This window comes from Mycolicibacter nonchromogenicus (genome assembly GCF_002101775.1).
In the GTDB taxonomy this organism is placed as follows: Bacteria; Actinomycetota; Actinomycetes; order Mycobacteriales; family Mycobacteriaceae; genus Mycobacterium; species Mycobacterium nonchromogenicum.
Genome location: NZ_LQPI01000032.1, coordinates 1 through 55,910 on the forward strand (window position 1 = coordinate 1; position 55,910 = coordinate 55,910).

The 55,910-nt window shown below is 67.8% G+C and carries 57 protein-coding genes (1 of these 57 running past the window's edge); 34 read left to right on the top strand and 23 right to left on the bottom strand.

The features are described 5' to 3' along the window. Positions 1-159: 159 nt before the first annotated feature. From AWC18_RS05535 to AWC18_RS05550, 4 genes are all read right to left on the bottom strand, one after another. Complete coding sequence (locus tag AWC18_RS05535; protein WP_085138038.1) at positions 160-729, bottom strand: hypothetical protein; 570 nt, start codon at positions 727-729, stop codon at positions 160-162. Positions 730-842: 113 nt separating this feature from the next. Further along, complete coding sequence (locus tag AWC18_RS05540; protein WP_064996136.1) at positions 843-1,025, bottom strand: hypothetical protein; 183 nt, start codon at positions 1,023-1,025, stop codon at positions 843-845. A 15-nt stretch (positions 1,026-1,040) separates the two neighbouring features. Beyond that, positions 1,041-2,510, bottom strand: a complete 1,470-nt coding sequence (locus AWC18_RS05545) for an amino acid permease (RefSeq protein ID WP_064996135.1) — start codon at positions 2,508-2,510, stop codon at positions 1,041-1,043. Between the two features lie 96 nt (positions 2,511-2,606). After that, positions 2,607-3,050, bottom strand: coding sequence for a DoxX family protein (locus AWC18_RS05550; protein WP_085138039.1), 444 nt, complete (start codon positions 3,048-3,050; stop codon positions 2,607-2,609). 92 nt (positions 3,051-3,142) lie between these two features. Here AWC18_RS05550 and AWC18_RS05555 point away from each other — a divergent pair, with 92 nt between their 5' ends. From AWC18_RS05555 to AWC18_RS05565, 3 genes are read left to right on the top strand one after another with little or no spacing between them, the layout of a single operon-like run. Further along, positions 3,143-3,694 (top strand): TetR/AcrR family transcriptional regulator, encoded by a 552-nt coding sequence (locus tag AWC18_RS05555; protein WP_064996133.1) that lies wholly within the window; start codon positions 3,143-3,145, stop codon positions 3,692-3,694. A gap of 40 nt (positions 3,695-3,734) precedes the next feature. Further along, positions 3,735-4,895 (top strand): FAD-dependent monooxygenase, encoded by a 1,161-nt coding sequence (locus tag AWC18_RS05560; RefSeq protein ID WP_064996132.1) that lies wholly within the window; start codon positions 3,735-3,737, stop codon positions 4,893-4,895. Continuing rightward, on the top strand, positions 4,895-6,169 hold the full coding sequence (locus tag AWC18_RS05565) for a cytochrome P450 (RefSeq protein WP_064996131.1): 1,275 nt from the start codon (positions 4,895-4,897) through the stop codon (positions 6,167-6,169). Before AWC18_RS05560 ends, AWC18_RS05565 begins: the two co-directional genes overlap by 1 nt. 19 nt (positions 6,170-6,188) lie before the next feature. Here AWC18_RS05565 and AWC18_RS05570 read toward each other — a convergent pair whose 3' ends face one another. Then, entirely contained in the window at positions 6,189-6,668 is a 480-nt protein-coding gene (locus AWC18_RS05570) for a winged helix-turn-helix transcriptional regulator (protein WP_064996130.1), read from the bottom strand. 86 nt (positions 6,669-6,754) lie between these two features. Between AWC18_RS05570 and AWC18_RS05575 the strand changes: the two genes are divergently transcribed. The 8 genes from AWC18_RS05575 (at position 6,755) to AWC18_RS05610 (ending at position 14,268) form a co-directional block, all read left to right on the top strand. Then, positions 6,755-7,945, top strand: coding sequence for a thiolase family protein (locus tag AWC18_RS05575; protein WP_085138114.1), 1,191 nt, complete (start codon positions 6,755-6,757; stop codon positions 7,943-7,945). Positions 7,946-7,950: 5 nt separating this feature from the next. Further along, the gene (locus AWC18_RS05580) at positions 7,951-8,928 is read left to right on the top strand and encodes a nitrilase-related carbon-nitrogen hydrolase (protein WP_085138040.1); all 978 of its coding nucleotides are present in this window, start codon (positions 7,951-7,953) and stop codon (positions 8,926-8,928) included. Beyond that, positions 8,915-9,418: a DUF302 domain-containing protein gene (locus tag AWC18_RS05585; protein ID WP_064996128.1), complete on the top strand. Its 504-nt coding sequence runs from the start codon at positions 8,915-8,917 to the stop codon at positions 9,416-9,418. The genes AWC18_RS05580 and AWC18_RS05585 overlap by 14 nt, the downstream gene beginning before the upstream one ends. Beyond that, positions 9,415-10,005: an SDR family oxidoreductase gene (locus AWC18_RS05590; protein WP_064996127.1), complete on the top strand. Its 591-nt coding sequence runs from the start codon at positions 9,415-9,417 to the stop codon at positions 10,003-10,005. Before AWC18_RS05585 ends, AWC18_RS05590 begins: the two co-directional genes overlap by 4 nt. A gap of 209 nt (positions 10,006-10,214) precedes the next feature. Further along, the gene (dnaK, locus tag AWC18_RS05595) at positions 10,215-12,065 is read left to right on the top strand and encodes a molecular chaperone DnaK (RefSeq protein ID WP_064996126.1); all 1,851 of its coding nucleotides are present in this window, start codon (positions 10,215-10,217) and stop codon (positions 12,063-12,065) included. Then, entirely contained in the window at positions 12,062-12,682 is a 621-nt protein-coding gene (gene grpE, locus AWC18_RS05600; protein WP_064996125.1) for a nucleotide exchange factor GrpE, read from the top strand. Before dnaK ends, grpE begins: the two co-directional genes overlap by 4 nt. Before the next feature lie 21 nt (positions 12,683-12,703). Continuing rightward, complete coding sequence (dnaJ, locus tag AWC18_RS05605; RefSeq protein WP_064996124.1) at positions 12,704-13,897, top strand: molecular chaperone DnaJ; 1,194 nt, start codon at positions 12,704-12,706, stop codon at positions 13,895-13,897. Next, entirely contained in the window at positions 13,897-14,268 is a 372-nt protein-coding gene (locus AWC18_RS05610; protein ID WP_064996123.1) for a heat shock protein transcriptional repressor HspR, read from the top strand. The genes dnaJ and AWC18_RS05610 overlap by 1 nt, the downstream gene beginning before the upstream one ends. A 7-nt stretch (positions 14,269-14,275) precedes the next feature. On the opposite strand, the gene AWC18_RS05615 is transcribed toward AWC18_RS05610, so the two are convergent. Genes AWC18_RS05615 through AWC18_RS05625 form a run of 3 tightly spaced genes read right to left on the bottom strand, consistent with a single transcriptional unit; the run spans position 14,276 to position 17,054 of the window. After that, positions 14,276-15,169 (bottom strand): aldose 1-epimerase, encoded by an 894-nt coding sequence (locus tag AWC18_RS05615; protein WP_064996137.1) that lies wholly within the window; start codon positions 15,167-15,169, stop codon positions 14,276-14,278. Between the two features lie 11 nt (positions 15,170-15,180). Then, positions 15,181-16,347, bottom strand: a complete 1,167-nt coding sequence (locus tag AWC18_RS05620; RefSeq protein ID WP_085138041.1) for an FAD-binding oxidoreductase — start codon at positions 16,345-16,347, stop codon at positions 15,181-15,183. A gap of 35 nt (positions 16,348-16,382) precedes the next feature. Next, on the bottom strand, positions 16,383-17,054 hold the full coding sequence (locus AWC18_RS05625) for a GAP family protein (RefSeq protein ID WP_064996121.1): 672 nt from the start codon (positions 17,052-17,054) through the stop codon (positions 16,383-16,385). 106 nt (positions 17,055-17,160) lie between these two features. On the opposite strand from AWC18_RS05625, the gene AWC18_RS05630 reads away from it, so the two are divergent. Next, complete coding sequence (locus AWC18_RS05630; protein WP_234806434.1) at positions 17,161-17,637, top strand: hypothetical protein; 477 nt, start codon at positions 17,161-17,163, stop codon at positions 17,635-17,637. Here AWC18_RS05630 and AWC18_RS05635 read toward each other — a convergent pair. Then, positions 17,626-18,246 (bottom strand): TetR/AcrR family transcriptional regulator, encoded by a 621-nt coding sequence (locus AWC18_RS05635; RefSeq protein ID WP_109559995.1) that lies wholly within the window; start codon positions 18,244-18,246, stop codon positions 17,626-17,628. The two genes, AWC18_RS05630 and AWC18_RS05635, sit on opposite strands and share 12 nt — an antisense overlap. A 96-nt stretch (positions 18,247-18,342) precedes the next feature. Here AWC18_RS05635 and AWC18_RS05640 point away from each other — a divergent pair, with 96 nt between their 5' ends. The 11 genes from AWC18_RS05640 (at position 18,343) to AWC18_RS05690 (ending at position 30,562) form a co-directional block, all read left to right on the top strand. Further along, a complete protein-coding gene (locus AWC18_RS05640; RefSeq protein WP_085138042.1) occupies positions 18,343-19,089 on the top strand; it encodes a nuclear transport factor 2 family protein in 747 nt (248 codons plus the stop codon). Positions 19,090-19,215: 126 nt separating this feature from the next. Then, on the top strand, positions 19,216-21,762 hold the full coding sequence (gene clpB, locus AWC18_RS05645) for an ATP-dependent chaperone ClpB (RefSeq protein WP_085138043.1): 2,547 nt from the start codon (positions 19,216-19,218) through the stop codon (positions 21,760-21,762). A 158-nt stretch (positions 21,763-21,920) separates the two neighbouring features. Beyond that, positions 21,921-23,165, top strand: a complete 1,245-nt coding sequence (locus tag AWC18_RS05650; protein ID WP_064996117.1) for a PecA family PE domain-processing aspartic protease — start codon at positions 21,921-21,923, stop codon at positions 23,163-23,165. Between the two features lie 100 nt (positions 23,166-23,265). Then, positions 23,266-24,135 (top strand): trehalose monomycolate transport factor TtfA, encoded by an 870-nt coding sequence (ttfA, locus tag AWC18_RS05655; RefSeq protein ID WP_085138044.1) that lies wholly within the window; start codon positions 23,266-23,268, stop codon positions 24,133-24,135. A gap of 95 nt (positions 24,136-24,230) precedes the next feature. Next, positions 24,231-25,007, top strand: coding sequence for an SDR family NAD(P)-dependent oxidoreductase (locus tag AWC18_RS05660; protein WP_085138045.1), 777 nt, complete (start codon positions 24,231-24,233; stop codon positions 25,005-25,007). Further along, positions 24,994-25,542 (top strand): orotate phosphoribosyltransferase, encoded by a 549-nt coding sequence (gene pyrE / locus AWC18_RS05665; protein WP_085138046.1) that lies wholly within the window; start codon positions 24,994-24,996, stop codon positions 25,540-25,542. The genes AWC18_RS05660 and pyrE overlap by 14 nt, the downstream gene beginning before the upstream one ends. 16 nt (positions 25,543-25,558) lie before the next feature. Continuing rightward, complete coding sequence (locus AWC18_RS05670) at positions 25,559-26,452, top strand: hypothetical protein (protein ID WP_085138047.1); 894 nt, start codon at positions 25,559-25,561, stop codon at positions 26,450-26,452. Further along, positions 26,449-27,105, top strand: coding sequence for a TrmH family RNA methyltransferase (locus AWC18_RS05675; RefSeq protein ID WP_234806435.1), 657 nt, complete (start codon positions 26,449-26,451; stop codon positions 27,103-27,105). Before AWC18_RS05670 ends, AWC18_RS05675 begins: the two co-directional genes overlap by 4 nt. Before the next feature lie 278 nt (positions 27,106-27,383). Next, positions 27,384-28,196, top strand: coding sequence for a hypothetical protein (locus tag AWC18_RS05680; protein WP_133054980.1), 813 nt, complete (start codon positions 27,384-27,386; stop codon positions 28,194-28,196). A gap of 351 nt (positions 28,197-28,547) precedes the next feature. Further along, on the top strand, positions 28,548-29,360 hold the full coding sequence (locus AWC18_RS05685) for a hypothetical protein (RefSeq protein WP_085138050.1): 813 nt from the start codon (positions 28,548-28,550) through the stop codon (positions 29,358-29,360). Between the two features lie 83 nt (positions 29,361-29,443). Then, positions 29,444-30,562, top strand: coding sequence for a glycoside hydrolase family 76 protein (locus AWC18_RS05690; protein WP_085138051.1), 1,119 nt, complete (start codon positions 29,444-29,446; stop codon positions 30,560-30,562). An 18-nt stretch (positions 30,563-30,580) separates the two neighbouring features. Here AWC18_RS05690 and AWC18_RS05695 read toward each other — a convergent pair whose 3' ends face one another. Next, entirely contained in the window at positions 30,581-31,279 is a 699-nt protein-coding gene (locus AWC18_RS05695; RefSeq protein WP_085138052.1) for a DedA family protein, read from the bottom strand. An 87-nt stretch (positions 31,280-31,366) separates the two neighbouring features. Between AWC18_RS05695 and fbaA the strand changes: the two genes are divergently transcribed. After that, on the top strand, positions 31,367-32,395 hold the full coding sequence (gene fbaA / locus AWC18_RS05700) for a class II fructose-bisphosphate aldolase (protein WP_085138053.1): 1,029 nt from the start codon (positions 31,367-31,369) through the stop codon (positions 32,393-32,395). 78 nt (positions 32,396-32,473) lie between these two features. Here the strand turns inward: fbaA and AWC18_RS05705 are convergent, their stop codons facing one another. Beyond that, positions 32,474-33,337 carry an Rv0361 family membrane protein gene (locus AWC18_RS05705; protein WP_085138054.1) on the bottom strand — a complete coding sequence of 288 codons (864 nt, stop codon included), beginning with the start codon at positions 33,335-33,337 and terminating at the stop codon, positions 32,474-32,476. Between the two features lie 107 nt (positions 33,338-33,444). Here AWC18_RS05705 and AWC18_RS05710 point away from each other — a divergent pair, with 107 nt between their 5' ends. Continuing rightward, complete coding sequence (locus AWC18_RS05710) at positions 33,445-33,861, top strand: DUF3151 domain-containing protein (protein ID WP_208858322.1); 417 nt, start codon at positions 33,445-33,447, stop codon at positions 33,859-33,861. A 4-nt stretch (positions 33,862-33,865) separates the two neighbouring features. Here the strand turns inward: AWC18_RS05710 and AWC18_RS05715 are convergent, their stop codons facing one another. The 3 genes from AWC18_RS05715 to AWC18_RS05725 all read right to left on the bottom strand — a co-directional run bounded on the left by AWC18_RS05715 (position 33,866) and on the right by AWC18_RS05725 (position 36,355). Further along, positions 33,866-34,753, bottom strand: a complete 888-nt coding sequence (locus tag AWC18_RS05715) for a cation diffusion facilitator family transporter (RefSeq protein WP_085138056.1) — start codon at positions 34,751-34,753, stop codon at positions 33,866-33,868. Positions 34,754-34,822: 69 nt separating this feature from the next. Then, positions 34,823-35,608: a site-2 protease family protein gene (locus AWC18_RS05720; protein WP_064999586.1), complete on the bottom strand. Its 786-nt coding sequence runs from the start codon at positions 35,606-35,608 to the stop codon at positions 34,823-34,825. Positions 35,609-35,656: 48 nt separating this feature from the next. Continuing rightward, positions 35,657-36,355, bottom strand: a complete 699-nt coding sequence (locus AWC18_RS05725) for a peptidase M50 (RefSeq protein WP_085138116.1) — start codon at positions 36,353-36,355, stop codon at positions 35,657-35,659. A 79-nt stretch (positions 36,356-36,434) separates the two neighbouring features. Here AWC18_RS05725 and AWC18_RS05730 point away from each other — a divergent pair, with 79 nt between their 5' ends. Then, positions 36,435-37,736, top strand: a complete 1,302-nt coding sequence (locus AWC18_RS05730; RefSeq protein WP_064999585.1) for an adenylosuccinate synthase — start codon at positions 36,435-36,437, stop codon at positions 37,734-37,736. Next, a complete protein-coding gene (locus tag AWC18_RS05735) occupies positions 37,733-38,389 on the top strand; it encodes a PaaI family thioesterase (RefSeq protein WP_064999584.1) in 657 nt (218 codons plus the stop codon). The genes AWC18_RS05730 and AWC18_RS05735 overlap by 4 nt, the downstream gene beginning before the upstream one ends. Here AWC18_RS05735 and AWC18_RS05740 read toward each other — a convergent pair. Together AWC18_RS05740 and AWC18_RS05745 are read right to left on the bottom strand one after the other, a co-directional pair. Continuing rightward, on the bottom strand, positions 38,386-38,748 hold the full coding sequence (locus tag AWC18_RS05740; RefSeq protein WP_064999583.1) for a DoxX family protein: 363 nt from the start codon (positions 38,746-38,748) through the stop codon (positions 38,386-38,388). The two genes, AWC18_RS05735 and AWC18_RS05740, sit on opposite strands and share 4 nt — an antisense overlap. 108 nt (positions 38,749-38,856) lie before the next feature. Next, positions 38,857-40,455, bottom strand: a complete 1,599-nt coding sequence (locus tag AWC18_RS05745; protein ID WP_064999582.1) for a Na+/H+ antiporter — start codon at positions 40,453-40,455, stop codon at positions 38,857-38,859. A 79-nt stretch (positions 40,456-40,534) separates the two neighbouring features. On the opposite strand from AWC18_RS05745, the gene purT reads away from it, so the two are divergent. Genes purT through AWC18_RS05760 form a run of 3 tightly spaced genes read left to right on the top strand, consistent with a single transcriptional unit; the run spans position 40,535 to position 43,531 of the window. Beyond that, positions 40,535-41,800 (top strand): formate-dependent phosphoribosylglycinamide formyltransferase, encoded by a 1,266-nt coding sequence (purT, locus tag AWC18_RS05750; protein ID WP_064999581.1) that lies wholly within the window; start codon positions 40,535-40,537, stop codon positions 41,798-41,800. A gap of 43 nt (positions 41,801-41,843) precedes the next feature. Continuing rightward, positions 41,844-42,248 (top strand): rhodanese-like domain-containing protein, encoded by a 405-nt coding sequence (locus AWC18_RS05755; protein WP_064999580.1) that lies wholly within the window; start codon positions 41,844-41,846, stop codon positions 42,246-42,248. Further along, positions 42,245-43,531 (top strand): O-succinylhomoserine sulfhydrylase, encoded by a 1,287-nt coding sequence (locus tag AWC18_RS05760; protein WP_082961273.1) that lies wholly within the window; start codon positions 42,245-42,247, stop codon positions 43,529-43,531. Before AWC18_RS05755 ends, AWC18_RS05760 begins: the two co-directional genes overlap by 4 nt. 49 nt (positions 43,532-43,580) lie before the next feature. Here AWC18_RS05760 and AWC18_RS05765 read toward each other — a convergent pair whose 3' ends face one another. From AWC18_RS05765 to AWC18_RS22195, 4 genes are all read right to left on the bottom strand, one after another. Then, positions 43,581-44,435: an SDR family oxidoreductase gene (locus AWC18_RS05765; protein ID WP_064999579.1), complete on the bottom strand. Its 855-nt coding sequence runs from the start codon at positions 44,433-44,435 to the stop codon at positions 43,581-43,583. Positions 44,436-44,490: 55 nt separating this feature from the next. After that, positions 44,491-45,252, bottom strand: coding sequence for an isocitrate lyase/PEP mutase family protein (locus tag AWC18_RS05770; protein ID WP_064999578.1), 762 nt, complete (start codon positions 45,250-45,252; stop codon positions 44,491-44,493). Positions 45,253-45,321: 69 nt separating this feature from the next. After that, the gene (locus tag AWC18_RS05775) at positions 45,322-46,506 is read right to left on the bottom strand and encodes an acyl-CoA dehydrogenase family protein (protein ID WP_085138057.1); all 1,185 of its coding nucleotides are present in this window, start codon (positions 46,504-46,506) and stop codon (positions 45,322-45,324) included. A gap of 57 nt (positions 46,507-46,563) precedes the next feature. Beyond that, positions 46,564-49,533, bottom strand: coding sequence for a PGRS repeat-containing protein (locus AWC18_RS22195; RefSeq protein WP_165757975.1), 2,970 nt, complete (start codon positions 49,531-49,533; stop codon positions 46,564-46,566). Positions 49,534-49,735: 202 nt separating this feature from the next. Here AWC18_RS22195 and AWC18_RS05785 point away from each other — a divergent pair, with 202 nt between their 5' ends. Continuing rightward, complete coding sequence (locus tag AWC18_RS05785; protein WP_085138117.1) at positions 49,736-50,851, top strand: alkaline phosphatase family protein; 1,116 nt, start codon at positions 49,736-49,738, stop codon at positions 50,849-50,851. A gap of 16 nt (positions 50,852-50,867) precedes the next feature. Here the strand turns inward: AWC18_RS05785 and AWC18_RS05790 are convergent, their stop codons facing one another. Next, positions 50,868-52,364 carry a potassium/proton antiporter gene (locus AWC18_RS05790; protein ID WP_085138118.1) on the bottom strand — a complete coding sequence of 499 codons (1,497 nt, stop codon included), beginning with the start codon at positions 52,362-52,364 and terminating at the stop codon, positions 50,868-50,870. Positions 52,365-52,510: 146 nt separating this feature from the next. Here AWC18_RS05790 and AWC18_RS05795 point away from each other — a divergent pair, with 146 nt between their 5' ends. Beyond that, positions 52,511-53,191, top strand: a complete 681-nt coding sequence (locus AWC18_RS05795; protein ID WP_085138058.1) for a potassium channel family protein — start codon at positions 52,511-52,513, stop codon at positions 53,189-53,191. A 24-nt stretch (positions 53,192-53,215) separates the two neighbouring features. Beyond that, positions 53,216-54,130, top strand: a complete 915-nt coding sequence (locus AWC18_RS05800; RefSeq protein ID WP_085138059.1) for an SAM-dependent methyltransferase — start codon at positions 53,216-53,218, stop codon at positions 54,128-54,130. A 10-nt stretch (positions 54,131-54,140) separates the two neighbouring features. On the opposite strand, the gene AWC18_RS05805 is transcribed toward AWC18_RS05800, so the two are convergent. Both AWC18_RS05805 and AWC18_RS05810 read right to left on the bottom strand, forming a co-directional pair. After that, positions 54,141-54,536 carry a heme-binding protein gene (locus tag AWC18_RS05805; RefSeq protein WP_085138060.1) on the bottom strand — a complete coding sequence of 132 codons (396 nt, stop codon included), beginning with the start codon at positions 54,534-54,536 and terminating at the stop codon, positions 54,141-54,143. Between the two features lie 217 nt (positions 54,537-54,753). Next, complete coding sequence (locus tag AWC18_RS05810) at positions 54,754-55,509, bottom strand: MBL fold metallo-hydrolase (protein WP_085138061.1); 756 nt, start codon at positions 55,507-55,509, stop codon at positions 54,754-54,756. A gap of 43 nt (positions 55,510-55,552) precedes the next feature. Here AWC18_RS05810 and fgd point away from each other — a divergent pair, with 43 nt between their 5' ends. After that, positions 55,553-55,910 carry the 5' portion of a glucose-6-phosphate dehydrogenase (coenzyme-F420) gene (gene fgd / locus AWC18_RS05815; protein WP_085138062.1) on the top strand. Its footprint extends 677 nt past the window's final position, so only the first 358 of its 1,035 coding nucleotides appear in the window; it begins with the start codon at positions 55,553-55,555; its stop codon lies beyond the right edge, outside the window.

Below are 55,910 nucleotides of genomic sequence, written 5' to 3' on the forward strand. Positions count from 1 at the left end.
GCGCCGGGGGCGGGCCGGGCGGCTGCGGGCCGCGCTGGCCGTAGGGGGGCATGGCCCGAGTGTGGTCCTCGCTGGGTTTGCCGGAGCCGTCCGATGATCCGAAGCGCGCCATCTCACCGATCGTATCGGAAAGTACTGGCCGGCGACTTGGGCGAAAAATCAGAAGGTTTCGACGTTGTCGATGCTGACCAGCATGCCGTGGCCGGTGCGGTCGTTGGTGAATCGCGTGCCGTCGATGCCGGCGTCGATCGTCCAGCCCTGAGCTTGGTAGGTGAGGTAGTCGATGGTGACGACCGGGATATCGCCCAGGTTGCCCAATACCCAGTGCACGGTGCCGTCGGCGCTGACGCTGACGCCGTTGGCGCGCTGGCCGTCCTTGAACGGCGAGTTGGTGAACTCTGCTTCGCACTCGACCTGCGGTGACGAGATCTGGCAGCGCGTCCGCCCGGATTTCGTCTCGATGAAGACGTAGCCGTTGTCATCGGGCGGCAACGGGATGGCATCGGCCGGCTGGTTCGGGCCGGCCGACTTGCTCGGACTCGGACTCGGGCTCGGGCTCGGCGGCGCTGTGCTGGTGCGCGGTGGCCGGAGCGACGGCTCCGGCGGTCCCCCGCCCGGCGCCGCAGTCGGATGACCGTCAACGGTGGTGCTGCAACCTGTCAGCAACAGCGCGGCCACCAGCGTCAACTGTCCGGCTGTCCTGCGCCTCGCCTGATCTGGTACCCGCACTCAATTTCCTTGCCGCCGTCGTGCGGCCCAGCGTACGCATCCTGTGACATCAGAGGCTGTAGTGACGCGCGGTACTGTCGGGGCGGTGCCCGCGAGTGGAGCAGAGCCTGCGGTCAGGAAAGGTCCCGGAACGCCAGCGCCACACCGGCGACCGCCGTCACCGCGGCCAGCGCGTAACCCGCCATCGACCACCATCCGACGTGCAGATAGGCCGTGATCGCCACGATCGCGATGGCGCAGAACACGAGCACCATTCCATAGAGCGGGGGTCTGGCTGCGTAACGGTTGCGGGCCATATGTTTTCGGGCCTTCTACTCGTCCGGATCCGACTGCGCGCCCACGGGCGGGGTCTGTTCTGCGAGCGTGGACATGGCCCGCACCCGGCCACGTACCAGATACCAACCGGCGATCAGCGCCGGTGGGACGACGAGCAGCACTCCCCGCACAAAGGGGCCGCTGCGGTGATCGAGCACCATCAGGGCCAGCACGCCGGCCAAGAACAGCAATGTCACGTACCCGCTGTAGGGGGCCAACGGCATCCGGAATGCGGGCCGTTGCAGGACTCCGGCATTGGCGAGCCGGAGCAGCCTCAACTGGCAGGCCACGATGGTCCCCCAGGCCGCTATCACGCCGACCGCGGCGATGTTGAGCACGATCTCGAAGGCTTGCCCCGGGCGCAGTGCGTTGAGCAGCACCCCCAACAGTCCGATCCCACTGGTCAGCAGAATGCCGCCATAGGGCACCCCGTTCTTCGACATCTTGCCGGTGAATGCCGGGCCACTGCCGTTGACCGACATCGACCGCAGGATGCGCCCGGTGGAGTAGAGCCCGGCGTTCAGGCTGGAGAAGGCCGCGGTCAACACCACCAGGTTCATGATGCTGCCGGCGCCGGTGAAACCGACGGTGGAGAAGAACGTGACGAACGGGCTCTGGTGTTCTTTGAAGGCGGTGTAGGGCAACAGCAGTGCCAACAGCAAGACCGACCCCACGTAGAAGATCGCGATCCGGGCCACCACCGAGTTGATCGCGCGCGGCATGACCTTTTCGGGATTGGGGGTTTCCCCGGCGGCTGTTCCCACCAATTCGATGCCGGCATAGGAGAACACCACCCCAGAGGTGACCAACACCAAGGGGAGCAGACCCGTCGGCAAGAACCCGCCGTTATGGGCCAACAGGTGCAGTCCAGTTTCCTGTCCGTCGACCTGATAGCGGCCACCCAAGAAAATGGTGCCCACCACCAAGAAGGTCAGCAGGGCGACGACCTTGATCAACGCGGCCCAGAATTCCAACTCCCCGAACAGCTTCACCGAGATCAGGTTCATCGACAGCACCGCCAGCAGGGCGACCAGGGCCAGCGTCCACTGCGGGATCACGCCGAACAGGTGCCAGTAATGGAAGTAGGTGGCGATCGCGGTGGTGTCGACGATTCCGGTCATCGACCAGTTCAGGAAATACAGCCACCCGGTGACGTAAGCGGTTTTCTCCCCGAAGAACTCGCGCGCGTAGGAGACGAACGATCCCGACGACGGCCGGTGCAGCACCAGCTCTCCGAGGGCCCGCAGGATGAGGAAGGCAAACACGCCACAGATCGCGTAGACGACGAATAGGCCCGGTCCGGCCGAGGCGAGCCGGCCCCCGGCGCCGAAAAACAGCCCGGTGCCGATGGCGCCGCCCAGGCCGATCATCTGCAGTTGTCGCGGCGTCAGGTCTTTGTGGTAACCCTCGTCCTCGCGGGCCAGCGCGGCAGGGGAAGCCAGCTGTGGGTCGGGGGAATGTGACATCGCTGCGAGGGTAGCGCACCGGGGGTTGCGGAACGGGCTGAAACCCGGCGCCGTCGCGCCGCGATGTCTGTGCGTCGAGAGCTGAGCCCTGTCGCGCTATCCCGCAATGGCGACCGCTACTGCGGCGGCCAGGAAGATGAGCTCTTCGGCGATGCGCACTGGTAGCCGTGTCGTCATCGCTGGGGGCGGATCGGGCATCCGGGCGGCGTAGATATTGGCCGGGAACATCGCCAGCATCAGCACCAAAAGGCAGGCGGCTGCGGCGATCCGTGTGGCCGGAAGCAGTAGGCCCACCGCGCCCAGGAGTTCAAGCGCACCGGTGACGCTGACCAGCAAACCCGGTGCGGGCAGTGCCGGTGGCACGATCGCAACCAGCTGGTTGCGCAGGGGTGGCGCGAAATGTGCCACGCCGGTGACGAAGAACATAGCCGCCAGGCCGACCGCGATGGCGCGGGGCCAGGTGTCCACGTATCCGACGCCGAACCAGCCCAAGATCCGGGCGGCCAGGCTGCCCACCAACAGGGTGATCAACGGTGCCACGACAGCCTCCAGATCTAGTCAATGACAAGTTATGCGTCCGAACGTAGGTCCGGCATCTAGTCAGTGTCAAGATTTTCTTATAGGGTTGGGGCATGGCGCGTTCGAACTACCACCACGGTGATCTGCCCGCTGTGATCCTGGCCGAGGCGGCGCGCATGGTGGCCGAGCAGGGTGCCGATCGGGTTTCGCTGCGCGAACTGGCGCGCGCTGCCGGGGTCTCGCACGCCGCCCCCGCGCATCACTTCACCGATCGGCGGGGGTTGTTCACCGCCTTGGCCACCGAGGGATTTCAACTGCTCAGCGCAGCGCTCACGGCAGCCCGTGGCCGGTTCGTCGACGCCGCCGTGGCCTACGTGCGGTTCGCCCTGGAGCATCCTGGCCACTACGAAGTGATGTTCGACAAGTCACTGCTGAATCCCTCCGATGCCGAGCTGGTAGCCGCGGAAGCCGCTGCGGGAGCCGAACTTTCCCGTGGTGTGGCGACGCTCCAAGACGCGGCAGCGCACGCTGATCCGGCCGGTGCGGAGCTGGCGGCCTGGTCATTGGTGCACGGCTTTTCGACGCTGTGGCTCAATGACGCGGTGAAAGCCGCCGATCCGATGGACACGGTCGAGCGGATCGCGCGCCTGCTGTTCGACGGGTGACTACGGTTGCAGTTATGGCCGATCGACCCGGGCGAGCCGCATGAGTAAGCAGATCGGGGTGGTGGGAGCCGGCATCGCCGGGCTGGCGGCCGCGGTCGGGCTGCAGCGCCACGGTCATGATGTCACCGTCATCGAGCAACGGACCGACACCTCGTCGGGCGCGGGAATCAGTATCTGGCCCAATGCCCTGGCCGCCTTGGACCATCTCGGTCTCGGTGATGCGGTCCGCGCGGCGGGCGGCCGGATCACCGCGGGGGCGGCGCGCTGGTATGACGGTTCGTGGCTGCGCCACCCGGCTGCCGAACGAATGGTCCGGGCCCTCGGGGAACCGCTGGTGGTGGTACAGCGCTGCGTGCTGCGCGACATTCTTGCCGAAGCGTTGGCGGCGGGCAGTCTGCATTACGGTCTTGCCGCCACCGGCGCGTCGATAACGGGAGACGGTGTAGCGCTGCAACTCTCGGATGGCTCGGTGGGCGAGTTCGATGCCGTCGTGGGTGCCGACGGCACCCATTCGGTTCTGGCCCGCCACCTCAACGGTCCACTGCGCCGGCGCTACGTCGGCTACACCGCGTGGCGTGGAATCGCTGCCTACACCCTGGATCCCGACCTGGCGGGGGAGACCATGGGCCCTGGAATCGAAACCGGGCATGTGCCGATGGGACCTGACCTGACCTACTGGTTTGCCACCGAGCGAGTCCCCGAGGGGCGGCGAGCGCGCGAGGGCGAGCTGGCCTACCTGCGCGGCAAATTCGCGCAGTGGTGTGAACCCCTCCCAAGCATCCTGGCCGCGACATCGCCGGATGATGTGCTGCGCGACGACCTCTATGACCGCGCGCCCGCCCGCCACTGGGCGCGCGGTCCGATCGTGCTGGTCGGCGATGCGGCCCATCCCATGCGTCCGCATCTCGGCCAGGGTGGGTGCCAGGGCTTGGAAGACGCCGCCATCCTGGCCGCGTTCGTCGACCGGGCGCCCGATCTGTCCACTGCGTTCGCCCGCTTCGTCGCGTTCCGCCGCCCGCGGGTGGCGCCGCTGGTCCGGGAGTCGGCGTGGTTCGGCAGGGCCGTCAATGTGCGGCCCGACTTCCTCAGCGCCGCGGTCAGTCGCGTCAGCGGCCTGATTCCGGAAACCCTGCTGATGCGGCATCTGGCAACCGTCGCCGCAGGGTCGGCGTTTGTGCTGCCGCCGGCGGGTGCGCGGTGATGCGGCCAGGTCTGTGGCTTCGGTGGGCGCTGATGCAGGGCCTTCCGCGCGCGCTGCTGGCGGTGCAGGCGCGGCGCGGCGAGCCGATGGCGCGCCTGCTCATCGGCCCACTGCGTGGGGGCGACCCCGAACCCCTGACCGAACAGATCCGTGCTCGCGGTCGATTGACGCGCACGCCGTTCGCCTCGGTGACGGCCGACTATGAGCTGTGCCGGACCATCTTGCGCGACGACAGGTTCGGAGCGACCAACCCGGCCAATATGAATCTGCCCAAGACGGTGCGCTGGATGATCGACCGGACCGATCCCCGGCTGCCGAATCCGGCGGAGCCCCCTTCGATGCTGGCGGTCGATCCGCCCGACCACACGCGCTACCGGCGTGCGGTGGTGCGCGCGTTCACGCCCCGTGCGATCGACACGTTGCGGGCCCGGATCGTCGAGATCACCCGCGAACTTCTCGATGGTGTGGAGAAGGCAGAACATCCGGATCTGATCGCCGACTTCGCCGGGCCGCTACCGGCATTGATCATCGCCGAGATTCTCGGAATCCCCGAGGCGCAGCGGCCGCAGATGATCGAGCGGGGCGACCGTGGTGCGCCTCTGCTCGATATCGGAGTGTCGTGGAACACCTTTCGACGCGCCATGCAGTCCCTGCGGGAAAACGACCGCGAGTTCAGCGAGCACATCGAACGATTGCGCAACACCCCCGGTGATGACATCTACAGCCAGATCATCTGCGACGGGGACCTTGACCGGCGTGAACTGGGCGTGACCGCATTGCTGCTCGCCGGCGCGGGTTTCGAGACCACCATCAATCTGATCGGCAACGCGATCGTGCTGTTGCTGCGCCACCCAGAACAGTTGGCGAAGCTGCGTGAGGATCCTCAGTTGTGGCCCGGTGCGGTCGAGGAAGTCCTGCGTTTGGACAGCCCGGTGCAGATGACGTCGCGCAATGCCCTGTGCGAGCTCGAGCTCGCGGGGCAGCGCCTCGCCCGGGGTGAAACGGTGGCGCTACTGCTGGGCGGCGCCAACCGCGACCCCAACGTCTTTCCCGATCCCGGTCGCTTCGAGGTCACCCGGGCCAACGCCAAAGAGCATCTGTCGTTCAGCAGCGGGATTCACGCCTGCCTCGGAGCCAACCTGGCCCGCATGGAAGCCACCATCGCGCTGCAGGCACTGTTCGAGCGGTTCCCCGATCTGCGGCTCGACGGCCCGCCCACTCCGCGCGGGCTGGCCACCCTGCACGGTTTCCGGCGCATCCCGGCGGTCACCTGATCCAGTTCCCGGGTGGTATTCAGGGCGTGACACCTTCGACCAGGCGTGCGCCCAGTTCGCCGGGTTCGATGCGGTGACCTTCGGTGCAGCGGATCTCGACCAGGGCGTCCGCGCCGCAGTCCAGGTGGGTCAGCCGCAGCCGCCCCCGGTTGGGCAGGTGGCGTTGCCCCCACTGGAACATGGCCCAGACCACCGGCATGAATTCGATCCCGGCGTCGGTCAGCACGTACTCGTCGCGGCTGCGCTGGCCGGGCTCACGGTAGGGCCGGCGGGCCAGCAACCCGAGGTCGACAAGCTCCGCGAGCCGCGTCGCGGTCGCTGCTTTGGTGATGCCGACCCGGGTCGCAAAGTCATCGAATCGGGTAGTGCCGTAATAGGCCTCGCGCATGATCAGCATCGCGGACTTGGTGCCGACCACCGCCATGGTCTTTTCCACCGGGCACTCACCGATCGCCGACCAGCTGTCGCGGTCTGCCAGCGGTCCCTGCAGGAAATTCATCGCAGTCCACCTCCCTGGGTTGACTCTACTATACCCAGGGTGTATAGCTGGGTATAGCGAACAATACTTAGCTAGGGAGGGTCATGATGGCCGAATATCAAGGTCGTGACGCCGTCATCGTCGGCGCCGTTCGCACTCCGATCGGGAAGGGCAAGCCCGGCGGCGCTCTCCACGAGATCCTGCCTGCCGACCTGTTGGCCCACAGCCTGCGAGAGCTGGTGCAGCGAACGGGAATCGATCCGATTCAGGTCGACGACGTCATCGCCGGTGCCGTCACCCAGGCGGGCGATCAGGCCCTCAATATCGCGCGGAACGCGCTGCTGGGTGCGGGCTTCCCGGAATCGGTTCCCGGCACCACGATCGATCGACAGTGCGGCAGTAGTCAGCAGGCGATCAGCTTCGCCGCCCAGGGTGTGGTGGCCGGCGCCTACGACGTCGTCATCGCCGCGGGAGTCGAGTCGATGAGCCGCGTACCGATGGGGGCGTCGCTGCTGCCGGGCAGCCGTCCCCTGGGCGACGCGATGGCCCGTCGCTATCCGGAAGGTCTGGTGCCGCAGGGGATCAGCGCCGAGCTGATCGCCGCGCGATGGGGCTTCTCCCGGACCGAACTCGACGAGTTCTCCGCCCACAGTCACGAGAAGGCGGCACGGGCGACCAAGGACGGGCTCTTCGAGGACGAACTCGCTCCGATCGCAGGCCTGAGTACTGACGAGATCATCCGGCCCGCAACCAGCGTGGCCACCTTGGCGGGGTTGAGCCCGGCGTTCTACGACGAGGCAATGAAGGCGCGCTTCCCGCAGATCAAGTGGGAGATCACCGCCGGCAACTCGTCGCCGCTGTCGGACGGCAGTGCCGCGGTGATGATCACCAGCGGCGAGTTCGCCAAAAGGATGGGCCTGCGACCGCTGGCGCGCATCCACACCAGCACGGTCCTCGGGTCGGATCCGCTCTACATGCTGACCGGGGTGATTCCGGCCACGAGGAGGGTGCTGCGCCGTGCCGGACTGAGCCTGGCCGACATCGACCTGTTCGAGGTCAACGAGGCGTTTGCCCCCGTGGTGCTGGCGTGGGCCAAAGACACTGGTGCAGATCTGGTCAAGACGAACGTCAACGGCGGAGCCATCGCGATAGGGCATCCGTTGGGCGCCAGTGGCGCGCGCCTGATGACAACCCTGGTCCACGCGCTGCAACACAGCGGAGCACGTTTCGGCCTGCAGACCATGTGCGAGGGCGGCGGGATGGCCAACGCCACCATCATCGAGCGGATCGAGGGCTGACGACCATGAGCACGATTCGAGCAGCGGCGGTGCAGATCAGCCCAGTGCTGTACAGCCGAGAAGGAACCGTCGAAAAAGTGGTGGCCAAGATCGAGCAATTGGCCCGCCGCGGAGTGCAGTTCGCTGCCTTTCCCGAGACGGTGATCCCTTATTACCCCTACTTCTCTTTCGTCCAGCGTCCGTTCGCGATGCGCCCGCAACACCTCACCCTGATGGACCAGGCCGTGACCATCCCCTCGGCGGAAGTCGATGCGATCGCAGCAGCGGCCCGGCAGGCTGAAATGGTCGTCTCGATCGGCGTCACCGAGCGTGACGGCGGTTCGCTGTACAACACGCAGCTGCTCTTCGACGCCGACGGAAGCCTGCTGCAGCGCCGGCGCAAGATCATGCCCACCTATCACGAGCGGATGCTCTGGGGGCAGGGCGACGGCAGCGGACTGCGCGCAGTCGACAGCACGGTCGGGCGGGTCGGACAACTGGCCTGTTGGGAGCACTACATGCCGCTGGCGCGCTATGCCCTGATCGCCGACGGGGAACAGATCCACTCGGGCATGTGGCCGGGATCGTTCGCCGGCGACCTGTTCGCCCAACAGATCGAGACCAGCGTGCGCAATCACGCACTCGAGTCGGCCGCATTCGTCGTCAACGCCACCGCATGGTTGGACCCCGATCAACAGGCGCGGATCATGACCGACACCGGATGCCCGATCGGTCCCATATCCGGCGGGTGCTTCACGGCGATCATCAGCCCGCACGGCGAACTGCTCGGCGAGCCGTTGCGCTCCGATGAGGGCGAGGTGATCGCCGACCTGGACTTCTCGCTGATCGATGCCCGCAAGTCGCAGATGGACGCCCGCGGCCACTACAGCCGCCCCGACCTGCTGACCCTCTTGGTGGATCGCACCGCTCGCGTACCTGTCCGGGAGCGCATCGGCGAGATCACCGACGCCGAGGTCGAGGAGGTGGATCGTGTCGCAGTGTGATCCTCAGGAGCGCCGCTTCTCCGGCGTCCAGGTGCGATACCCGAGCACCAAGAGCTACGAGGAGCTGGTTGCTGCCTTGCTGGCTGACGTGGGCCAGCGCCCGGTTCCGATCGATGAACTCCCGAAGGACTACAGCAGCTGGGAATCCTACCGAGACAAGGTCGAATCTCACGTCGGCGCGAGCGGATTCATGCTGTTCGCGACGTTCGACCACGGCGGATGGATCAAGAAGGCCGGGATTGACCGCAAAGTGCTGCGGGTCATCATCGGCAACCCGCTGATCGCGATCACGATGCTGCGTCACGATGTGACCGCGGGCCTGTTCGCTCCGGTGGAGCTGCTGCTCGTCGGCGAGGAAAGCGCCGGCAGCAGCCTGATCTACGTCAAACCGTCCTCGTTGATGGTCGTCGAACCCAACCCTGCCCTGCTCGCCGCCGCTGAAGAACTCGACGTCAGATTGGCTGCGCTGGCGAGGAAGGTCGCGGGATGAGCAGGCGCGTCTTCTTCGCGGGTGCTTCGGGTGTGATCGGAAGCCGGCTGGTTCCCCTGCTCGTCGAAGCGGGCCATACCGTCGGCGCCATGACGAGGTCGGCCGACAAGGCCGACCGGTTGGCCGCAATGGGTGCGCAGCCGATCGTCTGCGACGTCTTCGACCGTCCGGCTCTGACTCGGGCCGTCCGTGGGTTTGCGCCTGACGTGTTGCTGCATGAGTTGACCGATCTGCCCGACGAGCTGGCCGACCTGCCCGCGGAGTCGCTGATCAACGCCCGTATCCGAGCCGAGGGCACCCGCAACCTGATCGACGCGTTGGAAGGGCCGGGCGCGACGAAGATCATCGCCCAAAGCGTCGCGTGGAGGATGCGTCCCGGCCCCGAAGCCGACGCGGTCGCAATGCTGGAAGAAGCGGTGCTGGCGGCGAACGGCGTCGTCCTCCGCTACGGACTGTTCTACGGGCCCGGCACCTATTACCCGGGCGATCTGCCTCCAGAACCGCGGGTGAATGTCGACACCGCCGCCGCGCGGACATTGGCCGCCCTCGACGCTCCCGCGGGCATCCTGACTGTGGTCGACGACTGAATCGGCGGGTGCCGCGCCAGGCGATCCCCGCGTTGCCTTTTTCTCTGTCCCTGCGCGATTCGGGAACAAACCGGGAACCCGGCCCGTTGACCCCAGCAAGAAGTTGAGTCAATAGCACTCAAGTATGAGTTGACAGCCAAGCGGCCGAAGCGCATTCTTGAGCGCAGTCCGCTCAGACTAGGGATATCGTCTACCAGGGAGGAACCACAATGGCTCGTGCGGTCGGAATCGACCTCGGGACCACCAACTCGTGCGTCGCAGTGCTGGAGGGCGGCGACCCCGTCGTCGTAGCCAACTCGGAGGGCTCGCGCACCACCCCGTCGGTCGTCGCGTTCGCCCGCAACGGCGAAGTGCTCGTCGGCCAGCCCGCCAAGAACCAGGCGGTCACCAACGTCGACCGCACCATCCGCTCGGTCAAGCGCCACATCGGTAGCGACTGGAAGATCGAGATCGACGGCAAGGACTACACCGCGCAGGAGATCAGCGCTCGCGTGCTGATGAAGCTCAAGCGTGACGCGGAGGCCTACCTCGGTGAGGACATCACCGACGCCGTGATCACCGTGCCGGCCTACTTCAACGACGCCCAGCGTCAGGCCACCAAGGAAGCCGGTCAGATCGCCGGTCTCAACGTGCTCCGTATCGTCAACGAGCCGACCGCGGCTGCGCTGGCCTACGGCCTGGACAAGGGCCACAAGGAACAGACCATCCTGGTGTTCGACCTCGGTGGCGGCACCTTCGACGTCTCCCTGCTGGAGATCGGCGAGGGCGTGGTCGAGGTTCGGGCCACCTCCGGTGACAACCACCTCGGTGGCGACGACTGGGACGACCGTGTCGTCAACTGGCTGGTGGACAAGTTCAAGGGCACCTCGGGCATCGACCTGACCAAGGACAAGATGGCCATGCAGCGGCTGCGTGAAGCGGCCGAGAAGGCCAAGATCGAGCTCTCGAGCTCGCAGAGCACCTCGATCAACCTGCCCTACATCACCGTTGACGCCGACAAGAACCCGCTGTTCCTCGACGAGCAGCTCACCCGGTCGGAGTTCCAGAAGATCACTCAGGATCTGCTGGACCGTACCCGCAAGCCGTTCCAGTCGGTGATCAAGGACGCCGGAATCTCGGTGTCGGAGATCGACCACGTGGTGCTGGTGGGTGGTTCCACCCGCATGCCTGCGGTCACCGACCTGGTCAAGGAGCTCACCGGCGGCAAGGAGCCCAACAAGGGCGTCAACCCCGACGAGGTCGTGGCCGTGGGTGCTGCGCTGCAGGCCGGTGTGCTCAAGGGTGAGGTGAAAGACGTTCTGCTGCTTGACGTCACCCCGCTGTCACTTGGTATCGAAACCAAGGGTGGCGTGATGACCAAGCTGATCGAGCGCAACACCACCATCCCGACCAAGCGCAGTGAGACCTTCACCACCGCCGACGACAACCAGCCGTCGGTGCAGATCCAGGTCTTCCAGGGTGAGCGCGAGATCGCCTCGCACAACAAGCTGCTCGGCTCCTTCGAGCTCACCGGTATCCCGCCGGCCCCGCGCGGTGTCCCGCAGATCGAGGTCACCTTCGACATCGACGCCAACGGCATCGTGCACGTCACCGCCAAGGACAAGGGCACCGGCAAGGAGAACACGATCAAGATCCAGGAAGGCTCCGGCCTCTCCCAGGAGGAGATCGACCGGATGATCAAGGACGCCGAGGCGCACGCCGAGGAGGACCGCAAGCGTCGCGAAGAGGCCGACGTGCGCAACCAGGCCGAGTCGCTGGTCTACCAGACGGAGAAGTTCGTCAAGGAGCAGCGCGAGGCCGAGGGTGGCTCGAAGGTCCCCGAGGACACGCTGGGCAAGGTGGACGCCGCGATCAACGACGCCAAGAAGGCGTTGGAGGGCACCGACATCGCGGCCATCAAGTCCGCGATGGAGAAGCTCGGCGTCGAGTCGCAGGCCCTGGGCCAGGCCATCTACGAGGCCACCCAGGCCGAGCAGGCCGCCAATGACGCCGCCAGTGCGTCCGGTGGCGACGACGACGTCGTGGACGCAGAGGTGGTCGACGACGGAGACACCAAGTGAGCGAAGAGAACTCACGCGAACAGTCTCCGGAGACCGTCACCGTAACCGACAAGCGGCGCATCGATCCGGAAACCGGTGAGGTGCGGGAGGGTTCCTCCGGTCCGGCCCCTAGTGGGCCGGCGCCGGAGGAGCCTGCCGCCGACGGTGCTCAGGCCGACCAGGTCGCCGAGCTGACCGCCGACCTGCAGCGGGTACAGGCGGACTTCGCCAATTACCGCAAGCGGGCGCTGCGCGACCAGCAAGGCGCCGCGGACCGGGCCAAGGCCGCGGTGGTGACCGAACTGCTCGGGATCCTCGACGACTTGGACCGTGCCCGCAGCCACGGCGACCTGGAATCAGGTCCGCTGAAAGCGGTGGCGGACAAACTGACCGCGGTGCTCACCGGTATGGGACTGACATCGTTCGGCGCCGAGGGCGACGAGTTCGACCCGTCGCTGCACGAGGCGGTCCAGCATGAGGGCGACGGGTCGCATTCGGTGATCGGCGTCGTCCTGCGGCAGGGCTACAAGCTCGGTGAGCAGGTACTGCGGCACGCGATGGTCGGGGTGGTCGACACCGTCCCGGACGCCGAGGGCGGCGGGGCGGTTGTCGACGGCGACACTGCCGAAGAGAATTGACAGGTAAGGAGGTGACGCGACATGGCTCAGCGTGAATGGGTCGAAAAAGACTTCTACAAGGAGTTGGGCGTCTCCTCCGACGCCAGCGAGAAAGACATCAAGAGCGCCTACCGCAAGTTGGCCTCCGAGCTGCATCCGGACCGCAACCCGAACAACCCGGCTGCCGCCGAGCGCTTCAAGGCGGTCTCCGAGGCCTACAGCGTGTTGTCCGATGAGGCCAAGCGCAAGGAGTACGACGAGACCCGGCGGCTGTTCGCCGGCGGCGGGTTCGGCCGGCGCTTTAACGGTGGCGGTGGCTTCGGCGGCGCTAACTTCGATCGATTCTCCACCGGTGGCGACGGCAACGAGTTCAACCTCAACGACCTGTTCGGCGCGGCCGGTCAGACCGGTGGTGCCAACATCGGTGATCTCTTCGGTGGCCTGTTCGGGCGTGGAGCGCAGCAACGGCCCAGCCGGCCGCGGCGCGGCAATGACCTGGAGACCGAATCCGAGCTGAGCTTCTTGGAAGCCACCAAGGGCGTCGAGATGCCGCTGCGGCTCACCAGCGCCGCGCCGTGCACCAACTGTCACGGCAGCGGCGCCCGGCCGGGTACCAGTCCCCGAGTCTGCGGCTCCTGCAACGGCTCCGGGGTGATCAGCAGTAATCAGGGCGCCTTTGGGTTCTCGGAGCCGTGCACCGACTGTCGTGGCAGCGGGTCGATCATCGAGCACCCGTGTGCGGAGTGCAAAGGAACCGGCCGGGCAGCCCGGACCCGCACCATCAATGTGCGGATTCCACCGGGAGTCGAAGACGGCCAACGGATTCGGCTGGCCGGACAAGGCGAGGCCGGGTTGCGCGGCGCGCCCTCGGGCGACCTGTACGTGACGGTGCGAGTGCGTCCGGACAAGGTGTTCGGGCGTGACGGCGACGACCTGACGGTCACCATCCCGGTGAGCTTTGCCGAGCTTGCCCTGGGCACCACGCTGTCGGTGCCGACACTCGACGGCAAGGTCGGGGTGCGGGTCCCGAAGGGAACCGCCGACGGCCGGATTCTGCGGGTGCGTGGGCGCGGTGTGCCCAAGCGCGGCGGCGGCAGCGGCGACCTGCTGGTCACCGTGAAGGTCGCGGTCCCGCCGAATCTGGAGGGTGCCGCACAGCAGGCGCTCGAGGCGTACGCGGCGGCTGAGCGGGCCAGCGGATTCGACCCGCGGGCCGGATGGGCGGGTAATCGCTGATGAGTAAGTCGGAGAACTCCCGCACCTTCCTGATCTCGGTGGCCGCCGAGTTGGCCGGGATGCACGCGCAGACGCTGCGTACCTATGACCGGATCGGGCTGGTGAGTCCACGCCGCAGCTCCGGTGGCGGACGCCGCTACTCCCAGCGTGATGTCGACATGCTGCGTGAGGTGCAGCGGCTTTCGCACGACGAGGGCGTCAACCTCGCCGGCATCAAACGGATCATCGAGCTGACCAACCAGGTCGAGGCGCTGCAGGCGCGGGTCAAAGAGATGTCCGCGGAGTTGGAGATGTTGCGCGCCAACCAGCGTCGCGAGCTTGCGGTGGTGCCCAAGAGCACCGCCGTGGTGGTCTGGCAGCCGCGCCGATAGCGCAGGGTCAACAGACCCGAATGGAGAATTGGGCCACGCCACGGTGTCCCAAACGTGCCACCGCGTAACCGCCGCAGCGCAGCGCGTCGGTAGGTGCGGCCATCGGCTCGAAGCAGACCACGTCTTCGGTTTTCGGTGCGTAGATCTGCGCCGCCGGATAGCCCTGGTCGAAGCGCACCTCGATGCGTCGACCGCCGCCGGAGACCGCGAACACCGCTGCGGGTGCAACTTCGTCGAATCCGTGGTCGAACACCGTGTCGGCCAACAGTTCTGTCGTTGCCGGGTGGTGCGTGAACGCACCGGTCGGGATGTTGTGCGCGTCGAGGGTGCGACACCGCATCGTCGGGGTCTCAATCAGCCACTTCGCCCGGGGCACGCCGGGAAGCTGAAGGTAAGGGTGGAAGCCGAAGCACAGCGGTACCGCCGTGTCGCTGGTGGCGGTGACCGTGGTGCGCACCGTCAGCGTTCGGTCCGCGAGCGTGATGGCCAACTCCAGCAGGTGCGGGAACGGAAACGACGCCAGCAGATCCGGCCGGGACCCGAAGTCGAGTTCTGCGGTCAACGCCGATTCCGATCGTGCGGTCACCCGCCAGCCGTCCTCGCCGGCCAGGGTGCCGTGGATCGGGGCGCCGTATGCGTCGGTATGCACGCCGCCGACGCCCGGGGTCAGCGATACCTGAGCCCCGTGCACCTGGTAATCATTGCCGCTCAACCGATTCGCCCACGGGTATAACAGCGGAATCCCCATGGTCTCGTGCTCGCCGACATAGGCGGCCAGGCCCCGGCCTTGGCCGAGTAGTTCCACGCCGTCGTCGCACAGCGATGTTCCGATCATGCCAGCGGCCGGCACGAACGTCGCCGTCAGCGGCGACGACGGATCCGACAACACACAGGGCTGCAGAACAGTCACGATCAATCCGACAACGGGTCGTGTTGAATGCGTTGTGGCGGAGCTCCTTTGTCGATCAGGGCCGCTACGGTGGCCCGCGTCATCTCCGACCCACCGCAGACCAGTATCTGGCGGTCACTCCAGCCGCCGTAGCTGGTGACCACGTCTGCCAGCCGCCCAGTCTGCCGCAGGTGCAATCCCCGTGGCGGTGTCACATCGGGATAGTCGGCAGCCCATTCGGGGTCGCCCGCGTACTCCGACACCGGGGTCACCGACAGCCATGGGTTATGTGCGGCGATCTGCCACAGGGTGGGCAGGTCGTAGAGCTCGCAGGGATAGCGGCCACCGAAGAACAGGTGCACCCGCGGATTCACGGCCCACCGGGACAGGTCCATGATGATCGCGCGCAGCGGCGCCAACCCGGTACTGCCGGCCACCATCAGCACGTCACCGGCGTCGCGATCGACATGCAGCCCGCCCAGTGGGCTGGACAGGCGCCACCGGTCACCGGGCCGGGTTTCGTTGACGACTGCGGTGCTGACCAGGCCGGCGGGAACCGCGCGGACGTGAAACTCGATGGCCCCGGTCTCATCGGGCGGCATGCTCGGGCTCAGGTAGCGCCATGACCGCGGGCACTGCGGCACCTCGACTTTGACGTACTGGCCCGGGTGATAGGGCAGTGGCTGGTCCAGCTGGATCCGGACCACGGCGATATCGCGCGAGACCCGCAGGTGCTCTACGACGGTGCCGTCCCACCACGCCGGGCCCTCCTCGGCATCGGCGGCTCCGCCCATCACCCCGACGATCAGATTCAGCGACTCACGCGCGGCGGCGTCCACCGCCGGGGTCCAACGGTCAGCCAACTCCTCCCGCAGGGTGGTCAGAAGGACGTTTCCCACCGCGCTGTAATGGCGTTGCGTGACACCGTACTTGCGGTGGTCACGGCCCAGCTGGGCCAGAAACGCCACCGGTTGCTGGGCCCGTTGGGCGATGAACTCGCCGAGCACCCAGCTCATGGCGTGCGCGAACGCGGCCCGCTGGGTGGTCAGGTCGGCGGGGAACAGGTCACGCACCGACGGGTCGGTACCGAACCACCGGGTGAAGAAACGGGCGACCACGCCGGAACCGTCGGAGGGCACGCCAAACGCGTCGTGCAGCACGCGCAGTGCGTCGCGGTCGTCCAGGCCCACGGCGGCGATCTTAATGCCGGCCGGCGGCAGTGCCGCTATAGCGCGTGAATCCCGTTGTAAACCACCATCGCCCCGAGGAGAACCAGGATGACGGCCAGTAGTGCGGCGTGCTGCTGCTCCATCCAGTCCTTGAGCCGGTTCAGCGCCGGATCGAGGCGCTCGCTGGCGGCCAGATAGCCCAGAATCGGCACCAGCACCGTGGATGCGGAGAGCAACACGAAGAACGCCGCTGCCGGCCAACTGTCCGCGATGCCCAGGCGGGCGCCGCCGATGGCCAGCCCGGCGGCTGCGCACATGAACAGCACCTCTGGCCGAATCACGGCCAGCACCACGGCTGTCACACCCGCCCGCGGCGGGGTCATCGTGGTGAATGAGCGCAGCCAGCGCGGCATCTCGTGATCTCCGTGCCGGGTTGTCCACCGATAGATGCCGAACGCGATCAGCGCCGTCCCCACGATGATCCGCAGCCACGACGCCCGGGTGGGTGGTGTCTCCTGCAACCCGCCCAACAGGCCGGAGGCCGCGATGAAGGCGGCGGTGAGTCCCGCCAGGCCCACCAGCCAACCCAGCGCAAAGGCCAGTCCGGTCTCGCGCGGCCGTGCGGTGTGCAGCACGAGTATGGCCGGGATGACGGTGATCGGAGACAGGGCCACCACCAATGCCAGCGGGATCAAGGTGGTCCACACCGAAGCCAGGCTGGTCGTCATAGCAGCACCGTAGCGAACCGGGGCGCAACCGCGGCATCGAGCCTCAGCTCTTGCGATATACCCATACGGGGTATAGGTTCACTTGCGATACGTCAGGAAGGCGGACATGTCACCCACGCCAGGATGTCGCGACCGGTCGCCCGCGCTCAAGCGCGCCGGAGGCCGATTCGGGGCTGCGGGATTGGTTGCCGCCCTGAGCTGCACGCTGGCGTGTTGCCTGCCGGCGATCCTGGTGGCACTGGGGGCCGGGGCGTCGGTCGCCGCCGGTACAGGCCACGCGGGGCACCGCAGCGCCGGCTCCCCGGGCTGGTTCGCCAACCTGCTCGACGTGTTGCACCGGATCAGTCCCGGGCTGCTGATTGCGTCGGTTCTGCTGGTGGCGGTGGCGTTCGCGTTGCGGCGTCGAGCGGCGGTGTTACCGGCACTGCTTGCCGGTGCGGTGCTCTACCTCAGCGTGCACGGCCAGACCGACCCCGGCGTGATGTATTGGGGGATGGCTCTGGGCTACGGCACTTGGATAGGTCTGTACCTGTGGACGCGCCCTCGGCCCGGCGCGGGCGACTGCCAGAAGTCAGTTCTGTGACGGGATGGCCGCCTTGAGCTCGGTGCGCACCAGAACGGTCGCGAACTCCAGCAGCTCGTCGCGGGTGACCCGCAGTCGGCCGTCTGCCCAGTCGAGCACCAACGCGGTGAGCGCTCCGGACAGCGCGCTGGCACTCATGGCCTGTGCGGCGGTGATGTCGGCCGAACCGCCGGCACCGGATGAGCCGAGCAGCGCGCCCAGCAGGCCGGGCAGGACATCAGCGCGGTGGTCGGCCAGCAGGGTGCTGGACTGCGGCTCGCGCAGCAGGATCCGCAGCCGACGTGGGTCTTCTTCGAAATGGGCTATCGCCCGGTCCAGTGCGACGTGGATCGGAGCCGGTTTGCCTGCGTCGCCGGCCATGGTGGCAAGCAGCTCGGCGTTGCACTGGTCGTACACGGCCAGGATCAGTTCATCTGTGTCACTGAAGCTTTCGTAGAAATAGCGAAGGCTCAGTCCGGCGTCGCGGCACGCCGCGCGCATGGTGACACCGGCAGTTCCCCCCGTGCCCATCAGTTCCACACCCGCTGTGATCAGCTGAGCGCGACGTGTCTGAGCCCGGACGTCATGGGTCTGGCCGCGCCACACTCGTGGCGCTCGTTCGCCGCCCATGTGCACCTCCGAATCGTTGGGGACGCTTGAGGATACGTTCCCTCCGTCTGTGTACATTACGGGAATCAGTTGATTCCAGTTGACCGGAGGTCGGGCATGTTCGATGAGGAGCTGTTTCGGGAGGCGATCGCCAAGCCGAGGTTGCGCCAGCCGCTACCGGAATTCCTTCCCGGCAACCGGGCCGGCGGCAAGGTCAAGGTGCTCACCGAGTCCGAGCTCAACGCCATGACCCAGCAGTGGTTCGTCGACCTGGACCGCAAGATCGCCCACTATGCCGAACGCGGGATCGACGTGGCTTTCGCCGCCGAGTGGGCCAAGAAGTACTGGTGGAGCTGGCTGATGCGTGACATGTCGCTCAACCATGAGCTCTACACCCCCGATCTGCGCTACAAGGACCCCACCACATTCGGCCGGATCATCGTGGGGCTCGAGGAATTCGAGCGCTACAACTTCTCCTTCCTGGACGCCATCCCCGACTGGCGCTACGACCCGCTGCCCGGGCAGGTCTACTTCGACGTCACCCCGGAGGGCGAGACCCGCGTCATCGTTCGCTACATCGGCAGCGGGCACTTCAGTGGAACGCTGCGCTTCTACCCCTACGACGAGTCGGCCCCGGCGATCCACGGTGTCGGCACCTTCGTGCAGTGCACGGCGCTGGACCGGTACCACTTCAATGCCGACGGACTGATGTACGAAGGGGAGACCCTGTTCGACCTACTCGACGCCACCCAGTCGGCCGGAGTACTGCCATCGGACGACAGCTGGCTGTTCCGGGCGCTGATGGGTGCCTCCCGGCTGCCCCGGTTGGTGCAGAATGCCCGCCGGACGCTGCGTCTGGGCTGACGCGAACCGCCGCTCGGAAAAAAATAGACTTGAGCGGAACAGACTCAACCTTGACTGCGTTGGACAACACGACAAGCATTTTCGGCGGGCCGTGGCAGGCCCGCTCTGACCCCGAATGGAGGTGTCGTGGACTCGTTCAACCCGACCACCAAGACTCAGGCGGCGTTGACCGCGGCGCTGCAGACGGCTACCGCGGCCGGCAACCCCGAAATCCGGCCTGCCCATCTGCTGCATGCCCTGCTGACCCAGAACGAGGGGATCGCCGCGCCGCTGCTGGAGGCGGTCGGTGTGAGCCCGGCGACGGTCCGCGATGAGGCGCAGCGCCTGATCGATCTGGCGCCGCAGGTCACCAGCTCCAACACCCAGCCGCAACTGTCTCGCGACTCGCTGGCGGCGGTCACCGTCGCCCAGCGGCTGGCCACCGAACTCGATGACGAATACGTCTCCACCGAACACCTGATGGTGGGCTTGGCCACCGGTGACTCCGATGTCGCCAAGCTGCTGACCGGCCACGGTGCCTCCCCGCAGGCCCTGCGGGAAGCGTTCGTCAAGGTGCGCGGCAGTGCGCGAGTCACCAGCCCCGACCCCGAGGCCAGCTATCAGGCGTTGGAGAAGTACTCCACCGATCTGACCGCGCGTGCCCGCGAGGGCAAGCTGGACCCGGTGATCGGTCGTGACACCGAGATTCGCCGGGTGGTACAGGTATTGAGCCGGCGCACCAAGAACAACCCGGTGCTCATCGGCGAACCCGGCGTCGGCAAGACCGCGATCGTCGAGGGCCTGGCCCAGCGCATCGTCGCCGGCGACGTCCCGGAAAGCCTGCGCGACAAGACCGTCGTCAGCCTGGACCTCGGCTCGATGGTGGCCGGCGCCAAGTACCGCGGCGAATTCGAGGAACGCCTCAAGGCCGTCCTGGATGAGATCAAGAACTCTGCCGGGCAGATCATCACATTCATCGACGAGCTGCACACCATCGTCGGCGCCGGAGCCACCGGTGAGGGCGCGATGGACGCCGGCAACATGATCAAGCCGATGCTGGCGCGCGGCGAACTTCGGCTGGTGGGCGCCACCACTCTGGAGGAGTACCGCAAGTACATCGAGAAGGACGCCGCCCTGGAACGTCGTTTCCAGCAGGTCTATGTGGGCGAACCGTCGGCCGAGGACACCATCGGCATCCTGCGGGGACTCAAGGACCGCTACGAAGTGCACCACGGCGTGCGCATCACCGACTCGGCGCTGGTGGCCGCTGCCACCCTGTCTGACCGGTACATCACCGCAAGGTTCTTGCCGGACAAGGCAATTGACCTGGTGGACGAGGCGGCGTCGCGGTTGCGGATGGAGATCGACTCGCGGCCTGTGGAGATCGACGAGGTCGAGCGACTCGTGCGCCGACTGGAGATCGAAGAGATGGCGCTGAGCAAGGAGTCCGACGACGCTTCCAAGGAGCGGTTGGAGAAGCTGCGCAGCGAGCTGGCCGATCAGAAGGAGAAGCTGGCCCAGCTGACGACGCGGTGGCAGAACGAGAAGGGCGCCATCGACGTCGTCCGTGAGCTCAAGGAGCAGTTGGAAGCGCTGCGCGGCGAGTCCGAGCGGGCCGAGCGCGACGGCGACCTGGCCAAGGCCGCCGAGCTGCGGTACGGCCGCATTCCGGAGGTGGAGAAGAAACTCGAAGCGGCACTGCCCAATGCGCAGGCCCGCGAGGACGTCATGCTCAAGGAAGAGGTCGGCCCCGACGACATCGCCGACGTGGTGAGCGCCTGGACCGGGATTCCGGCCGGCCGGCTGCTGGAGGGTGAGACCGCCAAGCTGCTGCGCATGGAAGAAGAGCTGGGTAAGCGCGTCGTCGGACAGCGCAAGCCGGTGCAGGCCGTCTCGGATGCGGTGCGGCGCAGCCGGGCCGGGGTGGCCGACCCCAACCGGCCCACGGGCTCGTTCCTGTTCCTGGGTCCCACCGGCGTCGGCAAGACCGAGCTGGCCAAGGCGCTGGCGGACTTCCTGTTCGACGACGAACGGGCCATGGTCCGCATCGACATGAGCGAGTACGGCGAGAAGCACTCGGTGGCGCGCCTGGTCGGTGCGCCTCCCGGCTACGTCGGCTACGACCAGGGTGGTCAGCTGACCGAGGCGGTGCGCCGCCGGCCCTACACCGTGGTGCTGTTCGACGAGGTCGAAAAGGCCCACCCGGACGTTTTCGACGTGCTGCTGCAGGTTCTCGACGAAGGCCGGCTCACCGACGGCCAGGGCCGCACGGTGGACTTCCGCAACACCATCCTGATCCTGACCTCCAACCTGGGGTCCGGCGGCACCGAGGAGCAGGTGATGGCCGCGGTACGGGCGGCGTTCAAGCCCGAGTTCATCAACCGGCTCGACGACGTGCTGATCTTCGAGGGCCTGAACCCCGAAGAGCTGGTCCAGATCGTCGACATTCAGCTGCAGGCGCTGGCCAAGCGGCTGGCGCAGCGGCGGCTGACCATCGAGGTGTCGTTGGAGGCCAAGAAGTGGTTGGCCCGGCGTGGCTTCGACCCGGTCTACGGGGCGCGTCCACTGCGCCGGCTGATCCAGCAGGCCATCGGCGACCAGCTGGCCAAGATGTTGCTGGCCGGTGAGGTGCATGACGGTGACATCGTGCCGGTCAACATCAGCGCGGACGGCGAGTCGCTGGTTCTGGGCTGAGGAAGCTCACGGCACGGCCCCCCGGGACCCCTTCCGGGGGGCCCTGCCGTGTCTGCCAGCTCCTTTGCGGATGCGGTGTCGAACCTGATCGGTTAGCCTTGCCGTTACTGAGAAATTCCGGTGTGTTTCTGCACTGTGATTCATGCGGAGGGGTAGCCATGTCAGCTCGTCGCCATCGCCTGGTGGGTGCCGTCGGTGCCGTGGGGGCGGTCCTGGCGCTGGGCGCGCCGGCCCCGGCCGCTCAGGCTGACTGGGAAGACCTGTTCGAGCCGTTCATCGACGCGATCAGCTGGATCGACCCGGGCATCGCCGCCGACACCGACCCGGGTTCGGCGCTGGCCTCCCTGGACACCCTGTTCAACGGCTGGTACCAGGACCTGATCTACACCCCCCTCAACAGTGTCGCGCCGTGGCTGTTCAGCTCGACGGCGGAGACGCTGGATCTGCCGGGCAGTGCCGCGGCATACGGCCCGGACACCCCGCTGGAAGACCTCCCGTCCAGCTTCACCGTCCCGATGGACGTCAACCTGACCACCCAGCCCGTCATCAACCTCTCGGTCGGCGGCGGCCCGCAGACCGAAGTCCTGGTCGACACCGGGGCCGCCGGCCTGGTCATGCCGATCTGGAACATCAACCCCTTCGGCATCACGGGTCTGCCCACCGGCTTCAACATCGGCCAATTCGGCGGCGCCCTGAACTACTTCTATGTCGAGCTGCCCACCACGGTCACCTTCACCGGCGAGGGCGGGGACACCCTGACCGCGGACACCACCGTGGACGCCGTGCTGTTCGCGTTCCCGTCGGACTTCAACCCCTTCGGCTCCTGGTCCATCGAGAGCTACCTGGCCGGAACCGCCACCGGAATCCTGGGAATCGGACCGAACGCGCTCGGACCCACGCCCGACCACATTCCCACCGCCGACCTGCCGGGCACCCTGGGCAACGGCGTGCTGATCGACCAGGCGGGCGGCCAACTGATCTTCGGCGACAATCCCTACGAGGGCGGCATCGTCATCAATGGGGCACCCTGGGCCCCCCTCTATGTGAGCGTCAACGGCTCGACACCCACGGGGGTCAACGGGGTCATCGATTCGGGCGGTGTCTTCGGCACGATGCCGTCCTCGGCCCTGACGGGCTCGGGTGTGACGCCCGTCAACGGACAACTGCCCTACGGGACGAACGTCCGGGTCTACACCTCCGGCGGGCAGCTGCTGTACCAATACAACGTCGGCACCACGCCCTACTCGGACGACCCAGCAGACGGATTTGTCCGCAGCCCGTTCGTCACCAACGGCACCAGCATGAACACCGGCAACTGGCTGTTCGCCCAGCAGCCGGTGTACATCGACTACGGCGTCCCCGGCGGGCAGACCATCGTCGGTGGCACCCTCATCGAGTTGTGACGGGTCCCAGCAACGACGTAGTGCCTGGCGTCGCGGTGATACAGGGTTGTGACCTGAGGACATTCGTCGATCCCGGCCGAGAACAGATACGCTAGGCGCAATGGTCCCGCTCTGGTTCACGCTGTCCGCGCTGTGTTTCGTCGGCGCGGCGGTATTGCTGTACGTGGACATCGACCAGCGGCGCGGCCGCAGTCGCCGCCGTAAGTCGTGGGCCCGCTCGCACGGCTTTGACTTCGAGCTGGAATCCACCGAGATCCTGCATCGCTGGAAGCGCGGCGTGATTTCGACGGCGGGCGAGGCGCCGGTGCGCAACGTGGTGCTCGGCCAGATCCGCGGCGAGGCCGTCTACATCTTTGACCTGGACGAAGTGGCGACGGTGATCGCCCTGCACCGCAAGATCAGCACCAACGTCGTCGTCGACGTGCGCCTCAAGGGTCTCAAGGAGCCCCGCGAGAACGACATCTGGCTGCTCGGTGCGATCGGGCCGCGGATGGTGTACTCCACCAACCTCGACGCGGCGCGGCGCGCCTGTGATCGGCGGATGGTGACCTTCGCCCACACCGCGCCGGACTGCGCGGAGATCATGTGGAACGAGGCGAACTGGACCCTGGTGAGCATGCCCATCACCAGCACGCGCGCCCAGTGGGATGAGGGCCTGCGCAGCGTCCGCCAATTCAACGATCTGCTGCGAGTACTCCCGCCCGCCCCGCGGCGTCAGCCCGCCGAAGCCGCGGCCGGAGCGGTTCGCCGCAACGGGCAACCCAGCCGTCCGATGGGCCCGGCGGCCACCGCTGAGGCCGTGGACGCCGGTGAGGCCGAGCAGGCTCCGCCGGCATCGCGAGCTGCTGCGCCGGCACCGGGCAGCGCCTCCGCGGCTGCCGAACCACCGCGACGCCGGACGACCTCCTCGGACATGCTGCACGCCCCCGGCGGTCGTGGCGGCCGGCAGACCGCGCACTATCAGCGCTGACATCCCGTCGCGCTGGCGATCGCCGCGGTGTTTGATGGCGGCGACCCGCTGCGCCCGACTTCGTCGCGCTCGCGATCGCCGCTACGCTGACGGGCATGTCTCGACCCGTCGCGCTGGTCACCGGACCCACGTCCGGGTTAGGCGCCGGCTATGCCCGCCGATACGCCGCCGACGGCTATGACCTGGTCCTGGTATCCCGCGACGTCGACCGCCTGGAGGCGCTGGCGGCCGAACTGCGGGGCAGCCACGGCGTTGCCGTCGAGGTGCTGGCCGCCGACCTGGCCGACGTGGACGGCCGTGCCAAAGTTGCCGATCGACTGCACGCCGGGGTGCGGGTGCTGGTCAACAACGCCGGATTCGGTACGTCCGGGGAGTTCTGGACCGCCGATCCCGCGCTGCTGCAGTCGCAACTGGACGTCAACGTCACCGCGGTGATGCAGCTGACCCGCGCCGCGCTGCCCGCGATGATCGAGGCGGGCGCCGGCACCGTCATCAACATCGCCAGCGTCGCCGGACTGCTGTCCGGACGCGGTTCGACCTACTCGGCATCCAAGGCCTGGGTGGTGTCGTTCACCGAAGGACTGGCCGGCGGCCTGCACGGCACCGGCGTCGGGATCCACGTGGTCTGCCCGGGATACGTACACACCGAGTTCCACGAGCGCGCCGGAATCGATATGGCCACGCTGCCGTCCTTCGCGTGGATGGAGGTCGACGACGTGGTCGCGGCCAGCCTGGCCGATGTCGCCCGTGGCGAGGTGGTTATTGTTCCGGGTTTGCAGTACAAGGCATTGGTAGGGCTGAGTCGGCTGATGCCGCGCGGGTTGTCGCGCACGCTGACGAACAAATTCGGGAGGGGCCGTGGCCGCACTTAACAAGGACGAGCTCGACGAACTTGCCGCGTTGGTGCGCAAGCTCTCGGTGGTGCACGGGCGCGTGACGCTGTCTTCCGGGGCCGAAGCCGACTACTACGTCGACCTTCGCCGTTCCACCCTGCATCATCGGGCCGGCGCTCTGATCGGGCGGCTGGTCCGCCAACTCACCGACGACTGGGATTACGTCGCAGTGGGTGGTCTGACCCTGGGGGCGGACCCGGTGGCAACCGCCGTCATGCACGCGCCAGGGCGCCCCATTGACGCCTTTGTGGTGCGCAAGTCGGTGAAAACCCATGGCATGCAACGCCTTATCGAAGGATTCGATGTGGCAGGCCAGCCTGTTCTGGTGGTCGAGGACACCAGCACCACGGGAGGATCGGCACTGACCGCGGTGCGCGCGGTACGAGAGGCCGGCGGCCAGGTCGTGGGAGTGGCCACCGTGGTGGACCGCGCCACCGGCGCCGCCGAGGCCATCGAGGCCGAGGGCGTGCCGTACCGCAGTGTGCTCGGGCTGGCCGATCTGGGCTTGGCCTGAACGCCCAAGGACGGTTGTGCGGAGTCTTATCGCGCTGATTTCAGCGTTGGCCGTCGGCTGTGCCGCGGCCTGCTCGGGCTCCGGCGCGACCGGCCCCTATGGGGCCCAGGGCACCACGATGGGTTCGGCTCTGACCCTCTTGGGTTGGGAGCTGACGCTGTCGGACCTGCGGTGGGAAGTCGATTACGCCCTGATCGACGTCGCGGGGCAGGTCACCGACACCGATGCTCCCCACGCCGCCGCCGGCGATCTGCGGTTCGGGGTGTACGGCACCCCCGCACACCCGATTGAGGCCACCGGCCTGGGCAGCTGCAAGATGCTGGGGCAGTTGGTGCCGACGCCGCTGTCGGCCAAGGAACCCGACCGGCTGAACGGCACAGTCTGCCTGGGCCCGCTCAAGGAGCGCAGCGCGGTGCGCGGGGTCTATGTCTATTCGCCGGCCGACCGGATCAAAGACACCACGGTGGCCTATGCCGCGGCGTTCCCGGTGGGGCTGGCGCCGGTCAACCCGGGCGACACCGGTCTGCAGCTCACCGCCCAGGGCGTGGCGGCCTACCGGGCCGACGGCGTGCCGTTGGCACCAACGGCTCTCGGCGACCCGAATGCCTTCACCGGTGCCGGGTACATGGTGCTCAACCTGGCGGTCGACGCGGTCGCCACGCAGTACCGCGACGACGCGAAAGCCCGTGGCGGACCGCTGATGTTGGTCGCTGGACCGTCGACGCCGATGCCGGGGCTGGGCGCGGACTGCGTTGCGGCCGGATCATCGGTGTTGATCCTGCCGGAGGCGTCGCTGAATTCGGTCCACGTGCCGACCTCCCTGTGCACGCACGGGGAGATCAATGCCGCGCTGCTGTATCCCTCGGTGTCGGTGGTGGGCACCCACGCCGGCGTGTGGACCACCTCGTGAGCGACGCGTCGGATCATCCCGGACCCACCGAGTGGTTCGCGCCGGCCAACGGCGTCGGCCCCTGGCCGGGGCCACTGCCGAACGACCCCCGCTACGACCCGGAGTTGCTGCGCGACGGCGACCGGCGCAACGTCGTCGACGCCTACCGCTACTGGACCCGCGAGGCGATCATCGCCGACATCGACCGACGGCGCCACCGGCTGCACATCGCGATCGAGAACTTCGGGCACGATGCCAACATCGGCTCGGTGGTGCGCACCGCCAACGCGTTCGCCGTGCACACCGTGCACATCGTCGGGCGGCGGCGGTGGAATCGGCGCGGCGCCATGGTCACCGACCGCTACCAGCGGCTGCTGCATCACGAAACCGCTGCTGATCTCCTGCATTTCGCCGCCGGACAGGGGCTCTCCGTGGTCGCGGTGGACAACGTGGCCGGGGCGGTGCGTCTGGAGCAGACCACACTGCCCGCCGACTGCCTGCTGTTGTTCGGCAGCGAAGGCCCCGGTATCAGCGAGGAAGCCCGCGCCGGAGCGGACCTGACGGTGTCCATCGCCCAGTTCGGTTCGACCCGCAGCGTCAACGTCGGCGTCGCCGCCGGGATCGTGATGCACTCCTGGATCAGCCAACATGCCGACCTCGACCAGGCTTGGTGAGACAAGCGGCGGCGCCCCTGCCGTTACCAAACAATTAACGGAAGCTCAGTAATCATTAGATTGCTTACGCGAAGTTGAGCCGAGTGCCACCGCTCCGCGCAACACCGCCTGGTGGGCACCGGAGAACCCACAGGTGAGAGTGACTTTCCTCCCGTAGATGCAAGGGTTTTCCCTATATCGGATCCGCTCAGTTTCCGCTAATGTACCGATTATCGGACGCCCTAGCAGAAATGAGGATGACTATGCACGTTAGTGGACCTTTGCGCTCGTCTGCGGTGATGAGTGCCGCTGTGGTGTGTGCCGGTGCGATTTTCGCCGCACCTGCGGTTCTGCCCGCCCAGCCGGCCCGCGCCTTTGCTGCAGACATCGCACTGACCGCCGTGGACTGGTCTCAGATCGAGTTTTGGACAAACAACGGCAGCTACACGTTCAGTTTCGAGTCGGACGCGGAAGCGCAGGCATATGCCGACGAGATCAGCGCGCAGTTTTTCGAACTAGGTCCGACGCTGGTGCAATGGGCCAACTGGCTCGACCCCATCCTTTCCTTCGCTGGTATCTCGGGGGTCGGGGCCTGGGTCTCCGACTTCTACGACCTCGCTGCCGAGATTCTCACGCCGGGCTGGGATCCGGTGGCGTGGAGCGAGGACTTTGTCTCGGCGTTCGTCGCGGACCCGGCGGGGCTGTTCGCTCCCGTGGCCGATGTCGACCTTGGCTGGTTCTGGGGCTTGCTCGGTATCTCTGCATCGGATAGCGAGCAGTTGGACAGCTTGTTGGAAACCGTGTCCGGGATTTACGGTGCCACGGTCACGTTGGGGGTTCTGAACGGCGACGTGATGAACGCCGGAGTGATCAACGCCATCAACGCCGGTATCTTCGACCCCAACAGTCTGGTGCTCGGTGAGCTGGACCAGGACCTTATCGACGTTCTTTCAGGGGACAGCTTCTTAGCGTATTTCTCCTCGACGCAAGAGACTCTGACCAACTCGCTGGAGAGTGCGCTGGACATCCTGGGGTCTGCCCCCGTGATCCAGTGGATTGTGGACCTTGTGGGCCAGCTCGCAGATGGCATCGGTTTCGAAATCCCCTTCTGAGCGCTGAGTCCTCGCGGTGCGCACCTTCCCGCCAATCCACGGGAAGGGTGCGCGCTCAGGTTTCCGACAAGAAGCCCTGCCGTAACGCGGACGTTAATCTGAATCTCAGCAAGCGCTCCGATTTATCCGGGATGAAGGTGTGGTGTCGGGCCAAGACGCCGATGAGTCGTCGGCGGGCGACCATGGTCGGCGCCATCGAACCCACAGGTTGGGGCGGTATTTGTTTCAAAAAAACAAGGGTTTTCCCTGTATCGGACCCGTTAAGCATCCGCTAATGTAACGGCTATCGGATTGCGAGCAGAAATGAGGATTGCTATGCAAGTATCTGGACGTTTGCGCTCATCTGCGGTCATGGGTGCCGCTGTGGTGGGTGCCGGTGCGATTCTTGCCGCGCCGGTGGTTGGTCCCAGTGCCTCGGCGCTGGCAGCGCACAGTGCCGAGATCACCCTGAGCAGCCTGAGCTGGCAGGATGTCGAGGCGCTCACTCCCGACGGTTGGGTGATCTTCGATTCGGGCGAAGCGGCGCAGGCATACGCCGACGAGATCAGCGCGCTGACTCTGGAATACGGCCAGACGGCGGTGCAATGGGCCAACTGGCTCGACCCGTTCCTTTCCTTCGCGGGTATCTCGGGGGTTGGGGACTGGGTCACCGACCGGTACGACCTCTTCACCGAGATCCTCACACCGGGCTGGGATCCGTTGGCCTGGGTCGAGGACTATTACACGGAGATCGCCGCTGACCCGGAGGTGCTGTTCGGTCCGGTGGCGGACTTCGACCTGAGCTGGCTCTGGGGCTTGCTGGGCATTTCGGCGTCGGATGGCGACCAGCTGGACAGCCTCTTGGAGCTCGCGTCGGGCCTCGCCGGCGGCTTGGCCACGTGGGAGCTGCTGGGGATCTATGCGCTGGTCCCCGGGGTGATCAACGCCGTCACCGCCGGCATCATCGATCTCGATGATCTATTCCCCGAGGTGGGCAGCGGACTGGATCTGATCGCCGGTCTTGCCGGGGATTCGATGTTGGACTGGATCACCTCGACGGAAGAGACGTTGAGCAGCTCGCTGGAGGGCGCGATAGACATCCTTGAGGCTTCCCCCGGCGTGCAGTGGATTCTGGACCTCGTCGGCCAGCTCACGGATGGACTCGGTGTCGAACTTCCCTTCTGAGCGCTGAGTCCTCGCGGCGCGCACCTTTCCCGCCAATCAGCGGGAAAGGTGCGCGCTCGGCTTTTGCGGCAAGATCAACCGTTATGGAGCACCTCTGGGCGAACCGTGCCGAAAGCGCCGAGGCTGCCGTCACCGCACGCCACCTCAAGGCGCTCTGGCACCTGCCCGGCACCCAGCTCGGCGTCGTGGCCTGGCCGCCGGTACGGCGCGCGCCGCACTGGCACTACTGGTGGCAGGCGCACCTGCTGGATTGTCTGGTCGACGCTCAACTGCGTGACCCACAGGCCGAACGAGCGACGCGAATCAAGAGACAGATCCGCACCCATCGGCTGCGCAACGTGGGCCGCTGGACCAACGCCTACTACGACGACATGGCGTGGCTGGCCTTGGCGATTCAGCGGGCATGCCTGGTCACCGGCCTCGACCGGCGCCGCGCGTTGGGCACCCTGACTCGGCAGCTGACCGATTCATGGATGCCCGAAGCAGGTGGTGGCATCCCGTGGCGCAAGGACGAACAGTTCACCGAACCGTTCTTCAACGCGCCCGCCAACGGTCCGGCCGGAATCTTCCTGGCCCGCGAACCCGGCTGGCTCGAGCGTGCGAAGGAGATGGGCGACTGGATCGACGCCACCCTGATCGACCCAGACACCAATCTGGTGTTCGACGGCATCAGGTCCGGTTCGCTGGTGCGGGCGCAGTACACCTATTGCCAGGGCGTGGTGCTGGGCCTGGAAACCGAACTGGCGGCGCGCACCGGAGAACAGCGCCACGCCGCGCGGGTCCACCGGCTGGTGGCCGCGGTGCGCGAGCACATGGCACCCGGCGGGGTGATCAAGGGCGCCGGCGGCGGCGACGGCGGGCTGTTCGCCGGGATCACCGCCCGCTACCTGGCGCTGGTCGCCACCGCGTTGCCCGGGCAGACCGACGTCGACGCTCAGGCACGTGACACCGCGGGCAAGCTGGTGCTGTCATCGGCGAAATCGGCGTGGGATTACCGGCAATCGGTCGACGGGCTGCCTTTGTTCGGAGCGTTCTGGGACCAGCCCGCCGAGGTGCCCCGCTCGAGCAGCGCTCCGGCCCGCTTCGCCGGCGGCGCGGTGTACGAATCCGAGATTCCCGAGCGGGACCTGTCGGTGCAGTTGGGCGGGTGGATGCTGATGGAGGCCGCGCACACTGTCGCGACCGGCCTGCCGACTCGGTGACGGTGCGCTGGGCGCGGTCTACTCGGGTTTCGGCGCGGTGAGCGCAGAGTCAGCCTCGGCGTGGGCGGGCTTTTCGCCTCCGCGGCGGCTGCGGTAGGCCTTCGCCGTGCCGATGAACGCCGGAATCATCGACACGAACAGGATCACCAGGATGATCTTTTCGAGGTTCTCGTGGACGAACGGCACGTTGCCCAGGAAATAGCCCAGCGTCGTCACCCCACCACCCCACAGGATGCCGCCGACGATGTCGAACGCCAGGTAGACGGGGTAGCGCATGTAGGACACACCCGCCACCACCGGCACGAACGTCCGGACGAAGGGCGCGAATCGGGCCAGGATGATCGCCCACGGCCCGTATTTCTCGAAGAACGCGTGCGACTCGGTGACGTAGTGCTTCTTGAAGAAGCGTGAGTCTTCCTTCTTGAACAGCGCCGGACCGATCCGCCGGCCGATGAAATAGCCGCACTGATCGCCCAGCACCGCCACGATTGCGACCGCGGGCGCCAAGATCCAGATGTCGGGAGCCAGCCCCTTGGCGGCCAACAGACCACCGGTGAACAGCAGAGACTCACCCGGGAGCAGGGGGAACAGCAGGCCGGTCTCGATGAAGACCACCACCAGGATGGCCGGCAGTACGGCGCCGTGGAAGATGCCCCCGGCACCCAGCCAGTACATCGGATCCAGGAAGCCGGGCATCGCGAGCGTGGTGGTGCTCATGACGCACCAACATACCGGGGGGCGCCGGTGAAACCGCCCCTGCGATACTCGATGGCAGTTTCGGTCAGCTCAGAGGAGAGAGTTCCCATGCCCATCGCCACCCCCGAGATCTACGCCGAGATGCTGGGCCGCGCCAAGGAGAACGCGTACGCGTTCCCCGCGATCAACTGCACGTCGTCGGAGACCATCAACGCGGCGATCAAGGGCTTCGCGGACGCCGGCAGTGACGGCATCATTCAGTTCTCCACCGGCGGCGCCGAGTTCGGCTCCGGCCTGGGCGTCAAGGACATGGTGACCGGCGCGGTGGCGCTGGCCGAATTCACCCATGTGGTCGCCGCCAAGTACCCGATCAACGTGGCACTGCACACCGACCACTGCCCCAAGGACAAGCTGGACGGGTTTGTACGGCCGCTGCTGGCGATCTCCAGCGAGCGGGTCAAGGCCGGCAAGAACCCGCTGTTCCAGTCGCACATGTGGGACGGCTCGGCGGTGCCGATCGACGAGAACCTGGAGATCGCCCAGGAACTGCTGGCCCAGGCGGTGGCCGCCAAGATCATCCTCGAGGTCGAGATCGGCGTGGTCGGCGGCGAAGAGGACGGCGTGGAAGCCGAGATCAACGAGAAGCTCTACACCTCGCCCGAAGACTTCGAGAAGACCGTCGCCGCCCTGGGCGCCGGCGAGAAGGGCCAGTACCTGCTGGCCGCGACCTTCGGCAACGTGCACGGCGTCTACAAGCCGGGCAACGTCAAGCTGCGCCCGGACATCTTGGCCGAGGGCCAGAAGGTGGCGTCGGCCAAGCTGGGTCTGGCTGAGGGCTCCAAGCCCTTCGACTTCGTGTTCCACGGCGGCTCCGGCTCGCTGAAGTCCGAGATCGAAGAGGCGCTGCGTTACGGCGTGGTGAAGATGAACGTCGACACCGACACCCAGTACGCGTTCACCCGCCCGGTCGCCGCGCACATGTTCACCAACTACGACGGTGTGCTCAAGGTCGACGGCGAGGTCGGCAACAAGAAGACCTACGACCCGCGCAGCTACCTGAAGAAGGCGGAGGCGTCCATGACCGAACGGGTCATCGAGGCCTGCAACGACCTGCACAGCGCCGGCAAGGCCCTGTAACAGCCTTCTGCCGAGCAGACACAAAAGCCCCCAATTCCGCTGCGGATTGGGGGCTTATGTGTCTGCTCGGCGGAGGGACTAGCTCCCGTGCGACTGGCAGATCTTCCACTGGTCGTCGCGGAACTGCAGGTCGAAGCTGCGGGTCGAGCGGACCCGCGGCTCATAGGCCATGAACGCGGTGACGTTCGCTTCGGCCTGACCGTCGTTGACGACGACCTCATCGATGCTGGCGACCACCGGATACTGCTTGGCCGCCGCGATCCGCTGGTAGGTTTCGTCCCAGGCCTTTTGGTCGTAATTGACGTAGCGGTCCCGGATGTCGCCGCAGGTGAGGCTGCGCAGTGCCGCCAGATCACCGGTCTGCATGGCGACGTCGAAGTTCTGGATCGTGGAGCGAACATGCTCCTCCTGCGAGGCGGCCTGCCGAGTGTCGCGGGTCAGCCACAGCGTGCCCAGCACCGCGATGGCGGCGAGCGCCAGGATGATCAGGATCACCGCCATCACCCAGCCCCAGCTGCGTGACACCGTGGACGGCAGTTTGCCTCCCACTCGCGCCGGGATCTGTTGCGGTGCCGCCTTTCCCGTGTCATCGCTGTGTTGGGCGATCAGTTCGGTGTCCGCGTCATCCACCGACGGAATGACTTCGGTGTGCCCGGCGTCGAATCCGGGCGCGGTGAAGCGGCGCTCCGGCGATCCGTCGGGCGCGGGGTCGGCGGGCGCGGTCTCGGTGGTGATCACCTCGGTGACGGCGTCGGCTTCAGCCGATGACTCGGCCAGGGCGGCCGTCGCCGTCTCGTCGTCTGAGCCGACCGGCTGGATCTGGGTGCCCTGATCGTCACCGTCGGACTGCTGCTCGACCGGAGTGGCATCGCCGGTCCCGGAACCCTGCTCGGCGGGTGAGGCGGGAACGTCGTCGCGGTCGGGGCCGGATGGGTTCGGCATGGGCTACTGCTGTCCTCCCGCTAGCGAATCTGCTGGCGCCAGCTTACTGAGCGGGCCGACGTATTGCCGTAGTGGCAGGCCATGGACGGCACGGCAGAATGAACGATGTGACTCACACCGGTGATCTCCTGCGTCCCGATCCGATCCTGCTACCCGGCGACCCCGAAGCCGAGGCCGCGTTGCGGGCCAATCAGGACCCCGAAGTCGTCGCGGCCGCGCACCCGGCGGCCTCGGTGGCGTGGGCGGGGCTGGCCGAAGCGGCACTGGACGAGGACAAGCCCGTCGCCGCCTACGCCTACGCCCGCACGGGTTACCACCGGGGCCTGGATCAGCTGCGCCGCAACGGGTGGAAGGGCTACGGCCCGGTGCCGTACGCGCATGAACCCAACCGTGGCTTCCTGCGGTGTGTGGCCGCGCTGGCGCGTGCCGCCACCAGCATCGGCGAGACCGACGAGCAGGTGCGCTGCCTGGCTCTGCTCGACGACTGCGATTCCGACGCGCGCTCCGCGCTCGGGCTGAGCTGACCCGTCAGCATCCGAGCGGGCAACGACCACCCTGTCCGGCAGGCTCCACCTGCACGGTGGCGTGCGTCAGCCCGCGAGCGGCCAGCACGGCGCGCGCATCGGCCAGCACGCGGCCGGCGTCGGCGCTGGTGCCCAGGTGGGCGGTCGCCATGTCCTGGCCCGGAGCCAACGTCCAGACGTGGAGGTCATGCACGTCGGTGACGCCGTCGACGGCCGCGAGCGCCGCGCGGAGCTCGGCGACGTCGATGTGGCTGGGGGAGGCCTCCGACAGGATCCGCAGGGCCGCCCCGGCCAGGGCGAACGCGCGCGGCAGCACCCACAGTGCGACGAAGACCGCGACCACCACGTCGGCGTAGGGCCAGCCGGTGGCGATGGTGACCACACCGGCAATCAGCACACCCACGCTGCCGACCATGTCGGCCACCACCTCCATGTACGCGCCGCGCACGGCCAGACTGTCGCCCGAGTGCGATCGCAGGAGCAGGGCGACGCCGATATTGACGGTCAGGCCGGCCAGGGCGACCACGATCATCGGCACACCGGGCACGTCCGGAGCGGTGCCGATACGGCGGACCGCCTCGGTGAGGATGAAGGTCGCCACCCCGATCAGCAGTACCGCGTTGGCGACCGCGGTGAACACCTCGGCGCGATGCCATCCGAAGGTGCGCGACGGCGACGTGCTGCCGCGCCGGGCCAGCACCACGGCCGCCACCCCCATGAACAATGCGGCCAGGTCGGTCAGCAGATGGCCCGCGTCGGCCAGCAGTGCCATCGAGTTGATGGTGATCGCGGTGGTCAGTTCGATGGCGAAGAACGTGGTCAGGATGGCGGCGCCGATGACCATGCGAGACAGTCGAGAGTCGGTGTGACGGTGATCGTGACCGGCGCCCATGGGAGGTGAATATAGGCGGACCGGCTCGCTGTCGGGCCCGAAGTGGGCTTCACACTCAGTGCGGCACTTTCAGAACCAGGAATTCCAGAACTGCGTCAGACTCAGGCCCCACGACACCAGCAGGCGCGGCACGTCGAACAGGTCGAAGAACCACAACACCAGCCCGAAGAACTTCTGGTTCAGCAGTGGCGACGCGAGCAGCAACACCAGCAACACCAGCAGGCCCCACTGCTTGAACGGCGCCACGGCCCGGCGGGTCGCCGGGCTCAGGTGCGGTTCCAGCGCCCCGTAGCCGTCGAGGCCCGGCACCGGCAGCAGGTTCAAAACGACAGCGGTCAGCTCCAGGAAGCCCAGGAACGCCACCGCTGACCAGAACACCGGGTGGGCGGGGTCGTAGAGGGTGCGTGCGGCGCCCAGCAGCAGCACGGCCAGCACCAGATTGGCGGCCGGACCCGCCAGGCTGACCAGGGTGCTTCGCCGCGGCGCCATGAACGACGTCTGCACATAAACCGCCCCGCCCGGCAGTCCGATGCCGCCCAGCGCGATGAACAGCATCGGCAGCACCAGCGACAGGCCGGGGTGGGTGTAGCGCAGCGGGTTGAGGGTCAGATAGCCGCGCAGCTGGGCGCCGTGATCACCGAACCGCCATGCGGTGTAGGCGTGCCCGAACTCATGCAGGCACAGCGAGACCAGCCAGCCGGCGATGACGAACACGAACACCCCGGCGTAGGCGAGCGGCCGAATCTCCTCACCGGCCTGCCACGCCAGGACACCGCCCAGGCCGGTCACGGCCACCAGCGCCAGGAACACCGGGCTGGGCCGTACCGCCTGCCCGCGCAGCGGATATACGTTCACGCAGTAGAAGCTAGCCGGTCCGCTTCGGCGGCCATCCGACCCGCAGCGTCATCGGACCAGCAGCCAGTCCTCGACATGCCGATAAAAGGTGGACCGCTTCACCGTTCGGTTTCCGTCGATGCCGTCGCGCGCCACCACCGCGCCGGTGGTGCCCAACTGGGCCGCGCGGCCCGACACCCAGCGGCGTACCCGGCCGCGGCGGTCCGCGACACCGGCGCGCACACCCGGGTCGCTGCCCAGCGGCTTGATCTGCACCTGCGCCACCTCCCCGTCGAACAGGGGAGTGTCGTCGACGATGCCCTCACCGCGCAGCACCGCGGCGCCGTCCACCGGCAGCCACCGGCCCACGCCGACCAAGACGGTCCCGGCGTCGTCGCGAACCAGCGGCACCGGAGCCGCGATGCCCCGCCGGGCCCGCCGCGCTGCCCGCCATCCGGCCGGCAGTCGATGGGCCGCGGTGGCCGGCGTGCGCCGTCGCGGTGCATAGGCGACTTCGACGTCGAGCCGCTCGGTGCGCAGCAACCGGGTCAACACCCACGCCAGGTCCGCATCGGCGCCGACGACCACCAACCGGCGGTAGCGAGCGACGGCGGCGTCCAAAGCGTTCAGGCCGGCGGTGCTCGCATGGTCGCCGAGCTCTACCGTCGGCAGCCCCCGCAAAGGCCGCGGCAGCGACCTTTCGGCAAACAGCAGAACGACGGTTTCAGGCGGCGTCGGGGGGCGCCGCGCGCCGTTAGTGGCGTTCAACACGCTCCTTGTGAATCTCGTCAGATAGGCTCAGTCACCGGCTGGACCACAGTAAGCCAAGACAGTTAGCGAGAATTCCATGCCGGCAATCGTCGTCATCGGCGCCCAGTGGGGCGACGAGGGCAAAGGTAAAGCGACCGACCTACTCGGCGAACGAGTGCAGTGGGTCGTGCGCTACCAGGGCGGCAACAACGCCGGCCATACGGTGGTGCTGCCCACCGGGGAGAATTTCGCGCTGCACCTGATCCCGTCCGGGGTCTTGTCGCCGCACGTCACCAACGTCATCGGCAACGGTGTGGTGGTCGATCCGGGAGTGCTGCTCGAGGAGCTGGCGGGCCTGGAACGCCGTGACGTGGACACCTCGCGGTTGTTGATCTCCGCCGATGCGCATCTGCTGATGCCCTACCACGTGGCCATCGACAAGGTGACCGAGCGCTACATGGGCAGCAAGAAGATCGGCACCACCGGCCGCGGTATCGGGCCCTGCTACCAGGACAAGATCGCCCGGATCGGGATCCGGGTCGCCGATGTGCTCGACCACGACTCGCTGGCCCAGAAGATCGAGGCGGCCCTGGAGTTCAAGAACCAGGTGCTGGTCAAGATCTACAACCGCAAGGCGCTGGAGCCCCAACAGGTTCTCGAGGATCTGCTGGAGCAGGCCGAGGGCTTCAAGCACCGCATCGCCGACACCGGCCTGCTGCTGGGCGCCGCGCTGGACCGCGGTGAGAACGTGCTGCTGGAAGGCTCGCAGGGCACCCTGCTCGACGTCGACCACGGCACCTATCCCTATGTGACGTCGAGCAATCCCACCGCGGGCGGCGCGGCCGTGGGCTCCGGCATCGGCCCGACCCGTATCACCACGGTGCTGGGGATCCTGAAGGCCTACACCACCCGGGTCGGTTCGGGGCCGTTCCCCACCGAACTGTTCGACGCTCAAGGCGAATACCTGTCCAAGACCGGTGGCGAGGTGGGCGTGACCACCGGGCGCCAGCGGCGCTGCGGCTGGTTCGACGCGGTGATCGCGCGTTACGCCACCCGGGTCAACGGCATCACCGACTACTTCCTGACCAAGCTCGACGTGCTGTCGTCCCTGGAGACGGTGCCGGTCTGCGTTGGCTACACCGTGGACGGCAAACGCACCGATGAGCTGCCGATGACCCAGGAAGAGTTCGCGCGCGCCGAGCCGGTCTATGAGGAGCTGCCGGGTTGGTGGGAGGACATCTCCGGTGCCCGCACCTTCGAGGACCTGCCCGCCAACGCGCGCGACTACGTGTCGCGGGTCGAGGAGATCGCCGGGGCGCAGATCTCGTGCATCGGGGTCGGTCCCGGCCGCGAGCAGACCATTGTGCGACGCGACGTCGTACGGGGCCCCGGCGCGTGACCGAGGGACAGTCCCCCGCCGGCCCTGACGACACGACAGCCGATCCCGACTACAGCAGCCACGGGGGATTTCCGGACTTCGCCGTCGTCGATCCCAGCCGGGGCTTCGCGCGTTTCGTCACCACCATGCGGCGCCTGCAGGACTTGGCGGTGTCGACCGACCCCGACGACGCCACCTGGGAGGACGCCGCCGACCGGGTCGAGGCCTTGGTGGACCTGCTGGAGAAATTCCCGGCACCGCAGGCGGTGGCTCCGGCCGGGCGGGCGCCGTCACTGCCGGGCATGGGCAGCCTGCTGCTGCCGCCGTGGCGGGTCACCCGGTTCGAGCCCGACGGCGTCTCGATGACGGGGTCGTTCAGCCGGTTCCACGTGGGCGGCAACTTCGCGGTGCACGGCGGTGTGTTGCCGCTGCTGTTCGACTGGATGTTCGGGATGGTGGTGCATGCCGCCAACCGCCCGATCAGCCGCACGGCGTTCCTGCATGTCGACTACCGCAAGGTCACCCCGATCGACACCCCACTGTTGGCGCACGCCCGGATCGAGCGGGCCGAGGGGCGTAAGGCGTTCATCGGGGCCGAACTCACCGACACCGATGGAACCGTGCTGGCCGAGGCTCAGGGCCTGATGGTGCGGCTGCTGCCGGGGCAGCCCTAGCCTTCCCGGCTGCCCGGCCCGCGCAGCGTCATCGCCGCGAACAGGGCCAGAAACGACGCGGCCGGCACCGTGTTGGCGATGCTGTCGCGGACCCGGATGTGTGCGCCGACCGCGAGGATGAAGTACAACGTCAACGCCGCGGTGGTCAGCCGCGCCAATGCCGGAAACCGGTGCACGGACAACAGGCCGACCGCCGACGCGGCCTTGACGATCGGCAGGACCGGCCTGACCTCCTGCGGGCATTTGACGGTGTCCAGTGCGGTGGTGATGAACGGTGCGGGGATGGCGCACAGCACGGCGTCGGCGGCCTGGAAAGCGGCCAGGCCCGTATAGGTCTTCGGTGACGTCAGGGCACTCATAGATCTGACAGTAGCGCCGGGGCAGCGCCCACCGCGAGCCGGAATTTCACGACGCGACACGCCACTGACGCGTCGTGAAATTCCGGCTCGGCGAAAGGGGGCGGCGGGTCAGTCCAGATTCAGCTGCGCCTCTTCCAGATCCAGCCGATGCAGAACTTTGCGCAGCACCTGGTCGTCGATGCGGCCCAGGTCGCGTTCCCTGATCAGCGCTGCCCGCTCGGCGGCCAGCATCTCCAGCCGGAGCCGGCGAAACGCCGCGGCCGCGGTCTCGTCGCTGTCGTCGTGGTCGGGGTCGAAGCGCCGCAGCCGTTCCCGGGCCGCATTGCGCCGCCGGGTGTTCAGGCCGCGCAGAGCGTCGGCGGCGCGCTCGCTGGCCGGTGAGGGTTCCGTTGAGGCCAGCACCTCGTCGAGCCGCTGGGCCGCGGCCAGGGCCGCCTTGTCCTGCGCGGCGGCCGCGGCGATCGCATCGGCGTGGTCCTGGTCGGTGGGAACACCAAGCCGCCGGATCACCCAGGGCAGCGTCAGCCCGTGCAGCAGCAGGGTGCCCACCACCACCACGAAGGTCAAGAAGACCAGCTGCGGTCGACCCGGAAACGGTGCACCGGACAGCGTGGTCAACGGCACGCCGAACGCGGCTGCCAGCGACACCACACCGCGCATGCCGGCCCAAGCCAGCACGAACACCTGACCCGGAATCGGTGCGGGTTCACGCTGGCGGACCTTCTTCGACAGCATTCGCGGCGCGTAGGCGAACGTCACCACCCACACCGCTCGCACCGCGAGCAGCGTGCCGAACACCGCCAGCGATGCCACGATCAGCGTCGAGAAACGCACACCGTGCAGGTTCTGCACCACAGCGGGCAGCTGCAGTCCGATCAGCAGGAACGCCAGCGACTCCAGCACCAATTGCGCTGCGCGCCAGACGGCTTGATCCTGCAACCGGGTCGCGTAGTGGGCGCTGGTGGAGCGTTGCCCGAGGATCAGTGCGGCGACCACGACCGCGAGCACCCCCGAACCGCGGATCTCCTCGGCCGCCAGGTAGATGACGAACGGGGCCAGCAGCCCGACTGCGCTTTCCACCACGGGGTCGGTCAGCCGGGCCCGGATGACCACGATGACGGCACCGAAGGCCACCCCGACCGCGATACCGCCCACGGCGGCGAGCGCAAAGGTCAGCAGCCCCACGCCCCAGCCGGTGGCCACGCCGATCGTCGCGGCCAGCGACACCTTGTAGACGGTCAGCGCGGTCGCGTCGTTGAGCAGGCTCTCACCGGCCAGCAGCGTCATGATCGGACGCGGCAACCCGACCCGGCGGCCGACGGCGAGAGCCGACACCGCGTCCGGCGGCGCCACGATCGCGCCGAGGGTCAGCGCCGCGGCCAGGGTGAACTCCGGCACGGTGTAGTAGGCGACCACGCCGACGGCCACGGTGGTGGCCAGCGGCAGCCCGACCGCGAGCAGCGCGATGGAGCTTTTGGTGCGGCGCATGCTGATCACGGAGCTTTCCAAGCCGGCCGACCACAGCAGTGGCGGCAGGATCACGAACAGCACCAACTCGGGCCGCAGGACGATCTCCGGTATTTCGGGGATCAGCCCGACCAGCAGCCCGGTAATCACCAGTACCAGCGGCGCGGACAGTCTCAGATGCCGCGCGATGGCCGTGACCAGTACCGCGGCCACCAGGGGTCCTAGCAGGGCGGCGTTCACCGTCGCTGCACCTCCATCTGTTTTCGCACCTATCCTGGAGCAGCATGCAGCATGGCCGTGGCGCGGGGAGGGTGGGCGGTTGAACGGCGAGGCGGGTGAGTCGGCGACGGAGCGGTTGTCCGCCGACGGACCCAGCCGCACCCGAGTCGCCCTACTCGGGTCCGGTGATCTGAGCCGCGAGCTGGTGACGGCGCTGCAGCGCCTCGGGGCCGAGGTGATCGCCCTCGATCGCTACGCTGACGGCGCCCTGCACGGCGTTGTTGATCGCTCGGTGGTGGTGGACCTGAGCGACAACGACGAATTGGCGGCCGCCATCAGGTGGTTGCAGCCGAAGTTCGTCGTGGTTGCCTCGGAGGTGGTGGCAACCGAGGCCTTGGCCGCCGCCGCCGACACCGGGGTCACCCAATTGGTGCCCGGCATCCCGGGGGCGCGGTTGGCCGCAGATCCAGAGGGCATGCGACGTCTGGCGTCCGAGGAACTGGGTTTGCCCACCGCGCCGTTCTGGTTCGTCGGCTCGCTCGAGGAACTGCGCGAGGTGGCCCAGCGGGCCGGTTACCCGATGTCGGTCAAACCGGTGGACGGTTCGCTCGGTGAGGGCCGTTCGGTGATGGTCCGCGACAGCGACATCGAACCCGCCTGGCAGCGTGCGGTGGCGGCCAGCGCAACGGCGTCATCTCCGCGGGTGCTGGCCGAGACCGTCGTGGAGGTCGACAGCGAGGTCACCCTGTTGGCCGTCCACCGTGACGGGCCGCAGGGGCCGGCGCTGGACTTCTGCGCACCCATCGGCCACCGCAGCATTGAAGAGCCGAACGGTCAACTGACGGTGGAGTTCTGGCAACCGCACTCGATGAGCCCGGTGGCGCTGGACGCGGCCAAGTCGATCGCCGCACGGGTTGCCCGCGCCCTGGGTGGGCGCGGTTTGTTCGGAGTGGAGCTGCTGGTATACGGCGATGAGGTGTATTTCGCCGGGGTCAACCTCCGGCCGTATGACGCGACGCTGCTGACGCTGCGTACCCAGCGGCTCTCGGGTTTTGAGCTGCAGGCGCGCGGGATCCTGGGGCTGGCGACCGACAGCATCATGATCTCGCCCGGGGCCGCCCGCCTGATCTACTCGCGCCGTCGGGTCGGCACCGCCGTCGAGTCGGACGGCCAGTCGGAGCCGGACCGGCTGGCGGTGGTCGCCGATGCACTCAGCGTGACTGAAAGTGATGTGGTGATGTTCGCCCACCACGAGGGCCACCCCCGCCGGCGGCTGGGCTTGGCGCTGGCAACCGGGCCGGACGTCACCGTCGCCCGCGACCGTGCGGCGCAGGTGGCGACCGTTCTGGGCAAGCTCTGGCCGTGACCCCGCGTGGCGTGAACGAGGCTCAGATGCAAGACTTTCGCAGGTGAGCTACGCAGGAGATATCACACCTGAGCAGGCCTGGGCGATACTGCGCGACGACCCGGCGGCGACGCTGATCGACGTGCGTACCGACGCCGAATGGCGCTTCGTCGGACTTCCCGACGTCTCCGGCCTGGGCCGCGAACTGGTCTGCATCGAGTGGGTTCACTCCGATGGAACCCCCAACCGGGACTTCTCGCGCGAACTGGCGGCGCGCGTCAAAGGCGGGCCGGCAATCTTCCTGTGCCGTTCGGGCAACCGGTCGATCGGCGCCGCCGAAGCCGGCACCGCGCTGGGCCTGACCCCTTCCTACAACGTGCTGGACGGCTTCGAGGGCCATCTCGACGAGCACTCCCACCGGGGCGGGTCCGGCTGGCGCGCCGTCGGCCTGCCCTGGACGCAGTCATGAGCGAATCCGAACCGACCCGCTCGGGTAGATGCGCCGGTCCCAGCGTCGGCTCTCCTTCGTCGAGCCTCGCTGAACCGTCGGTCCGCACCCCCAAACCGCTGCCCGATGGTGTCAGCGCGGCCACCATCGGGGTGCGCGGCGGACTGCTGCGTTCGCAGTTCGAGGAGACCGCCGAAGGGTTGTTCCTGAGCTCGGGCTACGTCTATGACTCGGCGGCCGCCGCAGAGCGGGCGTTCACCGGCGAGGTCGAACGGTTCGTCTACTCGCGCTACGGCAACCCGACGGTGTCGATGTTCGAGGAACGTCTGCGCCTTATCGAAGGGGCCCCGGCGGCGTTCGCCACGGCCAGCGGCATGGCGGCGGTGTTCGTGGCACTGGGCGCGCTACTGAAGGCCGGCGACCGTCTGGTGGCCGCCCGCAGTCTGTTCGGATCCTGCTTCGTGATCTGCAACGAGATCCTGCCCCGCTGGGGTGTGGAAACCGTGTTCGTCGACGGCGAGGATCTGGCGCAGTGGGAGCAGGCGCTGTCGGTGCCCACCAATGCGGTGTTCTTCGAGACACCGTCCAACCCGATGCAGTCGCTGGTGGACATTGCCGCAGTCACCGAGCTGGCCCACGCCGCCGGCGCAAAAGTGGTGCTGGACAACGTGTTCGCCACCCCCCTGCTGCAGCAGGGCATACCGCTCGGGGTGGACGTGGTGGTGTACTCCGGCACCAAACACCTCGACGGCCAGGGGCGTGTTCTGGGCGGGGCGATCCTGGGCGACCAGGAGTACATCGACGGCCCGGTGCAGACCCTGATGCGGCACACCGGACCTGCGCTGAGCGCCTTCAACGCGTGGATCTTGTTGAAAGGCCTGGAAACACTGGCCGTTCGGGTCGACTACGCAAATTCCGCAGCGCTGAAGATCGCGACGTTCCTGGAGCAGCACCCGGCGGTGAGCTGGGTGCGCTATCCCTTCTTGACCTCGCATCCGCAATACGACTTGGCGCGCAGACAGATGTCCGGCGGCGGCACCGTCATCACGTTCGAGCTCGCCGGGTCCGACAGCGGCGCCAAACAGCGGGCGTTCGACCTGCTGGACAAGCTGAAGCTGATCGACATCTCCAACAACCTGGGGGATGCCAAGTCGTTGATCACCCACCCGGCCACCACCACCCACCGGGCGATGGGACCCGAAGGGCGCGCGGCAATCGGACTCGGTGACGGCGTGGTGCGGATCTCGGTCGGGCTGGAAGGCACCGACGACCTCATCGCCGACCTGGATCAGGCGCTGGGCTGAGGAGTCACGCCGCGGGTCGGGTCGCAACCCGCGGCGTCACCCCTGACGCTCAGTCTCCTTCGACGACGCCGGTGGCGTGGGCCGCACGGTCCTCGTAGGCCTTGCGGGCCGCGGTGTCGAACTGCAGGAAGACCGTGTCGTTGTGGGTCTTCTTGTTCAACCAGCGACGGCCGCGGTCAGGCAGCAGGCTGGCCAGGATCGAGACGCGACGCCCGAAGCTGGGCACTGAAACCAGCGTCTTGGGCTTGTCGAGCACCTTGACCACACCGGCGGCGATGTCTTCGGGCTCGACCGGCTTCTGGGCACCCGACGGCGACGTTCCCGAGATCAACTCGGTGTTGGTGAAGGTGGGCAGCACGGCAGAGACCTTGACGCCCTGCGGCGCGAACTCGTCAGACATCGCGGTGGTCAGACCGACGACGGCGAACTTGGTTCCGGCGTAGAGCACCTGACCCGGCACCGCCACGATGCCGGCCAGCGAAGCGATGTTGATGATGTGGCCGCTGCGCCGTTTGATCATCTCGGGAAGCACCAGCTGGCAGCCGTTGAGCACGCCGTAGAAGTTGACTTCGGTCGCCGAGCGGATGGACTCGGGCGACTGGTCGAGGAACGGCCCCACCGGCATGACGCCGGCATTGTTGATCAGCACGTCGATGTGGCCGTCGCCGTCGGCGCGGGCCTTGTCCAAAAACGTCGAGAACGATTCGCGGTCGGTGACGTCCAGCGGGTGGCCGCTGACCTGGCCGCTCGCGCTGAGCTGCTTTACCGCTTTGTCGAGAACCGCGACGTCACGGTCGCCGATGACGACCCGGGCGCCCCGCGCCAGCAGGGCCTTGGCAGTGGCCAGCCCGATACCACGGGCGGCGCCGGTGATGGCAATGGTCTTACCGCGAATGTTATCCACGACGACGAACTTAACAGGTGTCAAATACGGTGTCGACGGTGTGGCTGAGCTGCGCTCAGGACCAGCGTGACAGGAGCTCGCCGGCGTGCCTGCCCAGGGCAGTCTGCAGCAGCGGTCCGAAGCTGATCCGAGCGATGCCGAGCGGGCCGAAGGAGGCGGGATCGGCGGTATCCGGCGCGGCGAGCGCGTTGACCGGCTTCGGGAGGGCGGCGGCCAGGATCCGCAGCGTCTCGTCGTCATGGAAACCGAGCGGGTAGAGCACATCCGCGCCCGCCTGCGCGCACTCGGTCAGCCGCGCGATGGCCCGGTCGATGCGATCGGTGTCGTCACCGTCTTTGCGCAGGAACAGATCGGTGCGCGCGTTGATCACCAGATGCGGACCCGCGGCGTCGGCGGCTGCCCGCAGCGCGGCCACGTAGTCGGCATGCTCGGACGAATCGCGCAGCCGCTTGTCTTCGCTGTGCACCGAATCCTCGATGTTGCACCCCACCACACCGGCCTCCAGCAGGCCTTCGACCAGGTGGGCGGGCAGTGCGGCGTAGCCGGACTCGATGTCGAGGGACACCGGGACGTCGACGGCGGCAGTGATCTGGCGCGCCCGGCCCAGGACTTCGGCGAGCGGCATGCCCTCTCCGTCGGACTTGCCCAGCGATTCGGCGACCGGCTTGCTGCCGATGGTCACCGCGGCGAATCCGGCGCTGACGGCCAGCTTCGCCGACCACACGTCCCACACGGTGGGCAGCACCACCGGATTGCCCGGTTGGTGCAGCGCGAGGAATGCCGCCGCCTTGCGCCCCAGATCCGCACTACTCGTCATTTTCACAACCCTGCCATGTGAGAATTCATCAGGGAAGTCCCGGGGTGGCTTCGGGGGCCGGGACCCGTCTCAGCGGAACGCGCCGAGGCCGGTGAACGCCTGGCCGAGCACCAGCTGATGCATCTCCGGGGTGCCCTCGTAGGTGAGCACCGACTCCAGGTTGACCATGTGCCGAATCACCGGATATTCCAGCGATATCCCGTTGCCGCCCAGGATGGTTCGGGCAGTGCGGCAGATCTCCAACGCGGTGCGGGTGTTGTTGAGCTTGCCGAAGCTGACCTGCTCGGGACGCAGCCCGGTGCGGTCCTTGAGCCGGCCCAGGTGCAGAGACAGCAACTGTCCCTTGTGCAGTTCGAGGGCCATGTCGACGAGCTTGGCCTGGGTGAGCTGGAAACCGGCGATCGGCTTGCCGAACTGAGTGCGCTGCGTGGCGTAGTCACGGGCCGCCTGCCATGCGGAGCGGGCTGCACCCATTGCGCCCCAGATGATTCCGTACCGCGCTTCGGACAGGCTGGCCAGTGCGCCCTTGACGCCGCGGGCTTTGGGCAGCAGGGCATCGGCCGGCAGACGCACATCGTCGAGCACCAGCTCACTGGTGATCGAGGCGCGCAGGGAGAGTTTGTGGTGGATCGTGTTGGCGCTGAACCCGGGGGTGTCGGTGGGCACGATGAAACCGCGGACGCCGTCGTCGGTGGCTGCCCACACCACCGCCACGTCGGCGATCGAGCCGTTGGTGATCCACATCTTGCGGCCATTGAGAACCCAATCGGATCCGTCACGGCGGGCGCGGGTGGTCATGGCGGCCGGATCGGAGCCGACGTCGGGCTCGGTCAGCCCGAAACAGCCGATCAGTTCACCGGCGGCCATGCCCGGCAGCCACTGTTGCTTCTGCTCTTCGGACCCGTTGTTGTAGATCGAGAACATGGCCAGCGAGCCCTGCACCGACACCAAAGAGCGCAGGCCGGAGTCGGCGGCCTCCAACTCCACGCAGGCCAGCCCGTAATGCACCGCCGATGCCCCGCCGCAGCCGTAACCGTCCAGGTGCATGCCCAACAGTCCGAGTTTGCCGAACTCCCGGGCCAGTTCCCGGGCCGGCAGGTCACCGATCTCGAACCATTCGGCGATGTGCGGCATGACGTGTTCGGCGCAGAACTTCGCGACGGTGTCCCGCAGCGCGATTTCGTCATCCGAGAGCAGGGTGTCCAGGCTCAGCGGATCGATCGGGTCGAAGGGCGCGCTGCCACCGGTTGCCATTCGTTCATCCTGCCACCACGCGGGCGGGCGGGACCGGGGTCAGCTTCCGCCGTCGGGCTACGCGCTCGGTGTCCCGGGCGCGCCGGGGGTTCCGTCGGCGCTGCCGTTGCCGCCGTCTCCGCCGGCCTGGCCAGCTACGCCGTCAGCACCGCCGTTGGCTCCGTTGCCTCCGACGCCGCCGCTACCGTCGCCGTTCGGGCCGATCTGACCGCCGTTACCACCGGTGCCGCCAGCTCCGCCGGCGCCGCCGGGGCCGGTCTCGGTGGCGGCTGCGCCGTTACCGCCGTTGCCGCCGGCGCCGCCGTCGCCGCCATCAGCGGTCGCTGTGCCGTTGCCCCCGGCCCCGCCAGTGCCGCCCGCACCGCCTGCTCCCCCCGGTTGGACGATGGGGTCGGTGTCGTCGCCGGGCGTGGTCGGCGCGGTGTAGTCCAGACCGCTGGTGCCCGCGTTGCCGCCGGCACCACCGTTGCCGCCGGTACCACCGTCCAGCCCGGTGCCGCCATGTCCGCCGGTGCCGCCCTGCACTGTGGTGCTGCTTCCGCCGGTGCCGCCGGAGCCGCCGGTGCTGCCGGCTCCGATTCCGGCACCGCCGTTGCCACCGATTCCGCCGGCGAGGCCCCCGGAAATGCTGGGGGTCGTGCTTCCAGCAGCGCCGGTTCCTCCGGTACCGCCGCTGCCGCCATTGATTCCGGCACCGCCGGTGCCGCCCTGGCCGCCGACGGACTGGGTGCCCGTACCACCTGCGCCGCCATCGCCACCGGTGCCGGCGTCTCCAGCACCGCCACCGCCGCCACCGCCGCCGCCACCCGTGCCGAGAGGCGGCGGAGTACCGCCATTGGCGATATCGCCCAGACCATTGAAAACGCCCCCAATGCCGGTAGCGCCAGTGCCACCGGTACCGCCGTGGCCCCCGACGCCGCCGTTGCTGCTGCCCCCGGCGCCGCCTGTTCCGCCGTTGCCGCCACTGCCGCTGAAGACAGAACCCGTACCGCCGGCTCCTCCAGTGCCGCCATATCCGGCGGATGCGCCGCTAGTGCCGTCGCCGCCGCTGCCTCCGGTTCCGCCGTTACCCCCGTCGCCGGACAATGGGCCGGTCGAGGCACCGTTTCCACCGCTTCCGCCGTTACCGGCCACAGCGTTGGCACCGCTGGCGTCGCCACCGCCGCCGCCGGTGCCACCCGTGCCAGGCGTACCTGAGCCGCCCAACATGCCGCCACCGCTGCCGTTGCCACCATCGCCGCCGGTACCTGCCAGGCTCGCCGCACCGTTGGCGACTCCGCCGGCTCCACCAGCTCCGCCGTCCGCGCCTTCACCACCGAAAACTGAGGTAATCGACGAATTGAAAAGTGGACTTTCGAGAGTTCCGGCTAGTTCGGCGAGCCTGTCGAGCTGGGCCTGCACTTCCTCGGGTGTCTTGCCGGAGAGTGTCGAGATTTGCGTGAGGGCCGCGCCGAAGTGCTCGGGCGAGCCGTAGACACTGACCAACGAACCGGCATTGCCCCCGTCGCCCCCGTCGCCCGCTGCGCCGGTGGTACCGGTGCTCGCACCGCCCGTCCCGCCGGCGCCACCCGCACCTGCGGTGCCACCACTGACCATTCCTCCCAACCCGCCGGTGCCTCCATTGCCACCGGCACCGCCGGTGCTGTCGGTACCGGTTGCAGCGCCCCCGGTACCGCCCGCGCCGCCCTCCCCGCCCCGACCGCCGAACAGGAGACCGCCGAGGCCACCGAAGCCGCCTGCGCCGCCCGCGCCTGCTGTGCTGCCGTCGCCGTTCGCGGCTCCACCGGTACCGCCGCTGCCGCCCGCGCCACCGGTACTGCCGTAGATGCCGACAGTGGTGCCGCCTTGGCCGCCGGCCCCGCCGGCACCTGCAACACCCTCGTCGCCGTCAACGGCTCCACCTGCGCCACCGTGCCCTCCCGACGCCCCGGTGCCGCCGAACAGGGAAAAGGTGCCACCACCCATTCCGCCATTGCCACCAGCACCGGCCACCTCCGTGGCATCGCCGCCGTTGCCGCCGTCACCGGCCGCTCCGCCGGTGACGCCACCGAATCGCGCCCACGAGAGGCTGCCGTCACCGCCGTTGCCACCGGCACCGCCGGTCGCGCCACTGCCGCCGGCGCCGCCGGTGCCACCGGCCCCACCGATCTTGAACAGGCGGGCTCCGATCGCGGGGTTCGAGCCGACGACACTCGGGCCGTTGGCCACCGGGACGCCACCGTTGCCGCCGTTGCCCCCGGCCCCGCCCGTGCCGTCCAGCGCGTCGCCGCCAGCCCCACCAGTGCCGCCGAAACCGCCTACGGAGAACCACTTTCCGGCCGCACCGCCGCCGTCACCGCCGTCGCCGCCGATATCGCCGGCGAGGCCCGCGCCACCGTCGCCGCCCGCACCGCCGATACCGATCAGCGTTCCGCTGGTGCCGCCATCACCGCCGTCGGCGCCAGCCCCGCCGATACCGCCGGCCCCGCCGTTGCCGAACCAGCCGGCCGCGCCACCATTCCCGCCGACCAGGCCCGCGATGTCGGAGTCATAGCCGTCGCCGCCGTCGCCGAACAGCCAGCCCCCGGCGCCGCCGGTCGGGTCGACCTCGGTGCCGTCGACCCCGTTGCAGATCAGTCCACACACGGTGGCGGAGGCGAACAGCGGATTGATCAGATCATTGAGCTGCTGCCCGAACGGGCTGGACATCCAGTCCTGCATGCCGCTGTGCAACTGCAGATAGAGGTCCTGGGCGAAATCGGCGAAGTTGAACGTCGAGAAGCTGAAATCAGCCGCGCCCACACCGTCGAACCAGTTCGACAGATCCCCAAGGCCCAGGGTGCTCGGCTCGAACACCGCGCTGCCCACATCATCCGAGTCGAACCAGCTGGTCGAGTCCAGCCAGTAGCTCGGGTCGAGCAGATCCTCGAGATCGGCACTGGCGTTCGGCGCCAAAGCCAGGGGGCTCAGTCCCACGGCGAGCGCGGCGCCCGCAGTCACGGTGCGGTGGCGGCGCTGGGATGCAAGGGATTTGCGCTTGCGCGACATGGGCACCTCTCGGGATAACGGTCGCGGCCAGAGCGCCGAACCAGATTAAAAGATCTCAATCTGAAATTCGGCTTAACTTAACATATTCCAGGACCGCTGCCGCAGCTCGATCACCCGCTGCACTGCGTGCCGGCCCCGAGAGCGACAGCGGCAGCCGCCGCCTGGAATGCAGCGTTGCGCTGACGGATGGCAGGCTGAGCCGGTGCCCGGTTCGATCTGTGACATCCTGCCGTCCGCCGCCGCGCTGCTGGGAGTTCGGGGCGCGGTCGACACGCTCGGTCTGCGCGAGCACGTCGGAGACGTGCGGCAGGTGGCGGTGGTGCTGGTCGACGGGCTGGGTTATCACCTACTGCCGCAACTGAAGCGGGACGCGCCGTTGCTGGCCTCCGTGCTGGCCGGCTCCACCGGTCACCTGAGCGAGCTGGCCTGTGGCTTCCCCTCCACCACACCGACCAGCCTGGTTTCGCTGGGTACCGGCGTACCGCCGGGCCAGCACGGGGTGCTCGGCTTCACCGTCAACGTTCCCGGAACCGATCGGGTGCTCACGCATATCTTCTGGGGCGACGACCCGCCGCCGGCGAGCTGGCAACCGGTGCCCTCCTGGTTCGAGCGCCTGCACGACGCCGGCGTCAGTGCCCGCGCCGTACTGCCGGAGCTGTTCATCGGCAGTGGCTTGACCGATGCCGCGTACCGGGGCGCGCAGTTCTGTCCGGTGGGCAAAGGTGAGTCGTATGCGCAGCGGCTCGTCGCCGAGCTGGCCTCGCCCGGTCTGGTCTACGGCTACACCGCGGCGCTCGACCACGCCGCACATGTGTCGGGGATCGGCTCGTCGCACTGGCACGCCGCCGCCGCCCAAGTGGATTCGTTACTGGGTTATCTGCTCGAAGAGCTGCCCAGTGACAGTGCACTGGTGATCACCGCGGATCACGGCGGGCTCAACGTGCCCGAGGAGGCCCGCATCGACCTGGACGCCGACCCCGCGCTGCGCGCCGGAATCCGAGTGGTCGCCGGCGAGCCGCGGGTGCGCTACCTGCACACCGAACCAGGCGCCACCGCCGACGTGCTGGCGGCCTGGACGGAGCGTCTGGCCGGGCGAGCGTTGGTGCAAACCCGAGAGCAGGCGGTGGCCTCCGGGATCTTCGGCCCGGTGGCCGAGGAGAACCTGGCGCGAATCGGTGACGTCGTAGTGATCTGCACCGGTGACACCGCGATCCTGGCGACCGAACACGAGCCGCCGCAGGCGGCGGAACTGGTCGGCTTCCACGGCGCGCTCACCCCGGCCGAGACAGCGATCCCGCTGATCACCTTGACTCGTTGACTCGGCGCCGGGGCGGTTACTCCCGGTCGCCGAACTCGTCGAACCAGTGGGCCAGTTTGCCGCGCCTACTGACCGCCCGCAGTCGACGTTCGGCCGCCAGGCGGGTCTTGCTGGTGGTGACGATCAGCAGCTCGTCGCCGACGGTGATTCGGGTGTCGGGCTGGGGGACGAAGGTGTCGCCGTTGCGGATGATCAGCGTGATGACGCTCGGATCGGGCAGCCGCAGCTCCAGCACCGAGACGTTGTGCAGCTTCGATCCCGGCTGCACCGTCATCGTCAGCAGATCGGCCTCCAAGACGTCCAGCGGCGCGGCCTCGACGTGGACTTCGCGGGTGGTGTCCCGCGGGATCAGTCGCAGCCAGTGCGCGAACAGCCCCAGGCTGGGACCCTGCACCACCGTGAAGACCACCACCAGGATGAACACGATGTTGAGCAGGCGGTAGCTGTCCGCAACGCCCTCGACGATCGGAAAGGTTGCGAGCACGATCGGAACCGCGCCACGCAGGCCCGCCCAGGACAGGAAGATCTGCTCTCGCCAGGGCACCTTGAACCAGATCAGCGATGCCACCACCGACAGTGGCCGGCTCAACAGCAGCAGCACCGCCCCGATCACCAGCGCCGGGATCAGTTCTGCCGACAAGTGGCTCGGGGTCACCAACAGGCCCAGCAAGACGAACAGCCCGATCTGGGCCAGCCAGCCCAGCCCCTCGGCGAACGAGCGGGTGGCCGCCCGGTGCGGCAAGCCGGAGTTGGCCAGCACGACACCCGCCAGGTACGCGGCGATGAACCCGCTGGCGTGCACCGAAGCGGCTGAGGCGAATGCCACCATCGCCAGTGCGAACGTCGCCAGGGGATACAGCCCGGACGCCGGCAGGGCGGCGCGGCGCAGCATCATCGCCCCGAAGTACCCGGCGAGCAGACCGATCGCCGTGCCGGCCACCAACTCGTAGAACACCGCGCCGACGGCGTGGACCGGGTCGATCATCAGCGGCGTGGCGCTCAGCATCAGCACCACGATCGCCGCCGGCGCGTCGTTGAAACCGGACTCGGCCTCCAAGAGCCCGGCCACCCGCCGCGGCAGCGGCAGCACGCGCAGGATGGAGAACACCGCCGCGGCGTCGGTCGGTGAGACGATCGCGCCCAGCAGGAAGGCGAGCTGCCAACTGATGCCCAGCAGCAGGTGCGCGGCCACGGCGATCACCGCCATGCTGACCCCGACACCGACGGTGGCCAGCACCGCCGCCGGCGCCAGCAGCCGGCGGATGTTGGCGAACCGGGTCGTCAAACCGCCTTCGACCAGGATCACCGCCAGCGCGGTGGTGCCCAGGTCGCTGGCCAGCTGGACATCGTGGAAATCCAGGCCCAGCCCTTCGTTGCCGATCGCCACCCCCACCAGCAGGAACAGCAACAGGCTGGGCAGCCCGACCCGATCTGCCGCTCGGGTGGCGATGATGCTGGCCAGCAGAACCAAGCCCCCGATCAACAGAGCCACATAGAGCTGCTCCAGGGTCATCTGCTCCCCGTTCGGGCTGTTGTTGGCGGTCGGGCCCGCCAATATGATTCGCTCACAGTCGGCGGGTTCGTGTTATCTGTCAGTAAATCAGTAGTGCTGTCACGACCGTGTTACGCCCGCAACGGCCAGGGACGAGGGGAGCCATCTTGCGCATCGGGATCGCAGGTGCCGGCGCGGTGGGGCGATCCGTCGCGCAAGAACTGATCGGCGACGGGCACCGGGTGCTGCTGATCGAACGCAACCCGGCGCATTACCAGCCACGTACCGTCCCGGAGGCCGAGTGGCTGCTGGCAGACGCCTGCGAGCTGAGCGCGCTACGGGAATCCGGCATCGAGATGTGTGATGTGGTGATCGCTGCCACCGGGGATGACAAGGCCAATCTGGCGACCGCGTTGCTGGCCAAGGCGGAGTTCGGGGTGACTCGGGTGGTGGCCCGGGTGAACAACGCCCGCAACGAGCCGCTGTTCACCGACGAGTGGGGCATCGACGTCGCGGTCTCCACCCCGCGGGCGATGGTCGCCGCAGTGGAGGGCGCGATCGACGTCGGGCACCTGGTGCCCCTGATGGGCCTGCGGCGCGGTCAGGCCAGCCTGACGAAACTGACCCTGCCCGACGACAATCCGCTGATCGGAAGGCAGGTCTGTGACATCGCGCTGCCCGAGGGCGCCGCGCTGGTCGCGGTGCAGCGCGGTGACCGGGTGATCCTGCCGCGGGCCACGGAGGCGCTGCAGGCCGGCGACCAGATGCACTTCGTCGCGGCCAGCGGGATGGACGACGAGGTCCGAGCGGTGGTGCACGGCGCACCCGCGGGCCGAAGGATGCATTGACGCCGTGCCGCCGCGGTGGGAACCATGAGCACGGCGTCGCGCGAGCAGGATGATGCCGGAAGCCTGGCCAGCGGAGCCGGGGTCATGGCCACGGTGCTGGCGGCCGCCCGGGCAGCGGCGGTGTCGCGCGAACTGATCAACGACCCGTTCGCGGCGCCGTTGGTGCATAAGGTCGGGCTGGAGTTCTGCATCCGGGTGGCCGATGGGGAGTTGGACATCAGCCGGCTCGGCACAGACGGGGGATTTCCCCGGTTCGCCGAATTCTCCGCGGCACGAACCCACTTCTTCGACGCGTTCTTCACCGATGCCGGCCGCGCGGGCATTCGCCAGGCGGTGATCCTGGGCGCCGGGCTGGACACCCGCGCCTACCGGCTGTGGTGGCCGCCGGAGACCATCGTCTACGAGGTAGACCATCCGCACGTCGTGGACTTCAAGACCATCGCCATGCGGGCCTGGGACGCCACGCCGAGCGTTGACCGCCGTGCGGTCGGTGTCGGCCTGCGCGGCGATTGGCCGGCGGCCCTGCGCCGGGTGGGTTTCGACGCCGCCGCGCCCACGGTGTGGGTCATCGAGGGGCTGCTGGTCTGGTACGTCCCCTCGGATGCCCAGAATCGCCTGCTCGACGGTGTCACCGGACTCAGCGCGCCTGGCAGCCGGCTCGCCGCGGATCACGCGGTGCCGCCGAGCCGGCCGCAGGCTGTGCATCACGAATCCCTGGTCGAGCGATGGCGCCGGCGTGGGCTGAGCCTCACCGGGCCTGGCCCGTTCTACTCCGGAGAACACACCGACGTCGTGCGGCATCTCACCGAAAGTGGCTGGGCAACCACTCAATCCGGAATCGCTGACTTATTCGAGGCGGCCCGACTGCCCAGGTTGTCCGACCGTGAGCTTGATGGTGCTCCGGCGGCAATCCGCTACGTCGAGGCCATCCGGCGCTGATCGGCCGGCGTCAGCCCGCCATGAATTCGGCGTAGGCAGAAGCCAACTCGGGCGGCAGGCCGGTGGTTTGGCATTGCCGTTGCGTCTCGCCGATGGGCGCCAGAATGCCACGCAGCTCGAAATACTCCTGGGGGTGCGCGGTGAAGTAGCTGCGCACCTCGGCCGCGGCTTGCGGTCGCGGCGAGGTGATGGCCCGATTCACCACGGCATTGGCGCCGGGGTGGGTGGCCAGATAATTCTGCGCCGAACCGGTCACCGAGTTCACGGTGCCCGACACCCCAGCCGGACTGCAGTCCGGTGCGGCAGACGCCGCCGGGGCGACGACCAGGGCGGCAGCGGTGGCGCCCAGTAGTCCGGCACCGAGGCCGAATCGGCGAAACATGGTGAAGCCGTGGGATTTCGACATCGTTTTCCTTCCGGGTGGTGGATGTAGTTCCCGTCCGGAGTCCAAGGTACGCACGGCCGAAGTGCACGCGGGTGTGTCCTGTCGCACAGACAACGACGCGCGTGGCCACCATTTCTCAACTTGCCGCATCTTTAGGCGGCAAACGCTCCACAAGTCCGGAGCGATTCGTTAAGGCCCGCTCTTAAACTGCGAGATCAGCACTTATCGGATCGTGACCTTAATGTTTGCTCGCACGGTCGATTGCGGCCTGCGCGGCCTCTTTTATCGGCCCATGCCAGACATCGCCGTGACCGGGCGCCAAGACCTCGGTCTCCAGCAGAGCCAGCGCACTGAGGCTGCGCAGGCAGTCGTCTTGGCTGTAGCTGAACAGCTCCGGCAGCAGTTGCGGCCCGGTGTGAGACAACACCGGATGACCGGTGATCAACGCGTCCCCACTGGCCAGAACGCCGTCGACCAGATACGAGCAGTGCCCGCGGGTGTGGCCGGGCGTGGGGATGGCGACCGGCTGACCGGGCAGTCCCGCGGCGATCTCGCCGGTCAGCGCTTGCGCGGACGGGATGCCTTCCCGGTTCAGTCCGCCGCTGCGCACCACATGCGCGCTCCACAGCGCCCAGCTCGGCCGCCACAGCCGCGGAGCCAACGCCAGTGGTGAAACCTGCTCCAGGTATTCGCGTTTGGCGTGGCCGACCTCGTCTGCATGGCAATACACGGGGGTACCGTGCGTCTTGGCGAGCCAGATCGCCGCACCGAAATGGTCGACGTGGGCATGAGTGAGCAACACCGCCCGAACATCGCCTGGGCGATAGCCCAGGGCGCCCAGCGATGCCAACACGTCGGTGCGATCGCCTGGGTAGCCGGCATCGACCAGCATGACTCCGCTGTCATCGGTGACCAGCAACCAGTTGACGGCCTCGCCGCGGGCCAAGTACACCCGCTCGGTCACCGGAACGAGCTCTACGAGCTTCTCACCCATGCCCGTGAGTCTAGAAAGGCGGCGGGAGAGTAGAAAAGGTGGAATGGCGGAACTAAAACTCGGGTACAAGGCATCGGCAGAGCAGTTCGGACCGCGAGAGCTGGTGGAGCTCGGCGTCGCCGCCGAAGCGCATGGCATGGACAGCGCCACCGTCAGCGACCATTTCCAGCCCTGGCGGCACGACGGCGGCCACGCCCCGTTCTCGCTGGCCTGGATGACCGCGGTCGGCGAACGGACCAGCAGGATCGTGCTGGGCACCTCCGTGCTGACCCCGACGTTCCGCTACAACCCCGCCGTCGTCGCGCAGGCGTTCGCGACCATGAGCTGCCTGTACCCCCAGCGGATCTTTCTGGGTGTGGGCACCGGCGAGGCGTTGAACGAGATCGCGACCGGTTTCACCG

What these genes read in the sequence shown, in the direction of transcription:
- AWC18_RS05730 (WP_064999585.1), top strand. Translation starts at nt 36,435, where the DNA reads ATGCCGGCAATCGTCGTCATCGGCGCCCAGTGGGGCGACGAGGGCAAA.
- AWC18_RS05610 (WP_064996123.1), top strand. Translation starts at nt 13,897, where the DNA reads ATGAGTAAGTCGGAGAACTCCCGCACCTTCCTGATCTCGGTGGCCGCC.
- AWC18_RS05760 (WP_082961273.1), top strand. Translation starts at nt 42,245, where the DNA reads ATGAGCGAATCCGAACCGACCCGCTCGGGTAGATGCGCCGGTCCCAGC.
- AWC18_RS05790 (WP_085138118.1), bottom strand. Translation starts at nt 52,364, where the DNA reads ATGACCCTGGAGCAGCTCTATGTGGCTCTGTTGATCGGGGGCTTGGTT.
- AWC18_RS05560 (WP_064996132.1), top strand. Translation starts at nt 3,735, where the DNA reads ATGAGTAAGCAGATCGGGGTGGTGGGAGCCGGCATCGCCGGGCTGGCG.
- AWC18_RS22195 (WP_165757975.1), bottom strand. Translation starts at nt 49,533, where the DNA reads ATGTCGCGCAAGCGCAAATCCCTTGCATCCCAGCGCCGCCACCGCACC.
- AWC18_RS05625 (WP_064996121.1), bottom strand. Translation starts at nt 17,054, where the DNA reads ATGACGACCAGCCTGGCTTCGGTGTGGACCACCTTGATCCCGCTGGCA.
- AWC18_RS05630 (WP_234806434.1), top strand. Translation starts at nt 17,161, where the DNA reads ATGTCACCCACGCCAGGATGTCGCGACCGGTCGCCCGCGCTCAAGCGC.
- AWC18_RS05810 (WP_085138061.1), bottom strand. Translation starts at nt 55,509, where the DNA reads ATGGGTGAGAAGCTCGTAGAGCTCGTTCCGGTGACCGAGCGGGTGTAC.
- ttfA (WP_085138044.1), top strand. Translation starts at nt 23,266, where the DNA reads ATGGTCCCGCTCTGGTTCACGCTGTCCGCGCTGTGTTTCGTCGGCGCG.
- AWC18_RS05660 (WP_085138045.1), top strand. Translation starts at nt 24,231, where the DNA reads ATGTCTCGACCCGTCGCGCTGGTCACCGGACCCACGTCCGGGTTAGGC.
- AWC18_RS05800 (WP_085138059.1), top strand. Translation starts at nt 53,216, where the DNA reads ATGAGCACGGCGTCGCGCGAGCAGGATGATGCCGGAAGCCTGGCCAGC.
- AWC18_RS05545 (WP_064996135.1), bottom strand. Translation starts at nt 2,510, where the DNA reads ATGTCACATTCCCCCGACCCACAGCTGGCTTCCCCTGCCGCGCTGGCC.
- AWC18_RS05775 (WP_085138057.1), bottom strand. Translation starts at nt 46,506, where the DNA reads ATGGCAACCGGTGGCAGCGCGCCCTTCGACCCGATCGATCCGCTGAGC.
- AWC18_RS05740 (WP_064999583.1), bottom strand. Translation starts at nt 38,748, where the DNA reads ATGAGTGCCCTGACGTCACCGAAGACCTATACGGGCCTGGCCGCTTTC.
- AWC18_RS05570 (WP_064996130.1), bottom strand. Translation starts at nt 6,668, where the DNA reads ATGAATTTCCTGCAGGGACCGCTGGCAGACCGCGACAGCTGGTCGGCG.
- AWC18_RS05575 (WP_085138114.1), top strand. Translation starts at nt 6,755, where the DNA reads ATGGCCGAATATCAAGGTCGTGACGCCGTCATCGTCGGCGCCGTTCGC.
- AWC18_RS05680 (WP_133054980.1), top strand. Translation starts at nt 27,384, where the DNA reads ATGAGTGCCGCTGTGGTGTGTGCCGGTGCGATTTTCGCCGCACCTGCG.
- AWC18_RS05635 (WP_109559995.1), bottom strand. Translation starts at nt 18,246, where the DNA reads ATGGGCGGCGAACGAGCGCCACGAGTGTGGCGCGGCCAGACCCATGAC.
- AWC18_RS05650 (WP_064996117.1), top strand. Translation starts at nt 21,921, where the DNA reads ATGTCAGCTCGTCGCCATCGCCTGGTGGGTGCCGTCGGTGCCGTGGGG.
- AWC18_RS05690 (WP_085138051.1), top strand. Translation starts at nt 29,444, where the DNA reads ATGGAGCACCTCTGGGCGAACCGTGCCGAAAGCGCCGAGGCTGCCGTC.
- AWC18_RS05705 (WP_085138054.1), bottom strand. Translation starts at nt 33,337, where the DNA reads ATGCCGAACCCATCCGGCCCCGACCGCGACGACGTTCCCGCCTCACCC.
- AWC18_RS05555 (WP_064996133.1), top strand. Translation starts at nt 3,143, where the DNA reads ATGGCGCGTTCGAACTACCACCACGGTGATCTGCCCGCTGTGATCCTG.
- AWC18_RS05565 (WP_064996131.1), top strand. Translation starts at nt 4,895, where the DNA reads ATGCGGCCAGGTCTGTGGCTTCGGTGGGCGCTGATGCAGGGCCTTCCG.
- AWC18_RS05685 (WP_085138050.1), top strand. Translation starts at nt 28,548, where the DNA reads ATGGGTGCCGCTGTGGTGGGTGCCGGTGCGATTCTTGCCGCGCCGGTG.
- fbaA (WP_085138053.1), top strand. Translation starts at nt 31,367, where the DNA reads ATGCCCATCGCCACCCCCGAGATCTACGCCGAGATGCTGGGCCGCGCC.
- dnaK (WP_064996126.1), top strand. Translation starts at nt 10,215, where the DNA reads ATGGCTCGTGCGGTCGGAATCGACCTCGGGACCACCAACTCGTGCGTC.
- AWC18_RS05640 (WP_085138042.1), top strand. Translation starts at nt 18,343, where the DNA reads ATGTTCGATGAGGAGCTGTTTCGGGAGGCGATCGCCAAGCCGAGGTTG.
- AWC18_RS05580 (WP_085138040.1), top strand. Translation starts at nt 7,951, where the DNA reads ATGAGCACGATTCGAGCAGCGGCGGTGCAGATCAGCCCAGTGCTGTAC.
- AWC18_RS05540 (WP_064996136.1), bottom strand. Translation starts at nt 1,025, where the DNA reads ATGGCCCGCAACCGTTACGCAGCCAGACCCCCGCTCTATGGAATGGTG.
- AWC18_RS05715 (WP_085138056.1), bottom strand. Translation starts at nt 34,753, where the DNA reads ATGGGCGCCGGTCACGATCACCGTCACACCGACTCTCGACTGTCTCGC.
- AWC18_RS05695 (WP_085138052.1), bottom strand. Translation starts at nt 31,279, where the DNA reads ATGAGCACCACCACGCTCGCGATGCCCGGCTTCCTGGATCCGATGTAC.
- dnaJ (WP_064996124.1), top strand. Translation starts at nt 12,704, where the DNA reads ATGGCTCAGCGTGAATGGGTCGAAAAAGACTTCTACAAGGAGTTGGGC.
- AWC18_RS05770 (WP_064999578.1), bottom strand. Translation starts at nt 45,252, where the DNA reads ATGACGAGTAGTGCGGATCTGGGGCGCAAGGCGGCGGCATTCCTCGCG.
- AWC18_RS05805 (WP_085138060.1), bottom strand. Translation starts at nt 54,536, where the DNA reads ATGTCGAAATCCCACGGCTTCACCATGTTTCGCCGATTCGGCCTCGGT.
- AWC18_RS05590 (WP_064996127.1), top strand. Translation starts at nt 9,415, where the DNA reads ATGAGCAGGCGCGTCTTCTTCGCGGGTGCTTCGGGTGTGATCGGAAGC.